This is a genomic window from Pseudomonadota bacterium, assembly GCA_039033415.1.
Taxonomy (GTDB): domain Bacteria; phylum Pseudomonadota; class Gammaproteobacteria; order Xanthomonadales; family SZUA-38; genus JANQOZ01.
Genome location: JBCCCR010000027.1, coordinates 54,892 through 101,942 on the forward strand (window position 1 = coordinate 54,892; position 47,051 = coordinate 101,942).

A 47,051-nucleotide genomic window follows, 5' to 3' on the forward strand; every position below is an offset into this window, starting at 1 on the left:
TACATGTCCGACCGGCAGCAGGAGTATTTTCGCCAAAAGCTGCTGGTTTGGCGTCAGGAGCTCATCGACGAGTCTCAGCAGACGATCGATCACCTGCGGTCGGAGGTTCGAGATGTGGGTGACGAGGCGGAGCGTGCGACGCGCGAGACCGAAAACAGTCTGGAGCTGCGCACGCGCGATCGCTATCGCAAGCTGATCAGCAAGATCGAGCAGGCGCTGCGTCGGATCGATGACGGAAGCTATGGCTACTGCGAAGAGACCGACGAAGAAATTGGCATCCAGCGGCTTGAGGCGCGCCCGATAGCCACGCTGAGTCTGGATGCTCAAGAGCGCTGGGAGCTGCGGCAGCGCCAGCTCTCCAAATAACCTGCACCGGAGCCCTTCTCGGGGTCTGAGATCCGGTCATCGGGCAAACCGCTACGGCTGCCCACCCAACGCCGTTTGACGAGATGCAGGCGCGACCGCGCCGCTTAGCTTGCCGCCGCCGCCAGCGACGAACTTGCGTGCTGGCGGATCGTAGCCAGCATCGAGGCCAAGCCGTTGCTGCGGGTAGGTGAGAGGTGTGACTTGAGCCCGATGTCTTCCACGAACTGCGGCTGGTGCGCCAGGATCTCCGATGCCGGCTGGCCCGAGTAAACCCGAAGAACCAGCGCAATCAGGCCGCAGACGATGGCCGAGTCACTCACCGCGCGAAACGTCAGCTCGCCGGCATCCCCGTGAGCGGTCAGCCAGACCTGTGACTGACAGCCATAGAGCCGGTTTTCATCAACGCGCTGATCTTCGGGAAAGTCGGGGAGCTTTCGCCCGAGATCGATAATGTACTGATAACGATCCATCCAGTCGTCGAAGAAGCTGAATTCCTCGACGATTTCCTCCTGGATGTCGCTGATAGGTGTCACCGTTCTGCTCTCCATGTCGTTCCTTCGGCGCCGTCCTCGATTACAATGCCCGCCGCCTTCAGCTCGTCGCGGATAGCGTCAGCCCGCGCGAAATCCCGCTCGGCGCGTGCCTGCTGGCGTTGCGTGAGCAGCGCCTCGATCCGATCCGCGTCGAGGCTGACGGCTCCTTGTTTGAGCCAAGTATCGGGACTTGCGCCGAGTAGTCCCAGCAGCGCGCCGCTGGCCAGGATTACCCCCTTTAACTGCGCCCGATCGCTATCCGATTCAAGGCCGGCCACCTGGCTGACCAGCTGATTCAACGCCGCCAATGCCCGGGGCGTATTGAGATCATCCTCGAGTGCAGCTAGCACCTCGGGATCTGGGTCGCCGGGCGTCGCTGGAAGATGCTCGAGCGTCTTGAGCACGCGATACATCTTGTCGAGCCGATCGCGCTGCTGGGTGAGCACCTGCTCCGACCAGTCGAGCGGCTGACGATAATGGGCCGACAGCAGGGTCAGGCGCAGTAGCTCACCCGGGTAGTCGTCGAGCAGTTGGTGCACGGTTAGCACGTTGCCCTCGGACTTTGCCATTTTTTCTCGGTGCAGCGTCAGAAAGCCGTTGTGCATCCAGCAGCCCACGAAGGGGGCGCCGTTGGCGCAGCAGCTCTGAGCCATTTCGTTTTCGTGGTGGGGAAACACCAGGTCCACTCCGCCGCCATGAATATCGATGGTGGTGCCGAGGTGAGCCCGAATCATGGCTGAGCACTCGATATGCCAGCCGGGTCGCCCGCGGCCCCAGGGGCTGTCCCAGCCCGGCTGATTGCCCGTCGAGGGCTTCCACAACACAAAGTCTGCCGGCGATTGTTTATAGGGCGCTACGTCCACCCGCGCGCCCGCCAGCAGCTCCTTCACCGAGCGCTTGGACAGGCGGCCGTAGTTGGGATCGGTCGCCACAGAAAACAGTACGTGTCCTTCGGCCTCATAAGCATGGCCGTTTTCGATCAACGTGCTCACCATATCGATGATGGCGTCGATGTTTTCTGTGGCTCGCGGCGTCAGATCCGGCTCCAGGGCGCCGAGCGCCGCCATATCCTCGGTATACACGCGCTCGTACTTTTCGGTGATCACATCGATTGAGAGATTTTGCGCCTCGGCGGCGTCCATGATCTTGTCGTCGACGTCCGTGAAGTTGCGCGCGTAGATGACCTTTGGATAGCGCTGTCTAAGGAGGCGATAGAGCACGTCAAACACGACCACCGGTCGGGCGTTGCCGATATGCGCATAGTTGTAAACCGTGGGCCCACAGACGTACATCGTCACTCGGGCTGGATCCACGGGTTCAAAGAGGCGTTTCTCGCGCGACAGCGTGTTGTAAAGGACAAGGGCCATGAGGTGTAGCAGTTCCTGACGTTCAGCAAAGGGCGTGATGGTATCGCACTTGAAAGACCGAAACCCACCGTTTAGCGCGCTCAAGCGCCTATCCTGGGTTACACTGACCACCTGTAGAAATAAGCACTTGCGGTGGTTTCCAGCGCTTTTTGTCCAGGTTGTGTCTTTGGAAAAGGTGCTGTGTTTGAATCCCGGGCGCCGTGCAGGGTGCCGGAGTGTTGACGTGCCGGGCGCCGAGCGTCGGAAGTTACGCTTGCCGCGCGGCTGGAGAGCGCTGCCGCTGACCCCAGGGTCGCGGCGGCGCGTCAGGAAACGATAGAGGTCGATCTTGGGGGAGATGCTCCTAAAGCTGCTGCCGTTTGTGCCGCCGCATCTGGCGCGCAAGCTCATCGCTGATCCCGAATGGGAGCAGCGGCTGGACAGCGACACCATCCACGGCGCCGCCCTGTTCGCCGATATCTCCGGTTTTACCCCGCTGACCGATCAGCTCGCTGCCGCCGGCAAGGAGGGTCCCGAGGAGCTCACCCGGCTGCTCAACGCCTACTTTAATCCCATCATCGCCGCGATCGAATCGGAGTCTGGCGAAGTGGTGAAATTCTCCGGGGACGCGCTGATGGTCGTGTTTCCGGCTGACGCCCGACCGTTGGCTGAGGCCGTCCGTCGTGCGCAGCAGGCGGCGGAGGGCATGCAGCAGCTCTTGGCGGACATGGGCGCACTGGAAACCACCGCCGGCGAGGTCCAGCTGGAAATGAAGATCGGCATCGGCGCCGGCGACATCGTGGCGATGGAGGTCGGCGGCCTGCTCGGCCGCTGGGAATACATCATCGCCGGCGACCCGATTCGCCAGGCGACAGCCGCCGAGGGCGAATGCCGTCCGGGCGAGGTGGCGCTCAGTCCCGAGGCCAGCGAGGTGATCCATCCGTGGCAGCTGCCGCCGCGCCGGGTCGAGACCGTCATGCAGCCGAACCTTTCCGCTTTGGATTCCGTAGAACAGACGCTGCGCCGCTTTGTCCCCGGGGCGGTGCTGGGTTTCTTGGAAACCGGCGCGCGCAGCTGGCTTGGCGTCCTGCGCGACATGACGGTGCTGTTCATCGGGCTCAAGGACTACGAGTTCACCGGGGCGCGCGCGATCAGCCAGTTTCATGAGCTGGTTCGCGACGTCCAGGGTGCGCTGTACCGATTTGAAGGCAGCCTGAACAAGGTGGCCGTGGACGACAAAGGCGCCCTGATTATGGCGCTCTTCGGCGCACCGCCGCTGGCCCATGAGGACGACACCGTGCGCGGGCTGAAGGCGGCGCTCGAGATCCAGGCGCTGTCGCGCAGGCGCCAGCAGCCGCTCGCGATCGGCATCACGACCGGTCAGGTTTTTGCCGGGCCCGTAGGCAGCGAGATGCGCTACGAGTACACGGTGATGGGAGATACCGTCAACCTCAGCGCCCGGCTGATGAAAGCGGCCGGACCGGGCGCGATCCTGTGTGACGAGACCACCGCGCAGGGCGCCAATAACCGGGTTCGTCTCGAGCGCCTCGACCCGATTCGGGTCAAAGGCAAGGCAGAGCCGGTAAAGGTCTTCCGCCCGGATGACGCGAGCCTGACCTCAAAGATTGTGAGTGGCTCCTTCCGCCCGCCGGCGATGATGGCCGGGCGCGGTCGGGAGATCGGGCTGGTCGATGACACCATCGCTACGCTCGAACGGGGCCGTGGAGCGCTGCTGCTGATCGAGGGCGGGGTGGGAATGGGAAAGTCCCGCCTGCTCAAAGAGGTGAAGGTGCAGGCGAAGATCAAGGGCATCACCTGCCTGAATGGCCTGGCGCGCAGCACCGAAGCCCAGGTCCACCTGCGCGCCTGGCAGGGTGTCATGGAAGATTTCTTCGAGCTGGGGCGCCTGGAGCTGGACCAGCGCGCTGACCACGTACGCGAGACGCTGGCTGATCTGGCGCCCGGCTGCGTCGATCAGGTCAGCCTGCTGACCGAATGGATGGGCCTGAGCGCGGTCCGCGGAACCCAGGAGCTGGTGGTCGATCAGCAGCAGCATGAGCATAACCTGATGCACCTGCTCAAAACGCTGGTGCTGGCGTGGACCAACACCCGGCCGCTTGTGGTGGCTATCGACGACGCCCAGTGGCTCGACGAGACCTCCTGGATGCTGGTGCGCGACCTGTGCCGCGCGGTCGACAGCGGCAGCCACCCGCTGCTGCTGGTGCTGGCCACGCAACCCACGCGCCGCGAGGGCGTCAGCGTTGTCGAGGAGATGGAGCGCATGGACTGCTGCGCCGTGGCGCAGCTGCAGCCGCTGAGCCGCAGCGAATCGAACCTCATGGTGGCGGACCGGCTCGGCGTTCTGCCAGATCGGGTTCCGCAGCGGCTGGGGCTGTTTATTCACGAACGCTCCGAAGGCACCCCGTTTGTGGCCGAGGAACTGCTTCGGGCCATGCAGGATCAGGGGATGGTCGAAGTCTGGAAAGACGACAAGACCAACCAGAATCTCTGCCGGGTCAGGGGCGAGTTTTCCAGCGAAACGGAAACGCTGCCGGGGTCGGTCCGCGGGCTGATCCTATCGCGGATCGACCGCCTGACCGCCAACCAGCAGGTCACGCTCAAGGTGGCGTCCGTGTTCGGCCGTCGCTTTGTTCGCCGCGCCCTGGCTGACGTGCTGGCGGACGAGTATGAGTTTGACGACAAGAAAGTGCAGCAGGATCTGGATACGTTCCACGATATGGAGCTGATCGAGCTGGAGGGTGAAGAGCCCGACCTGCAGTACCGTTTCCAGCACCAGATCACCCAGGAGGTGGCTTACGAGTCGCTGCTGTTTTCGCAGCGCCGCCAGCTGCATGTTGCGGTGGCTCAATGGATCGAGCAGAAATATGCCGGTCAAGAGGATTTAAGCTGGCGCGAACACACCATCGATCAACTCGATCCTGGCGCCTCGGCCCTGGCGCCACACTACGGCGAGCTCGCCGATCACTACCGCGCCGCCGGCGAGGAAAAGCTGGAGCTCCCCTATGCGGTGCTGGCGGGAAACTACGCGGCGCTGCTCTATCAAAACGAGGAAGCCGAGCGGCATTTTCAGCGCGCGCTGGAGCTGATTCCGGCGTCCGATCTGCGCTCGCGGCTGCGGGTGCTGAAGGAGTGTGAGAACACATACCGATTGATGGCGCGACGATCGGCCCGCAAGGATGTGCTGCGCCAGATGCAGCAGATCGCCGGGGAAATCGGCGAAAACGGTGTCAAAGCTCTGGTTGCCATCTTACAATCGGTGTACCAGTTTACTTATGGCCGACCGAAATCCGCCCAGCAATTGGCGATTTCAGCGATCGAGCTGGCCCAGGCGGATCAGGAGCCGCTGATCGAATGCCGGGCCCGACGCTGGCTCGGGGCGTCGCTGCAGGTAGCAGGACATCATCATCAGGCAAGGGAGGAAATGGAGCGGGCAAACGACCTGGCGGTAGCCGCCGGTGACCCGGATCTCATGGCCGATACAACCACACAGCTTGCCCGGCTGGCGGAAAAGCGCGGCGAGTTTCAGCTTTGCCTCGAGTACTGCGAGCAGGCGCTCAAGCTCGCACAGGAAACCGGCAACCTCGGCGACGAGGCGGCGATCTTGCGGCGCATGGCCAGCGCCTACCTGGCGCTCGACCGGCTTGACGAATCGTTCAAGGCCGTCGATGCGGCGCACGACCTGCTGATTCAAATCGGCGACCGGCGCCAGGAAGGGCTGGCGCTGGATCTCAAGGGCCGGATCGCCGTGGCTCGCGGTGACTACTCGGCGGGCAAAGCGCTGTTCGAGAAGAGTCTTGGGCTACGCCAGCAGATCCAGGATCGCAAGGGCCAGCAGCGTTCTCTGATGTTGCTGGGAGACGCCTGCCTCCATATGGGTGCGCACGAAAAGGCGCGGGTCTGCTACGAGCAGGCGCTCCAGGATGCCGGGGAGATGTACATGGCCTACGACCAGGCTGAGATCAATGCCCGGCTGGTGCTGCTCGAACACTCCACCGGCGATAACGAGAAGGCCAAGCAGCACGGGCTGAAGGCCGCCAAGACGCTGTCTGCTCTCAACGACCAGCCGCTGCTGGCGCAGACTCTCACCAGCCTCGGTCACGCGTTTACCGAGCTGGGGGACTACGATTCTGCTGCCGCCGCCTACGGCAACGCCATCCAGATCCGTCAGAAGCTCGGGCAGACCAATCTGCTGATGGAAACGGTGGCGGGGTCAGCGAGACTGGATTTCAAGCAGGGTCGGAGCGACGCTGCGCTGGAGAAAGTGAACGAGGTGATGAACGCGCTGGGTGACGGCGGCTGGACCGGCACCGAGCAGCCTTTTCGTATTTACCAAACCTGTTTTGAAGTGCTCGAGCATCATCAGGATGACCGATCTCAGGCGCTGATCGATAAAGCGTTTGCCGAGCTCCAGAGCTCCGCTGAGGCGATCAGTGACGAGCAGCTGCGCGAATCATTCCTGTACAGCGTGATGGAGAACCGCGCGGTGGACTACTACTACCGCGGGACCCAGCGGACCCAGACTTAATCCTAGGTTCAGTCCTGGTCCTCATCCTCGTTTTCCCAGTCGTACACCTTGCGCGGCGGGATATCGAGCTGTCGGAAGCGCCACGCTCCAACTACCCCTAGCGCAGCGCCGGCCAAATGGGATTCGAACGAGATGCCGGGGACACCTGGCAGTAAGCCCGAACCGAGACCGCCGTAAAGAAAAAACACCAGCATCGAGAGGGCGATCGCCCGGGTGTCTCTTTTCAAGAGGCCGGACAGCAGAACATAGGTCAGCATGCCGTACAGCACGCCGCTGGCGCCGATGTGGATGCTGCTCCGCGCCACTAGCCAGACCAACAGCCCGCCACCGATATACACCATCGGCAGGACTCGCACCGACGCGTTGGGATAGACGTAGAGCATCCCGGTGCCGAGGACAAACAGCGGCACCGTGTTGTGGAGGAGGTGGCCAAAGCTGCCGTGCAGCAGCGGCGCCAGAAAAACCCCGGCAAACCCGTCGGCCGAGCGGGGCACAATCCCGAAGCGATTCAGCGGGTAACCCAGCAAAAAGTTGACGATGTGGACCGCCCAGAGCAGCGCCAGGGCGGCCAGGGTCAGCCTTAGCGCCAGCGCAAAGTTTGCCTTGGCCCTGCCGGAGGTGAGGAAGTCCGGGTCGGGGCGGTGCAGCTGCACAGGCGAGTCTCAGGCTTGCGGGTTCAGTTCTGAACCTCGATCCCGTTCACCCCTTCCCAGGGGACGTACTGAACACGGTCTTTCTGGACAACCGCAATGCCAAGATTGCTGCCGGTCACGTCGGGATCTTTGCCAAGCTCCAGGACCTGACCGCTGCGCAGAGTCACGGTGGCAGTGTTGTTGTCCTGAGGCGTCAGGCGCTGGATGTACTGCCAGGGAACCTCAAACTGGAGGCCGCTGGCGTCTTTTCCGCGGAGCATCTCACCTTCGTGGCCCTGGTCGAGGTCAAACATCAGCTCGCCCTCGGCGGTGCCCGCTGTGCCGCTGACCCGCGCTTTGATCGGGCCTGCGTCGGCAAACTCGGCGTACCGGGGCAGGTTGTCGGGGGCGTTAAAAAAAGAGACTTTTTCGAACGCTGACCAGGGTACCAGCACTCTACCGAGGCCCGCAGCGTGCACCACAATCCCGCGGTTTTCGGAGTTCACGTCGTTGGTGTCGCTCATGCTCTGAGTAACGCCGTCCACCAGTTCCACCAGGCTCGACTCGCCCTGGTTGGTGATGGTGCGTATCGTCGAAAACTTCACGGACTGCTCGCGGCCGTCGACGTCACCGTCCAGCTCGTCTTCCGGGTACCGCTCATCGCGATCCCAGTCGACAAATCCCTCGAACGCGCCGCTGCGGGTTTCGACTCGACCGTAAAGGTACGGCGAGAAGGTGGGGGCGGTGGCCTCCGGCGCATGAAAGCGCACCTGTTCGATGTCCCGCCAGTCGATCTGCTGCACCTGGCCGCTGGCGCCGAGCACCTCCAGGTCGGCACCGATGTCGTCGGAGCCACCGTTCGCCTCGAGCGTTGTGCCGTCGCGCAGGGTCAGCCGGACGCGGTCACCGCCCAGCGCTTCAACCTGGCTAAGCTGGCCAAACTCCACGCTGAAGGACTGGGCCTGCAGGTCGGAGGAGCCGAGCCAGCGAACGAGCTCGATCACGTGGCCGTTAAATTCAAATCGCGGGCCCGGCAGACTGTCTTCGATCCGCTCCCGGTCGTCGTCGGGAAGCTGAGAGAGATCAAATGGTTCAGCTTTGTCGCCGTTAAAGTGGTGGATCCAGTTAGCTTCCTGTTCACCCCAGCGGATGGTGCCCGTGACCTCGCTGTCGTCATCGAGCAGAACCGTGCCGTAGATGTGTCCCCGGTCCAGGTTGGCCGGGGGGCTCTCCATCGGGCTGCTGCTGGCGGCGGTGTCGTCCGCGGAAACCGCGGCCGGCGTGTTGTCCTGGGCGGCGGCCAGGCCCGCAGCGCTGAGCAGGGACAGCGCCAGCGTCGGTGCGAAGCCGCGAGCGTTGCGGCGAGTTATCGTTTTCATGGCCCTATTGTGCTCGCTGAATCGGTCGACCTCAACAATCATTAGTCACGGGCCGTGCTTCGCGCGCTGCCCCCTAAAGGTCTGAAATAGCGGGTATTTTGATAGTAGCTTGGGTCCTCATTCGCCGGGTGCCAGCCGGGGATGCCGAGGACCGGGAGCGGCAGGAGCTGGCGGGTATCGCCGAGTGCTGTAATCCACCGGGCGAGCTGGTCGTCGAGACGTGACAGTGTCTCAGCGGCCGAGGGCTGTCCCTCGCATCGCGGCAACACCACACACTTGGCGGTCAGCCCATCGAACGGTTGGCACAGCTGTTCCAGCAGGCCGTGGCCGAGGGTCAGGGCGTGCAGGCTGCGACCCCAGCCGCCGCGGTGGGTCACAAACAGCTCCTGCCAGCGGTGCGCCCTCAGCATCGACGTAACCTGGGACTCATCACCCACCAGCACCACGCCACATTCATCCAGCAGTGTCGCGGCGTTGCCCGCCGCCGTTCGTTGTTTGGATTCGCCGAGCCAGCCCCGCTCAACCTGCAGGGCGTTGAGGGCAGCCTTGCTGCGCGGCCAGCGGCACCACATGGCGAGGTTAAACAGGTCGTGGACGTGTCCTGGCCGCAATGGCAGCTTGCCCTCGTGATAGACCCTCGCTTCGTACTCTCGCGCGCCGAGCGGCGTAGCTTGCAAAGCCACTTCCATCGGTTGGCCGTCCGGATTGCGTGCGACCTCAGGCAGCAGTTCGGCCAGCTGATGAAGGCTCAGCAGCCGAACGTCGCGTGTCGGACGATGATGGGTGGCCGAGTCTGGCAGATTCGCGTCGCCGCTCCGCGACGTGAGCGCCATGATGCTCTGGAAGCCGCCGAGCGGCGGCACCTCGGCTGTGAGCTCCGGCACCCTGTGGGACGGCGCGCGTGTGGATCTGATCTTCACGGATGCCATAGTGTACTGTGGCGGTCGAGTGGGCTGACGGAGGACGGGGACATGAACGCACCGCTCCGTGCGCGACGGTGGTTCGGCGGCTGGCAAACGGGTAGCAACCGGCTGGCCAGGTTTGGCTTATTGGTGCTGAGCGCTTGTTGCCTGCTGCTGGGGAGCTGCGCGGAGGTTCCCAAAACAACGGCCTGCGAACTTCGCGAGGCTGATCCAACTCGACTTTGCACCCAACAATATGAGCCGGTCTGTGGCTGCGACGGCAAAACCTACGGCAACCGCTGTGTTGCCCAGAGCCAGGGCGTTCCACAGTTCACTCCCGGCCGCTGCGAGGAAAACCATGAGCGACAATGAGACATCCATTTTTGATCTAAACGCGACCCTGCCGGGCGGGGCAAGCCAGCCGCTGGGCGACTATCGAGGCAAGGTCATGCTGATCGTCAATACGGCCAGCAAATGTGGCTTTACGCCACAGTACAAAGGCCTGGAAAAGCTCCACAAGGACCTGGCTGACGAGGGGCTGGTGGTGCTGGGATTCCCATGCAACCAGTTCGGCGCGCAGGAACCGGGCACCAATGAAGAAATCGCGGAGTTCTGTGAGCTAAATTTTGGCGTGAGCTTCCCGCTCTTTGACAAGATTGACGTGAACGGGGACAACGCTGACCCGATCTTCCAGCTGCTGAAGAGCCGCGCGCCCGGCGTGCTGGGCAGCGAGAGCATCAAGTGGAACTTCACCAAGTTCCTGGTCAGCCGGGACGGTGAGAGCGTGACCCGCTATGCTTCCAAGACAGCGCCCGAGGCGATGGAATCGGACATCCGGGCCCTGCTCTGAGGCGATTCATTCCCGGTTCAGCCCGCTTTTGGTCTACTGTGGGCCAGCAAGGGGTAGGCGTAGCGCTGTACCCACCGCCGGCCAGGACGGCCGGCGAGGTAAATGTTTACATTAGGAAGTTTTTATAAGCTCATGAAAAAAATCGTCTTTTGTCTTGTATTTTTAATCCAGCCGGGGTTTGCGATCGCCGATCATCACCATCGGGGCGCCGGTGCGCGGGTGGGCCTGACCATCGTCGACGCCGTATACGGCAGCGATCGGCGCTCCTGTGACGCCCGGCGCGCGCTGCGCCAGTGTGAGGGTCGGGGCCAGTGTGAAATCTTTGCGTCCAACCGCCTGTGCGGCGACCCGGACCGCGGCACGCCCAAGACCCTGCTGGTGCGCTACACCTGCGGGTTTGGCGTCGAGACGATTTATCTGCGCGAGGACGAAGCGACTCTGCTGTCGTGTAGCGGCCGCAGCCGAGCGCCGTTCAGCGGCCGCCAGCAGTTCGGCCGGGGCATTGAGATTCTCCGGGCCGACTACGGCTCCGGCCGCAGCTTCTGCGATGCGGGCTATGCGTTTGCGCAGCAGTGCAACGGCCGCAGCGAGTGCCGGGTTTACGTCAACAATGATCTTTGCGGCGACCCGCGTCGGGGCCGGCGCAAGTTTGCTGACATCGAGTATCGGTGTGGCGGGCGAATTTACCAGGAACGGGTGCAGGAAGACGCAACGGCGTTTCTCGGCTGCCGGTAAGAACTCAGCGGATTTCGTTCCCGCTACTTGCGGGCAAAAAAAACTCCGGCAGCGCCGGAGTTTTTTTGTGGCTGCGCATAACAGCCGGAGATGTCAGCTCACGAGGGATCGATTGTCGGCCCTCCGGAGCCTGATTGTGCCATGGCCGGAATTGCTGGCAGACTCATGATCACAGGCGCAGCATAAGCTGCTTTCCTGATGAATCGCCGTCTGCCTGGCGCTTTCGGTGCTTGCTTGGCGGGTTTCTGCTTCATCTCTCTAATTACCCCTTACGCGGTGTTGCCCCCTGGGGCCAGTATGTAACATTACGTAAGGGGCCACAAACCTTGTCGTCGCCGAGCTTAGCTCAGCACCACCAGGAAGATGCCGGCGCCCCGCTGCACCTTGAGTAGGTACCGGTCGGTTGAGCCGAGCAGCCGATTGAAGTCGGACATCGAATCGATGGCCTTTTTGTTCACTGCGGTGATGATATCGCCCGGCTGCAGACCCTGGCGCTGGGCGGAGGAGCCTCGCGCCACCTGCTCAACCATCACGCCTTCGACCTCACCGGACAGCGGGTGATCCGAGGGGATCTCGGTCAGGCGAACGCCGCGCAGCGCGTCGTTGCTTTCCGGCTCAGCGCGGGCGACCTGAATCGACTCGCGGGAACCCAGGATGGCGTTGATCTTGCGCGCCTTGCCGTTGCGGACAATGCTCAGCTCCACCGCTTCGCCGGGCCGGCGCAGGCCAATGACGTTGCGCAGATCCTGGAAGTTGGCGATCTCCTCGCCGTCGACGGCCAGGATCACGTCGTCCACCTTCACCCCGGCCTTTTCGGCGCCGGAGTCTTCGCTGACGTCCGTGACGACGGCGCCGCGCACGTCTTCCAGCTCATAAAACTCGGCGATGACCGAGTTCACCGGGCTGCCGGTAATACCCAGCAGGCCACGCGTGACCTCACCAAACTCCAGAATCTGGTCCATGACGGCGGCCGCCATGGCGCTTGGAATCGCAAAGCCGATGCCGGCGTTGCCGCCGCCGGGGCCCAGAATCGCCGTGTTGATCCCGATCAGCTCACCCTGCAGATTGATCAGGGCGCCGCCCGAGTTGCCGCGGTTGATCGCTGCGTCGGTCTGAATAAAGTCTTCGTAGGCTTCGATGTTGAGCCCGTTCCGGCCCTTGGCGCTCACAATGCCAGACGTCACCGTGTGACCCAGGCCAAAGGGGTTGCCGAGCGCCAGCACGTAGTCGCCGACCTCCATGCCTTCGGAGTCACCGATATTGAGGTCCGACAAACGCTCGCCGTCTATCTTCAGCACGGCCACGTCGCTCTCTCCGTCTGAGCCGACCAGCTCAGCTTCGTATTCACGCCCGTCGACGAGCTGGACGGTGATCTCATCGGCGTTCTCCACCACGTGGTGGTTGGTGAGGATCAGGCCTTCGTCAGCGTCGACAATCACGCCGGAGCCCAGGCTGCCGGTCTCGCGTTCCGTCGGCTGATCGGGGAAGAAGCGCCGGAACATCGGATCGTCGGCCATCGGATGCTGTCGGATCGACACGGTGCCCTGGGTGGAAATATTGACCACGGCGGGAGACACCTCCTTCACCAGCGGTGCCAGGGACACGTCCCGGGGGATGGCGCCGGCGGTGGCGCTGCCCATCGCGCTGAGCATCAGCACGGTTGCCAGCACAAAGGAAAAAAGCTTTCGGTTCATAGCATTGAGTCCGGTAAATGGTAGAAAAACATGCTGTCAGGGGATCTAGGTGCATCCGCGTTGCGTTTCAATGCAGCGACAGCGTTACCGTCTGATCCCCGCAGCGCTCAACAGTTCCCTTGCGCCACGCGGGTCGGTTGTGCCGATCAGATGTTGCTAACATCAACGCCTGCAAATCGAGGAGCTCCACTTTTGCTCACCGTAACGCTTTGGCGCGATAACTTCCGACCCGCCGCTGACCACCTGGCAGGGCGCGTTGTGCTGCTGACCGGCGCCACCGGCAGCATCGGCCAGGCGGTGGCCCAGGGTGTTGCCGGCTGCGGCGCAACGCTCATTATTGCGGCCCGCGACGTGAAGGCCGCGGAAAAGCTCTACGACCTGATCACCGGCCACGGCTGGCCGGAGCCGATCATCTACCCGGTGGACCTCGCCGGCGCCACGCTGGCGGACTACGAACAGATGGCGGGCGCCATCAAAGCGGAGGTCGGCGCGCTCGATGCGGTCACTCACGTTGCAGCGGACTTTGCCGGCCTCAAGCCGCTGGAGCAGGCCGGCGCGGAGGCCTGGGAGCGAACCCTCACGGCGAATCTCTCAGCCGCGCAGTGGATCAACCAGGCGGTCCTGCCGCTCCTGCGCGAGTCCGATCAGCCCAGAATCGTCTTTACGCTGGACGACCTGCACCGGGTTTCTCGAGCCTACTGGGGCGCCTACGGCGTCGGCAAAGCCGCGCTGGCCGCCCTGGCGGCGATGACCGCCAGTGAACTTGAGGGGTATGGCATCAAGGTCAACGCCGTCTCGCCGCCGCCGACCGCCAGCAATCTTCGAAGCCGCGCCTACGTCGGGGAAAACCCTGCCGAACTGCACACGCCAGAGGCGCTGGTTCCCGCGTATCTTTATCTCCTGGGCAGCCACGACAGGCTGATCACCGGTGAAGCAATCCACTTTGAGAGCTAAACGAATGGCCAAAAAACGCGGATCAAGTCGATGGCGGGGGTTGCTGCTGCTGTTGGTGGCCGTTGGGCTTTACCTGATCGGCGCAGCCCACGGCGCGGTGGCGGTGATTGGCCTGGCGGTGGTGGTGGAGCTTACCGGCTGGGTCAAGCTGATGATCAACCCGGGATCACGGCCTTAGGCGCGCATTGGGCGCAATTCACCGTCGGCGCTGTTGCCGGGTCTTCGATACTTTTTTCTGCTTAGACGGCCTCGGTGCCCGCTGCTGGCGTTTCAGCGTCAGCGTGGCGGCCATGCGGCTGCTCAGGCCCACGTCTTCGCGCAGCACCCGCACGTCGGCCGCCGAGAGCTCTTCAACCCGCCCGACCTTCAGCCTCGACGGCAGCAGCACCGCGCCGTAGCGAACCCGCTTAAGGCGGCTGACCCGGACGCCAACCGCTTCCCAGAGCCGCCGAACTTCCCGCTGGCGCCCCTCCATCAGCACGACGTGATACCAGTGGTTTTCCCCGCTGCCGCCGCTGTCGACAATGTCGCTGAAGCGGGCCTCCCCGTCGTCGAGCATGACGCCGGACCTCAGCCGGGTGAGCATTTCGTCGGTGACCTCACCCTGGACCCGGCAGGCGTATTCCCGATCAACCCCGTGGGAGGGGTGCATCATCGCGTTGGCGAGCTCCCCGTCGGTGGTGATGAGGAGCAGCCCGGTGGTGTTGATATCGAGCCGGCCGATGCTGACCCAGCGGCCTTTGCGGGCTTCCGGAAGCTTGTCGAACACGGTGCGCCGTCCTTCCGGGTCGCGCCGGGTGCTCACTACGCCTTCCGGCTTGTTGTACATGAGAACGCGCCCCTGGCTCTCGGCCTCCGGGACAACGCGGTAGTGCAGGCCGGCGTAGCTCACGGCGTTGCCGGCGGCCAGCCGATCGCCGGGTTTAGCCGCCAGCCCGTCCACCATCACCTCACCGTTAGCGATCGCCTGCTCGAGCTGACGCCGAGATCCGAGCCCGGCGCCGGCGAGCACTTTCTGGATGCGCGGGCCGGTGGCGGCGCCTTCGGGCGCGTTAGGCGGTGTGGTCATCGTCATCGGCCGGCGGCTCGTCGCCGTCGTGTGACTCGTCTTCCGCGGCCTCCACAAGGGATTCCGGCTCTGATGAGTCATCCATGCGATCGTCGTTGTGGGCCACGCGCGGCTCGCTGTGTTCCTCGGCGTCTTCGGCTGCAGCTGAGGCCTCGCCGATGTCTGCATCGTCCGCCTCAGCCGAGCCCGCAGCGTTCTCCTCGGTTGGCTGTGCGGCGCCGTCTCTCAGCTCAGCGATTTCCAGCGCGAGCTCCGGCTCGAGTTCGCCGAGGTCCTTCAGCTCCGCCAGGCTCGGCAGCTGATCCAGGCTGGCCAGGTCAAAGTAGTCGAGAAACCGCTTCGTGGTGCCGAACAGCGCCGGCCGGCCCGGGACGTCCCGATGGCCGACGATGCGCACCCATTCCCGCTCCTGCAGCGTGCGCATGATGTTTGAGCTGACGCTAACACCCCGGATCTGTTCGATTTCGGCCCGGGTCATCGGCTGGCGATAGGCGATGATCGCCAGCGTTTCCAACAGGGCCCGCGAGTAACGGGGCGGCTTTTCCGCCCACAGGCGGGAGACCCAGGGCTGAACGTCGGCCTTCACCTGGAGCCGGTAGCCGCTGGCGACGCGCGACAGCTCGATACCTCGGTCTTCGCAGTCGGCGGACAGCGCCTCCAGCGCCTGGCTGAGGTCGGCGTGACCCGGCGCTTCGTCTTCTTCGAACAGGGCGCTGAGCTGGTTCAAGTTCAGGGGCTGCTCGGCCGCCAGTAAGGCTGCTTCGACAATTCGTTTTAGCGTGTCAGGATTCATACCGATTTCACGTAAATGGGGCCCATGGCCTCGTTCTGCACGATGTCCACCAGCGTGTGTTTGATGAGCTCCAGGATCGCCAGAAAGGTCACCACAACACCGCCTCGTCCCTCTTCCGGGTCAAACAGTTCGGCGAACGGGAGATATTTGTCCGCCTCGAGGCGGTCCACGATCCGAGTCATTCGTTCGCGCACCGACAGCGGTTCGCGCGCGATGGCGTGGTGCGCAAACAGCTCCGCCCGGTCCAGCGCCTCCTTCAGCGCCAGCAGCAGCTCCTTGAGCTCGATATCCGGCGGCACGGTCACGACCGAACGCTCGCCGACAAATGCCACTGCCATGCTGAAGTCGCGCTCGAGCCGCGGCAGCTCGTTCAGGTCTTCGGCCGCCTTCTTGAAGCGCTCGTATTCCTGCAGGCGGCGCACCAGCTCAGCCCGCGGATCGTTTCCCTCATCCTCTTCATCGCTTTGTGGCCGCGGCAGCAGCATGCGCGATTTGATCTCAGCCAGAATGGCCGCCATCAGCAGATACTCAGCCGCGAGCTCGAACTTCATTTCCGTCATCAGCTCGATGTACTCGACGTACTGCTCGGTGATCTCCGCAATCGGGATATCCAGGATGTCGAGATTCTGTCGCCTAATCAGGTACAGCAGCAGGTCGAGCGGCCCTTCAAAAGCCTCGAGGAAGACCTCCAGCGCGTCCGGCGGGATGTAGAGGTCGGTCGGCAGGCTGGTGTAAGGCTGGCCGCCGACCACCGCAAACGGCATTTCTCCCTGCGCCGGCCCGGCGCCACCCGTCTGATTGGCGTCCACCGTATCCGCCTCGGGCGCTGACTCCAGGCCGGCTTCGTCCGTGAGCCCAGGGGCATCGGTCGTCGCTGGAGAATCTGCCGGCGGTGGGCTAGTGGTGGTCACGGGTGGCTGTCGCATGGTCGGGAGGGAGGCGAATTCTAGCAGACTCGGGCCGAACGCTGGCAATTGGTCCGCGACGGTTTTAAGCGGGTCAATGCGGCCCGGGAAAAGCGCTATCATGAGGGACTGAAGTCAGGGAATTTTTATGCTCTACGCAATCATGGGACGCGACGGTCCCGACGGCGCAGCCGGTCGGGCCGGGGCCAGGGCCGCGCACCTGGACCGTCTGCAGGTGCTGGCCGATGCAGGTCGACTGGTGATCGCCGGTCCATTTCCGGCGACCGACAGCGAGGATATTGCGGCCACCGGCGTCACCGGCAGCCTGATCGTCGCGGAATTTGACAGCCTCGAGGCGGCGAGCGCCTGGGCTGACGCCGATCCGTATCAGGCCGCGGGCGTCTATGAGAGCGTCGACGTCCGGCCCTATCTGCAGGTGCTGCCGTGAACGAGGAGCGGATGGTCCGGATGAGGGAGCGGCTGGAGGCTGCGCTCAACACCGAGTTGCTCGAAATTGACGATGAGAGCCATCTGCATAAGGGGCATGTCGGCGCGCGTGATGGCCGAGGCCACTTTGCGCTCACCATCGCCGCCGCCGAATTCACCGGCAAGGCCCCGTTGGCTCGACATCGGCTGGTCTACGCCGCGTTGGGCGACATGATGCAAACGGATATCCACGCGCTGCGCATCGACGCGCGCGTCCCTGCGCAGGCGGCGCCGTGAGCCCAACCTCCACGCTCCTGGCAACCACGGTCTGCCTGCTGGTCCTGACGGGTTGCGGCGGGGGCGGCGGCACCGACTCTGCGGCGCCAGTTGACGCCGGCGAGGTAATTGCGACGGTGAACGGCAACGCGGTCACCGCGCCACAGCTCGACGCGTTTCTTGAATTCAGGCGCCAGACGCTGGACCAGCCTGAGGTCCGCGACGCGGCGCTCAAGGATCTCGTTGATATGCTCCTACTGGTCGATGAAACCCGCTCAAGCGGCCTGCTGACAGCTGAGGCCCAGGCGGCGCTCAAGGTGCAGGAGTGGTCCTTTCTCGCCAATCTCGCGCTGTCTGATATGGCCAGGAGTCAGCCGATCACCGACCAGGAAATCACGGCTGAGTATCAGCGCCAGCTAGAGCTGACCGGCGGAACGGAATACAAGCTAAAGCACATGCTGGTGCCGAGCCAGCTAGAGGGAGCCCAGCTGATCAGCCGCCTGACGCAGGGCGAACCCTTCGACACCCTGCTCGCGGAGCTCGACCCGGCAGCCGGCAGCGGTGGCGATCTGGGCTGGGTCAACCTGGTGCAGGTGCCGGAGGGCTTCACGCCGGTCCTCAAAAACCTGAAGCCTGGCGAGTTTTCCCCGATTCCGATCGGTTCAGAGTACGGCTGGCACGTGGTGCTGCTCGAAGACCAGCGAACCTTCCAGCCGCCCGCCCTCGATCAAATCGAAGAGGGCATCCGCAACAGCCTGTCGCGCCAGCGACTCGAGCGCCACATGCAGCGTCTGAGGAGCCAGGCGCGAATCGACCTGCAAAACGGACCCTGATTCACGCCATCGGTTGCGCTGAAGCGGGGTCCCAGCGGCTCCCAGGCGCGTCGTTTCGGCGTTTTCCGTCAGGGCAGGCTGACCGCCGACGCGGGCGCCCAGTCGGGCTGACGATGCTCGGCGGTAACGGTGGTATAAATGCCGCCCCGTACGTAGAATTCGGCCTCCAGTTTCATGTAGCGCGGCTGGCAGGTTTTGGCCATGTGGGCCAGGATCTCGTTGGTGACCGCCTCATGAAACGCGCCGCGATCTCGAAAGCTCCACATGTAGAGCTTGAGGGCTTTCAGCTCGAGGCAGGCCGCGTTGGGCACGTAGGTCAGGTGCAGCGTGGCAAAGTCCGGCTGCCCGGTTTTTGGGCAGAGGCAGGTAAATTCCGGGATTTTGATGCGGATGGTGTAATCCACGTCGGTTTGCGGATTAGGAAAAGTTTCCAGATCCGTAGACGGTTGGGTGCTCATGTCGCTTCCTTTAACTAACGATAATCAGCCGCGCGATCGGCGCGCGGCCCGGGTGAATTTTCTTCTCTGATGCGCCTTAAGACAATCAAACTGTCAGGATTCAAGTCATTTGTTGACCCAACAACCTTTCATCTGCCCAGCCATCTGATTGGCGTAGTCGGCCCCAACGGCTGCGGAAAGTCCAACATTATTGACGCCGTCAGGTGGGTGATGGGTGAAAGCTCACCCCGGCTGCTGCGCGGCGACTCGATGAGCGACGTGATCTTCAACGGCTCCAATTCCCGCAAACCAGTCGGCCAGGCTACCGTCGAGCTGCTGTTCGACAACAGCGAGGGCAAGCTGACGGGCGAGTACGCGTCGTTTGGCGAGATTTCGATTCGCCGCACCGTGTCGCGGGACGGCCAGTCGCAGTATTTTTTGAACGGGACGCGCTGCCGCCGCCGCGATATCACGGACCTCTTTCTGGGTACCGGCCTCGGGCCGCGGAGCTACTCGATTATCGAGCAGGGGATGATCTCCCAGCTGGTCGAAGCCCGGCCGGAGGAGCTGCGCGTGTACCTGGAGGAGGCGGCCGGGATCTCTAAGTATAAAGAGCGGCGGCGGGAAACCGAAAACCGGATCCGCCACACCCGGGAAAACCTGGAACGGCTGGACGACCTGCGCGGTGAGGTGGAGCAGCAGCTGCGGCGCCTGGATCGGCAGGCCAAGCAGGCCGAAAAGTACAAAGAGCTGAAGGCTGAACAGCGCCAGGGTGACGCGCAGCTCCTGGCTCTGAACTGCGCCAACGCGGCGGACGTGCTGGAGCAGGCGGCTGCGGCCCTGGGGAGCGGAGAAACGGAGCTGGAGGCCAAAATCGCCAAGCTGCGGGCGCTGGAGGCTGATCTGGAGGGTGAACGGCAGACGCAAAGCAAAGCGTTTGAGGCGGTCAACGCCGTGCAGGGTGAGATGTATGAAACGGGTTCCACCATCGCGCGTCTGGAGCAGTCGATCGCCCACCGGCGGGAGCTGACGGCGCAGCAGGGTAAGGAACAGCAGGATCTCAAGGACAACCTGCAGTCGCTGCGCGAACATCTCGATCTGGACCGGGTACACGGCGAGCAGATGACGCAGGAGATCGGTGAGCTCGAACCGGCGCTGGAAGCCGCGCGCACCAACGAAAACGAGGCGCTGGACGCCGCCCAGTCGGCGGAAGGGGCGCTGGCTCAGTGGCAAAGCCAGTGGGATGAACACAGCCAGTCGAGCTCCGATAGCAGCCGCCAGGCCGACGTTGAGCGCACCAAGATTGGCCACCTGGATCAGCAGCTGGTGGACGCGGGTCGGCGGCTGGAAAAGCTGGCTGAGGAAAAGCGGGCGGTGGCCACCGAAGATCTTAAGCACGAGCTGAGCGAACTCACCGGGCAGCGCGACTCGCTGGCCGGTGAGGCGCAGGCCCTGGAGGAGACGCTGGAAGGTCTGCGCACCGAGATGGCGACCAAGCAAGATGGGCTCCGAGACATCGACGACGAGCTCGCGGCGAGTCGCGACCGGAGTCAGCAGGCCCGCGGGCGACACAGTTCGCTGCTGGCGCTGCAGCAGTCGACTCAGGACACCAGCGCCGGGCTGCAGTGGTTAGAAGCGCAGGGATTGGGTGATGCCCCACGGCTCGCCAGTGAGATTCGGGTTGATCCCACCTTCGAGCACGCGGCTGAAAAAGTCCTCGGCCCCTTTCTGGAAGCGGCGCTGGTCGACGAGCTCGGCACGCTGGGCAGCGCCCTGCGAGCGTTCGACGGTGGCTCACTGACCCTGCTACAGCGGTCCGACGGGCAAAGCGGCGCCGCGGGAACGCTGGCGGAACATATGACCGGGCCCGCCGCCGCGATCGAACTGGCGTCCCATATCTTTGTCGCTGGCGATCTGGCGGAGGCTTTGGCGCGGCGCGACAGCCTGGAGCCCGGTCAATCGCTGATTACGCCGGCGGGCCAATGGGTGGGCAAAGCCTGGCTCCGTGTGTCCGCCGACCAGGATGACAGCGGCGGCGTGATCGCGCGGGAACGCGAGATTGCGGAGCTGGCCGAACAGCTTGAGAAACTCCATCGGGAGATCGAGACCCTGGCCCAGCGGAAGGTGTCGGTCGGCGAGGCGCTCAACGATCTGCAGATCCGGCGGGACGAGACGGCCCGCGAGCTGTCGATGAAAAACCGGCAAACCGCCGAGGCTGCGGGCCGGGCGGACGGCATTGCCGCACGCCTGAAGCACCTTGATGAGCGCAGCGAGCGAATTGCCTCCGAGTCGGCGGAGCTGGCCAACCGCATCGCCAACGACGAGAGCGCCGTGCAGGAGGCGCGCACCCGCCTGGAGGGAAGCGTGGAGGCGATGGCCCAACTGGAGGGCCGGCGGTCGGAGCTGGCGGAGCGGCGCACCGCAGCGGCGGCGGCGTTTGAGCAGGCGCGAAACAACGCCAACAAGGCCCGCTTGGCCGCTCACGAGCTGGCGCTGAAGCTCGAAGCGAAGCGAGCAGCGCTCAACTCGACGCAGCAGTCGCTGACGCGCAGCGAGCAGCAGATTGAGGCGCTCAAGGCTCGCAGTGAGGAGCTCACCACCCTGCTGGAGTCTTCCGATCAGCCCATCGCTGCGGACGAGAAGGCCCTGCAGTCGGCCCTGGAGCGGCGCAAGGAAATCGAGGCTCGGCTGGTGGAGAAGCGCAAGACGGCTGACGAACACGCCAGCCGGATTCAGGAGCTGGACCACGGGCGGCGTGATGCCGTCACCGCGGAAGGGCAGGCCCGGGATCGGCTGCAGCAGCTCAAGCTGGAGCAGGAAGGTCACCGGGTCCGGCTGGAAGGCCTGACCGGGCAGCTAAGATCCGGTGGTTTTGAGCTGGAGCCCCTGCTGGAAAGCCTGCCGGAGAACGCGGATCCGATTGCCATGGCTTCCGATCTGGAGAAGCTGGCCACCCGGATTACCCGGCTGGAGCCGGTGAACCTGGCGGCGATCGACGAGTTCGAAGAGCAGTCGGAGCGCAAGCGCTACCTCGATGAGCAGAACGAGGACCTCAACCGGGCGCTGGAAACCTTAGAGGCGGCGATCAAGACCATCGACAAAAAGACCCGGACACGGTTCAAAGAAACCTACGATCAGGTCAACGACGGCTTCAAGGACCTGTTCCCGCAGCTGTTTGGCGGTGGGCACGGCTACCTCGAGCTGGCGGGAGACGATCTGCTGACCTCTGGGGTGGCGATCATGGCCCGGCCGCCCGGCAAGCGCGTCAGCAACATTCACCTGCTGTCCGGCGGCGAGAAGGCGCTTACCGCCGTGGCTTTGGTGTTTGCGATCTTCCGTCTGAACCCCGCGCCGTTTTGCATGCTGGACGAGGTGGACGCGCCGCTGGACGACGCCAACGTCGGCCGCTTCTCCGATATGGTCAAACACATGTCGGAGCAGGTACAGTTCCTGATGGTGACCCACAACAAGGTCACCATGGAGGCGGCACACCAGCTGCTCGGCGTCACGATGGCCGAAGCGGGCGTGTCGCGTCTGGTATCGGTGGATATCGCTGAGGCAACGAGGATGGTTGACGGTTAATGGATGGGCTCCGCTGGATTTTGCTGGCCGTCGGTGCCGCGATTGTCGGCGCCATCTATTTCTTCGGCAGCCGCAAAGAGGCTCAGGCTCGGTTGCGGGAGCTCGAAGACGAGGCGGAGGCTCACGGCGACGACCCGGGCACCGAAGCCCCGGTTGCCGGCGAGCCGCTGGATGAGTCCATGGAGCGAGAGCTGGCCCGGCTGGGGCAGCTGATCGCCGAGGATCGTCAGCCGCCCACGCTGGACGTAGCGGACGGCCAAGTGGAGCGCGCCGCGGACGCCGAAGCAAGCGCCGATGGTCCGAGCGTTGATCTCCCGGATGACCCGGAAAAAATTGTCACTCTGCTGCTGCGCGGCAGCGGCACCGCACGACTGCACGGCACCGATATCGCCGAGGCGGCAGAAAAGGTGGGTTTGAGCTTCGGCGACCGCGGTATCTATCACCGCATGATGGACCGCGCTGACCATCAGGTAGCGGTGTTCAGCATGGCCAACATCACCAACCCCGGCACGTTCGATAAAGCCTCGATGGCAAGCACCTTTACGCCGGGGCTGTGTCTGTTTATGACGCTGCCCAACGAGCTGAGCGCGCTGGACGCCTGGGACGCCATGTTCGCGGCCGGCCAGCGCCTGGCTGACCTGCTCGAGTGCAGCCTGCTTGACGAATCCGGGAGCAGCCTCAGCCGTCAGACCGTTGCCCATATCCGCGATGAGATGCGGGAATACGATCGGGGCCACGAGCCGCAGGACCCCGAACGGCTATGAGCGACGTTTCGAGCCGGGTCTCCGAGCTCCGGCGCACGCTCGAAAGATACAGCCACGAGTACCACGTCCTCGACCAGCCTACCGTTCCGGACGTGGAATACGATCGGTTGATGCGCGAGCTTGAGGCACTGGAGGCGGCCAACCCGGAGCTGATCACCCCCGACTCCCCGACCCAGCGCGTCGGCGACGCGCCGCTGCCGCAGTTCGAGTCGGTGCAGCACGAGGTTCCGATGCTCTCGCTGGGCAACGCGTTTGCCGAGCAGGAGGTCGAAGAATTTGATCAGCGTATCCGCCAGCGCCTCGATCGCGATGAGCCGGTCAGCTATGTCGCTGAGCCGAAGCTCGACGGGCTCGCCCTCAGCCTGCTGTACCGGGATGGTCAGCTGGTCCGGGCGGCAACCCGCGGCGACGGCAATAGCGGGGAAAACGTCACGCTCAACGCCCGCACGATTCGCGCGATTCCCTTGCGCCTTCGCGGTGAGGTGCCGTCGCTGGTCGAAGTACGCGGTGAGGTCTACATCAGCAAGGCGGACTTTGAGCGCTATAACGCCAACGCGGAGGCCAGCGGGGCCAAGCGCTTCGTCAATCCGCGGAATGCCGCCGCCGGCAGCCTGCGCCAGCTCGACCCGCGGCTGACCGCGCAGCGGCCCCTGTCCTTTTTTGCCTACGCCGGGGCCCAGCTGGCGGACACGGAGCTCCCGCTGACGCACGGTGAGTTTCTGCAGCAGCTCCGCGAGTGGGGGCTGCCCGTCAGCCCCGATCACCGCGTGGTCGAGGGCCCGCAGGGCTGTCTTGACTATTACGCTGACATCGGCAGCAGGCGTGATGAACTGCCCTATGAAATTGACGGAGTGGTCTACAAGGTCAACGAATACCTCCTGCAGCGCGACCTGGGGTTTGTCTCCCGCGCGCCGCGCTGGGCGCTGGCGCATAAGTTTCCCGCCCAGGAGGAGCTCACGCGGGTGGAGGCGATTGAGGTGCAGATCGGCCGTACCGGCGCGGTGACGCCGGTAGCCCGCCTTGAGCCGGTCTTTGTCGGCGGTGTGACCGTGACCAACGCCACGCTGCACAACGAAGATGAGGTCAAGCGCAAGGATGTGAGGGCGGGGGACACGGTGGTCGTGCGGCGCGCGGGTGACGTGATTCCTGAGGTGGTCTCCGCGGTGCTCGAACGGCGCCCGGCTGACGCTAAGCCTTTTGTCATGCCCACGCATTGCCCGCTGTGCAACTCGCCGATTGTCCGGCGGGAGGGTGAGGCGGTCAGTCGCTGTACCGGCGGGATGATCTGCCCGGCCCAGGTCCGTGGCGGCTTGATCCATTACGTCTCGCGCCTGGCGATGGACATCGAGGGGCTGGGCAGCCAGGTGATCGATCAGCTGGTGACCGTAGGACTGGTTGGGACGCCCGCCGATCTGTATCGCCTGACCGTCGAGCAGCTGGCGGAACTGGAACGGCTGGGAGAAAAATCTGCGGCGAATCTGGTCGCCGCGATCGAAGCGAGCAAACAGACCGAGCTGGGGCGCCTGCTTTTCGGCCTGGGGATCCGGGACGTCGGACACGCGACTGCCCGAACGCTGGCGAGCTACTTTGGTTCACTCGACGCGTTGCTCAGCGCGAGCGTTGACGACTTTGAACAGGTCCCGGACGTGGGCCCGGTGGTGGCCGCCAGCCTCGCCGCCTACTTTGCCGATCCGGGCAGCCAGCAGCTGCTCAATCAGCTTCGAGCGGCGGGTTTGAGCTGGCCCGAGCATGAGCATCAGGCCGGTCCGGCGGAAGGGCCACTGACCGGGCGGACGTTTGTGCTGACCGGAACGCTGTCATCGATGCCACGGAGCGAAGCGCGCGCAGGGCTGGAGGCGTTGGGCGCTAAGGTCAGCGGCAGCGTGTCAAAAAAAACCAGCGGCGTGATCGCCGGCGACAATGCGGGCTCCAAGTTGACCAAAGCTCAGGATCTCGGTGTCGCCGTGCTGGATGACGACGCGCTGGCGCTGCTGCTCGCCGGCGATACATCGCCGCTGGATGCCGCCGAATGACACTAGGATTGACTTAGGACGGGTTTATCGCCACGATTCGAGGCATCGGGGTACGGCGAGGGCAAATTGAAACCAACCGACACCCAACATCCGGACTACTTTCACCGGGTTGTTGACTGCCAGTGGGCCTGTCCGGCCCATACCGACGTTCCCCTCTATATCCGCATGATTGCCCAGGGCCGTTTCGCGGACGCCTACATGGTCAATCGAGAATCCAACGTTTTCCCTGGCATCCTGGGCCGCGTGTGCGACCGCCCCTGTGAACCCGCCTGTCGGCGCGCGCGGGTCGACGATAAACCCGTGGCGATCTGCCGCCTTAAGCGGGTGGCTGCTGACTACCGCAGCGACGTTCAGGATCGACTGCCGAAGGCGCCGACCACCACCAACGGCAAGCGGGTGGCGCTGATCGGCGCCGGCTGTGCGTCACTGACCGTGGCCAACGACCTGCTCCCGCTGGGCTTTGAGGTCACCATTTTTGAGCGCTTCGATCGCCCGGGTGGATTGATGCGTACCAACATTCCCTCGTTCAGGCTGCCGGAAAAGGTCCTGGATGAGGAGATCAACGATATTTTGGCGATGGGTGCCGATCTTCAGTCGGGCTGCGAGATCACCTCGATGGCCAGCCTGCTGGAGCAGGGCTTCGACGCGGTTTTTGTCGGCACGGGTGCTCCGCGCGGCAAAGAGCTCGAGCTGCCGGGCCGCCACGACTCTCCGCGTATTCATATCGGTATCGACTGGCTCGAGTCGGTGTCTTTTGGCCATACAGAAAAGATTGGCTCGCGCGTGCTGATCATCGGTGTCGGCAATACGGCCATGGACTGCTGCCGGACCTCCCTGCGGCTCGGCGCCACTGATGTCAAAGTCATGGCGCGCAAACCCCGAGAGTTTTTTAAGGCCTCAGCCTGGGAGCTGGACGACGCCGAAGAAGAAAACGTTGAGATTGTGGTCAACCATTCTCCCGTCGCGTTTGTCGTCGAAGAGGGCGTGCTCACCGGCATGCTTTTTGACCGGATGGAATATACGGTGGAAGACGGGCGTATCGTCGACTCGCGTGTCGTTGACCAGGTCACCATACCGTGTGACGACGTGGTGCTGGCGATTGGTCAGGAGAACGCGTTCCCCTGGATCGAGCGGGATCTGGGAATCGAGTTTGACGAGTGGGACATGCCGGTTGTCGACCGCAGTACCTTTATGTGCACCCGTCCGGGCGTATTTTTTGGCGGAGACGCGGCCTGGGGCCCGGAGAACATCATCTGGGCGGTGGCCCACGGCCATGAGGCCGCGCTGTCGATCCATCGCCATTGCCTCGGCGGCGACGTCAACGATCGTCCGCCGCGAGGCGTCAACCTGCAGAGCGCCAAGATGGGCCTCCACGAGTGGAGCTTTTCGAACGACTTCGACGGCTCCGAGCGCCAGCTGGTGCCGCACGTCGATCTCAAAAAGCGATTTAAGAAGCTCAACATCGAGGTGGAGCTCGGCTACTCGCTGGAGGAGTTTCAGGTTGAGGTGGAGCGATGCCTGAACTGTGATCTGCAGACCGTCTTTGACGCGCCAAAATGCATCGAATGTGACGCCTGCATCGACGTGTGTCCGACCAGCTGCCTGACGATTACGGAAAACGCCGAGGAGCCGGCGCTGCGGGCCAAGCTCACCGTGCCGGCGGAGAATCTCGACCAGCCGCTGTTTGTCTCCGAAGTGCTGCCGCAGACGGCCCGCGTGATGGTCAAAGATGAAGACCAGTGCGTGCACTGTGGCCTGTGTGCCGAACGGTGTCCGACGGCGGCCTGGGATATGCAGAAGTCGCTGATCAAGATTCCCCATGCTGACGACCTGGTCGTCGATGAGTCTCCCGTCAGGATCGCCGCTCGACCTTGATGCCCGAGACGTCAGCGCCAGCCTAAACTATGGCCCAGAGTATGACCCTGAGTACCTCCTAGAGAACCGCTGATGACATCCGACCACGGTAAGCCCGCCCCCCTTGAAGCCGCTTCCCCGTCGGGAAGCCGGATCAACGATTTTGTCATCAAGATCGCCAACGTGAACGGCACCGGCTCGGCTTCGGCCAACGGCCTGCTGATGAAGTCGCTGTTTCGGATGGGCATCCCAGTGACGGGCAAAAACTTTTTCCCCTCCAATATCCAGGGGCTGCCGACATGGTACGAAATTCGGGTCAGTCGCGATGGCTATCGCTGCCGATCAGGGCAGGTCGATATCATGATTGCGATGAACAACGAGACCTACGCTGAGGATCTGGCGGAAGTAGCGCCAGGCGGGTTCTTTCTGTACGACGCCACCTGGCCCCGGGATAGTCAGCTGAGCCGGAAGGATGTCACCATCCTGGGGATTCCGCTGGCCGGCATGTGCAATGAGCACTTTGACCAGGCCAGGTCCCGCATCCTGATGAAAAACGTGGCCTACGTGGGCGCGCTCGCGGCGCTGCTGGAAATCGATATGGCGATTATCCGCGAGCTGCTCAACGAGACGTTTGCCAGCAAAGCTCACCTGGTCGACGCCAACCAGGCGGCCATCGATCTCGGCTATCAGTATGCGCAAGAGCACTTCAGCTGCCCGCTACCGCTGCGGCTCGAGGCGATGGACGAAACCGCCGGCCACATTATGATCGACGGCAACACGGCCGCCGCTTTGGGTTGTCTCTACGCCGGCGCCACCGTCGGCGCTTGGTATCCGATTACGCCCTCCACCTCGCTGATGGACGCCTTCAAGTCTTACTGCGAGCGTTACCGGGTCGACCCTGAGAGCGGCGAGCGTCGGTTCTGCATTGTGCAGGCGGAAGACGAGCTCTCCGCCGTGGGGATGGTTGTGGGTGCCGCCTGGGCTGGCGCGCGGGCGTTTACCCCGACCAGCGGTCCAGGCATTTCGCTGATGAGTGAGTTCATCGGTTTTGCCTACTACACCGAGGTGCCGATCGTACTGATCGACGTGCAGCGGGTGGGCCCGTCCACCGGCATGCCAACCCGGACCCAGCAGTGTGACATCCTCAGCTGCGCCTACGCCTCGCACGGTGATACCCGCCATATCCTGCTGTTTCCGGCTGACCCGCACGAGTGTTTTGAGCTCGCGGTTGCCGCGTTTGATCTGGCCGAACGGTTCCAGACGCCGGTGATGATGCTGACCGACCTCGATATCGGGATGAACGACTGGATGGCGCCGGAGCTGCAGTGGGATGACGGCTACGCGCCAGACCGCGGCAAGGTGCTGACCGCTGAGCAGCTGGCGGAGATGCCCGACTTCCATCGCTATGCCGACGTCGACGGCGACGGCGTTCCCTGGCGCAGTCTACCTGGCGTGCACCCGAACGGTGCCTACTTTCTGCGCGGGTCTGGCCATACGGAGCGGGGAACCTACACCGAAAATTCTGAGGAGTATCAGCGCGTCCTCGATCGACTTGAGCACAAGTTTGAAACCGCCAGAGACGCGCTGCCGGCACCGGTGGTGGAAATTTCCGCCGACACCCAGGTCGGGATTATTTCGATCGGCAGCTGCGACGGGGCGGTCCGAGAGGCCCGAGACCTGCTCGCTGGCCGAGGCTATGCTTTGAACTATCTGCGCGTGAAGGCATTTCCGTTTGCTGACGCAGTTGATGCGTTCATCGCCAGCCATCGCCGGATTTTTGTGGTGGAGCAGAACCGGGACGGTCAGCTTCGCCGACTGCTGCTGATGGAAACCCAGGCCACGCGCCAGCAGCTGAGTTCCATCCGGCACTACAACGGAATGCCGATCAGTGCCCGGGATATCGTCGAGGACATCGGACGCGCACTCAACCAGGAGGTTGCCGCATGAGTTTTATCCGCAAGCCGACGGTCGCTAACTCCAGGCTGCCGAAAAACGCGCTGGGGCTGACGCGCCGCGACTATGAGGGCGGCATGTCGACCCTTTGTGCCGGTTGTGGTCATGACTCCATCACCGCAGCTCTGGTCCAGGCCGCCTGGGAGCTGGAGCTGGTTCCTCATCAGGTAGCCAAGCTCAGCGGCATCGGGTGTTCCTCGAAAACGCCCGCGTACTTCATGAGCCAGGCCCACGGCGTCAATTCGGTTCATGGCCGGATGCCCTCGGTGGCCACCGGCGCCGGGGCCGCCAACCGCGATCTCGTCTGTCTCGGTGTCTCCGGGGACGGCGATTCGCTGTCGATCGGCTTCGGGCAGCTGGCGCACGCCATGCGCAGGAACCTGAACATGGCCTACGTGATCGAAAACAACGGCGTTTATGGCCTGACCAAAGGCCAGTTCTCGGCCTCAGCTGACGTGGGAAGCCGCGCTAAGCGCGGCGAGACGAACGTTCAGCCGCCGATCGACCCCGTGGTGACGGCGATTGCGCTCGGCTGCACGTTTGTTGCGCGCAGCTTCTCGGGCGACAAGCAGCAGCTGGTGCCGCTGCTGAAGGCCGCGATCCGTCACCGGGGTTTTGCGCTGCTGGACGTGCTGTCACCCTGTGTGACCTTCAACGACCACGAAGACTCCACCAAGAGCTATGCGTACACCCGGCGGTATTACCATCCCGCGATCCACGCGGATTTTGTGCCGCCGGCGCAGGACATCAAAACCGCCTACGATCATGGCGAGGCCATGCCGGTGGAGCTGCATGACGGCAGCCGGATTGTGCTGCGCAAGGTGGATGAAGGTTTTGATCCAAGCGACCGAGCGCGCACCATCGGCTTTCTTCAGGACGCGGCGAAACGCGGTGAGGTGGTCACGGGTCTGATGTACATTCAGCCGGGCCAGGACGATCTCCACGACGTCAACCACACCGTCCCGGGGCCTCTGCACAGCCAGCCTTACGCCGGGTTACACCCCGGAGCGGATGGCCTTAAGGATCTTCAGCGCCGGTATCGCTAGAAAACCAGATCCAGGCCCGGTTTCTGGGCCAGCACGTCAAAGGCAATGATCGCCCGCTGCCCCGGTCCACGGAACGGATGAACGTAGTGGGTGTACCAGGGCGGAAACAGGATCAGCTTGCCTTCCCGGGGCGTCAGCCGGCGCGTTGACGGAAAGCCGTGGTTGACCGACAGGGGCATCGGATTGATGAACTCGATGTGGCCCTCGGGATTGGCCATCTCCTCGGGGAGGTGAACGTAGTAAACCCCGCTGGCAATGTTTTTGTCCGTCGGATGCCAGTGTGGCCCCTGCCAGTCGCCGTCGCGCAGCAGGTTGGCCCACCCGACGGGCCAGGGGCTGAGCTGCTGGCTCTCCGACCCAAATACCTCCCGCACGTAGGCCGCGACGGCGTCGGTCAGCACCTCCTGGACAAACTGGTTGATCGTCGGGTTATCCACGGTGAACAGGTTCATGCGGGTGGAGGTCTGGTAGCCGCCCTGGGTTGAGATCTCGCCGCCGCCGACGGCGTTTTCCGGCGAGTTTTCAAACTGCTCCGCCAGCTGACAGATCAGTTCGTAGAGCGCCGTATTCAGCGACTCACAGCCCGCGAGCTGGCGCTGCAGCACCGTATTCGGATAGTGGATTTCGATATCGTCTTCAAAGGTCGTCAACGGTGCGGCACAGCCCGAAACTAGGAAGGGGTCACATTACCAGAGTGGGTCTGCGCTGATAAACTGACGGCCTGTGCCAAGGCCAAGATTTTTCATGACCCCCAACCAGTGGATCGAACGATGGTTTCAGCGGCTCTGGAACGAAGGACGGGCCGAAGCCATCGATGAGATGGTCGCCCCTGACGGCGTTCTGCTCGGGCTGCCCGGTGGGCCCTATCGCGGGCACCAGCAGATTCATGACTACTTCTCCGCTATGACCGATGTGTTCTGCGATTTTGACGTGGTGCTGAACGAGTCGATGGAGTGGGGCGAGGAAGGCATGGCACGCTTCAACCTCAACGTCACCCACCGTGGCTCTGGCCATCGGGCCGGGCTCGAGTGCGCGGCCTGGTATCGCTGCCGCAACAGCCTGCTGCTCGAGGGGCGTAACTACATTGATTTTCTGGCCCTGCTGCAGCAGCTGGGGCTCAGCTCAGCCGACTCGTTTCAGACGGCGGTCAGCCAGCGGCCGGTGACCGTTAGCTAGCGGCACTAAAGTCTGCGGAGGTCGTGACGCATGCGGACCGCATGTTCCCCGCGGGTGTAGTAGTGGCGAATTCGCTTGCTGGTGACAAAACCCCGCTGCTGATAGAACTTGACGGCGCCTCGATTGGACTCTCTTACCTCGAGCTCCACGTCAAACACGCCGGCAATCCGGCAGCTTTCTTCCAGCCAGTTCAGCAAACGTCCGCCGAGTCCCTGGCGACGCAGCGAGGGCACTACGCCCAGCAGACACAGGTGAGCGCGACGGGTGTAAAACTGCATCACCGCAAAGCCGCCGAGCGTCGGCCCGTGGCGGGCTGTCAACGCGACGTAGTCCGGGTGGTTGATGCAGCGGCGCAGCCGGCCTGGAGTCCAGCGCCAGGGGAGGCCGTATTCGATCAGATTGCGTGACAGCAGCGCCATGGTGGCCGCATCTTTGCCCTGAGCCGGTTCGACTGTCCAGATCTGATCCATGAGTTCAATGTAGCAATCGCAGCCATGGATGCAAGGACACTAGCCGCTCAGGGTTTGCGACGCAGGCTGCTGAATGCGGGAAGCTCCCAGGGGCGGATGGCAAACACCGCGCCGACGCCCGTTTTCTGCCCGTGAGGGAGGCTCGCATCGGCTTCTACCATGTCGTCGAACTCCACCGTGAGTCGCTCAATTGCCTGGCGCATGCGTTCCAGCGACTGGCTCGACAGGCGTCCGCCCATAAACCGGAGATGATCGGTGTCCCGGCTGAACCGGCTGTTGAGGAAATGCTGCTTCACGCTGCGCTCGAAGTAGCTCTGCACGGGCCCGTCCTTGCGCCAGGTGAAGTTTCGAGCCACCAGTCGCCGAACGCGATTGCCGGGCTTCAGCTCGATGATTCGCAGGCGGTCCAGGCGGGCCAGGCGCTGGATCAGCTCGTGTTCCGTGATGTCGAAGGTCTGCACAATTTCTTCGACCTGCCAGTTGTTCAGCGTCATAAACGCCGCTAGCAGCAGCTTGGGGTCCGCGAGGAGCTCTTCTTCCTGGTCTGGGGTGAGCTGGGTGAGCGGCTCGGGCTTGGTTTGGTTGAGCCCCGCGAGTTCCGTTAGTGACAGCTGTGCCAGGTCGCAGATCTGTTCTAGCCGGGCCAGCGTGACGTTACAGGTGGCAAACATCCGCTTGACGCTTGCCTCGCTCAGTTCGAGGTGTTCCGCAACTGTCGCGTAGGTGATGTTCTGCTCCCGCAGCACCTTCTTGAGCGTGTCGATCAGCGCGCGGGTTTGGATCATGCTGGACCCGCGTCGGCACCCGCCGTTGCGGCCACGGGGTTCTGGGTCTGGTGTTCGGGCGCGCTGGGCGCATGTCGATTGATGACCCGAAAGGCGGCTGCCGCACTCATGGCGCCGGCCGCCAGGTTGGCAAGCGCCAGCGCCACAAAAATGCCGTTGGCGCCCATGGCGGCACCCAGCAGCAGGGCTGCCGGGACGGCCACGACAAACATCCGCAGAAACGTGAGGCCAGCGGAAACCAGCGGCCAACCGGCCGCGTTGAGTGCACCCGCGGCCGCGATGTTGATGCCGTAGCCCAGGAGGGTCACCGGGACAATCCATAGGTAGTTTTGGGCGAGCTCCACAATTGCCGGGATGTCGCTAAACAGCTTGGGCACAAACGGCGCGAGCGGCGCAAGCAGCAACGCGCAGATCAGACCGTAGGCCAGGCAAAACTGGAAGCTGCGGACCAGGCTCAGCCGGACCCGGCCGCGCCGACCGGCGCCCCAGTTCTGGCCGATGACCGGCCCGATGGAGGCGGAGAGGGCAAACAGGCCGACCGCGGCGATGGATTCGATGCGGGTCGCAACGCCGAAAGCGGCGACCGCTTCTTTCCCGTGCCTGGCGAGCAGGGCGGTCAGGACGCCGACGCCGATCGGGTTGATCATGTTGGCCGCTGCGGCCGGAATGCCGACGTGAAGAATTTTCTTGAAGGAGTTGAGCACCTCCTGAATCGGGGGCAGATTCAGGGCGATCATCTTCTCACGGAAATACAGCACCCACAGGGCCATCAGCATGCCCGTCCCGTTGCTGATCACCGTCGCCAGCGCGGCGCCATGCATCTCCAGCCTCGGTGCGCCCAGCAGTCCGAAGATCAGGATCGGGTCCAGCACCACGTTGAGAAGCGCCGTACTGGTCATGATGATCCCCGGAACCTTGGCGTCACCGGCCGCCCGCAGGAGGCTATTGCCCACCATCGGAATCACGAGGAACGGCATGCCATAAAACAGCACGATGGTGTAGTCGACAACCAGCTCCAGGACCTCGCCGCTGGCGCCGAGGGAGGCATAGAGCGGCCTCACGAACAGGGCGCCCAAGATGACCAGGGTGGTGACCAGCAGAAAACTCAGCAGCAGCGCATCGGTGCTGCGCCGCGTGATCATCTCCTGATCACCCTTGCCGATACTGCGTGAAACGACCGAGGTGGCGCCGGCGCCGAGGCCCACCGACAGCCCGGTGATGGTCATAAAAACCGGAAAAGAGAACGATAGGGCGGAAAGGGCGTCCGTGCCGAGGCTGGCGACAAAGTAGGTGTCGACGACCGAGGTGGAAATCAGCGCCAGAATGCCGAAGGTCATCGGCCAGGTCAGGCGCATCAGATGACCGCGCACCGAGCCTTTGGTCAGGTCGCGGTTGACGGGTTTCTTGCTCATGACCCGCTCTTGTCGCGCCCGCGTTGAGTCCAGCTGGCTTTCAAGCGCCGCCTCCTGCAGTTCTTAGCGAAAGCCGCAGTGAGCTCGTCGGGTTAGGGCCACCGGCTCGATGGCGGGTGTTCCTGGACTAGCTGCGGCAGAAAAGATAGTGGCCTACGAGCCACTCCTGGCCTTCATTAAACCCGAACAGCTCCGCGCAGGCCATAAAAAAGATTCGCCAGCGCTGGATCCACAGGTCGACGTCCGCCTCGCCATAAACCGGCGCAAACACGTCAGCGATCTCGCTGCGGTGGCGATCCATGTTCTCCAGCCAATGATTGGAGGTCTTCTCGTAGTGCTGCCCGGACATGCGCCACTGGCGCTCGATGCTGAGGTGCTCCTGGAAATACAGCAGCGTGTCAGCGGCCGGCATCAGGCCGCCGGTAAAGAAATACCGCCCCATCCAGTCGTCTTTTCCCTCCACTTCGAAGGGATACATCGCTTCGCGATGACAGAAGATGTGCACAAACAGCTTCCCGCCGGGCTTGAGCCAAGTGTGGATGTTCTGCAGCAGGTGACGGTAATTCCGCATGTGCTCGAACATCTCAACCGAAACCACCCGGTCAAACTTGGCGTCGAGCGTCAGCTCTGCGACGTTGGCGGTGATCACCTCGACATTATCGAGTGAACGCTCAGCCGCCTGCGCGAGGATGTACTCACGCTGTGGCGCGCTGTTGGAGACAGCGGTGATTTTGGCGTCGGGGTAATGCTCCGCCATCCACAGCGTCAGTGAGCCCCAGCCGCAGCCGAGCTCGAGGATATTCTGTCCGTCAGCCAGCTCCGCACGCTGGCAGGTCAGGGTGAGCATGGCCTCTTCAGCCTGGTCGAGCGTTGTGACGCCGGCTGGGTAGTAACAGCTCGAGTACTTGAGCCTCTTGCCGAGGCATCGCACAAAAAAGCCTGGCGGCACCTCGTAGTGCTGCTCGTTGGCCGCGTCGGTGTGGATGGCCACCGGACTCTCTCGCAGCTCGGTGAGCACTTCGCTGAAGCGCTCGTGGCGCCTGATGGCGTCATGAGCAAACTCTTTTCGCAGGCGTTTACGATTGAGCCGGTTGATGCCAAAGCGGATCAGCGGATCGGGAATCCAGCCTTTTTCGGCCCAGGCGATGGTGCTCATGTCGCCACCGCTGCCGGCGCCTCGCCCGCCGGGCGAGTGTCAAAATAGCTCGCGAGCTTGAGCAGGGCCGGCGTGAGCGCCGCCCAGGCAACCCCGATCACGCCGTAGGCGAGCAGCACTTTATCGGGATTGATGAACGCAGCATCCCAGGCTGACGCGGCGATCCAGTAGGCGAAGGGTCCGCCGATGGCGCCGAAGACTACCGCCAGCAGCGTTTTGCCTTTGAGCCACGCCATAGAGTGGTTCAGCGTCAGCGCAAACGAGACCCACATCGCCCAGATCCAGACTGGCGCGAGCTGCTCGCTGGGAACCGGCGTAGCAAACGTCAGCAGCCCGAGCTGGACGTAGATCGTATCCACGACAATGCCCAGCACCAGCACGACCAACAGCAGCTTGAGGTCCGCAGCCGCACTGTGCGAGCGAGTCATCTCCCAGAAGGCAAACAGCGCAACAGCGACAATGCCCAGCCACCAGTAGCCGTGCGCGCCACCCCACCCGCACGCGATCCAGCAGATTTGAAAAGCCACAAAGTTCAGAAAAACGTTCATAGAGCCGGTACCAGTGATTCGCGGCGTGAGCCGGGTTTAGTGAGCAGCATCTGCGCGTTGCCGATCGAGCGTTCGAGAAAGCCACCCTCGCAATAGCACAGGTAGTATTCCCACATGCGGATAAAGGTTTCGGGATAGCCCTGCTGGCGGACCTCATCCAGGCGACTCAAGAAACGTCGCCGCCACTCGCGCAGCGTGAGGGCGTAGCTGGGTCCGATGTCTTCCAGATGAAACAAACGCAGGTCCGACACCCGGGCCACCGCGCTGCAGATCGCGTTGATCGAGGGGATAAAGCTGCCGGGAAAGATATAGCGCTGAATAAAATCGACGCCGCCGATTGCCTGATCGTACAGCTGATCCTGAATGGTGATGGCCTGGAGCAGAAACATGCCGTCGGGTTTGAGCAGGGCCGCGCACTGCTGGATGTAGGTATCGAGGTAGTGGTGTCCCACCGCCTCGATCATCTCGATGGAGACCAGCTTGTCGAACTGTCCATCCAGGTCGCGATAGTCCTTCTTGAGCAGCGTGATTCGATCGGTGAGCCCGGCGTCTTCGATGCGGCGCTTCGCCTGGTCGTGCTGTTCCTGGGAAATGGTGGTGGTGGTCACATGGCAGCCATAGTGGCTGGCGGCAAAGATTGCGAAGCCGCCCCAGCCGGTGCCGATCTCCAGTACGTTATCGCCGGGCTTGAGCTCAAGCTTGCGGCAGATACGATCGAGCTTGTGATCGGACGCCGTCTCCAGCGTTTCCTGCGGATCCCGGTATACCGCGCTCGAGTACATCATGTTGCGGTCTAGAAACAGCGCAAAAAAATCGTTGCCCAGGTCGTAGTGCGCAGCGATGTTACGGGCACTGCCGTCTCGCGTATTTCGGTTGCGTTTATGGAGCCACTGCAGTACCGGCGCACTCAGCCGAGCCAGGCCACGCTGCAGCTGATTCATCGTATCTTTGTTGCGCACAAATACCCGGATGACGGCGGTCAGATCCTCGGCCTCCCAGTGTCCTTCCATATAGGACTCCCCCGCGCCAACCGTGCCGCCAAAGGCGATAAAACGGTACATCTTTGGGTCGAGGACAATCACCCGGGCACAGAGCTCCGGCGGGGCCTGCTCGTCGCCAAACTGGTATTCGTTGTTACCCTCAACCAGCGTGACCTGACCTTGCTCGAGCATAGAAAACCGCTTGAACAGCTGCTGGCGCAGCCACTGGGTCGTGAAAGATCTGGAGTCTGGTTGAAGGCGGGTTTTCGTGCTGGTCATGAGTGCTGTGTCTTGTCTTGGGCATGCTTCGGGTGCACGTGGACGGGAACGCGCTTGAGCCAAAGCTTGAGGGCCTGCCAGTGGATGGCCGAAACGACCTTGCCGCACATCAGCGGATAACGAATCAGGCAGCGGTTCAGGTTCGATCGGGTCATCGGCAGCTGCTTTAGCACCATCGTGGCGTCGAATTCATTTTCCGTTCCGTCCGTCACTTCCATGTGAATGACGTGCTGCCGATCCGGCGGCGTGAACCGCCACCGATAGTGGCGCTTCATGCCGATAAACGGTGAGACGTGAAACTGCTTGGCAAAGGAAAAATCCGCCTTGCCTGCCGTGGCGTCGCCCAGCGGCAGAACGTACTGAAAGCGTTCTTTCCAGGGCGTGTTGGTGATCTCCGCGACGATGGTGTTGAGCGTTTCGCCGTCCTCTTCGAAGCAGTAGTAAAAGCTCACGGGGTTGAAGCAATGCCCGACGTAACGCAGATGGGTCAGCAGCCGAACCGGGCCCGCCGGCGGTGTGAGCCCCTCCTCCGCAATCCGCTGCTGCACGCAGGACTTCAGGTCACCCTCGCGGCCGAGGTAGTCGCTGCGGCGGAAACTGCCCAGGTTGAAGGCCTCCCGGGAAAACCAGCGAGACAGTCCCAGCACCGCGTCGATCTCATCCAGATCCAGATAAATTTGGAACACCTGATAGCGGAAGCTGTGCGCCGCCGGCTGGTAGCGCCGATGCCGAACAAAACCCCGATAGATGGCGCTATGCATCCAGCGACTCCCGCAGGGTGTTGGCGGCATTCAGGCCGCTGACGACGCCATCCTCATGAAAGCCCCAGCCCTGCCAGGCGCCGCAGTAGTACGTGCTGCTGCGCCCGTTCAGCGCTTTGGCCTTGGCCTGCGCCGCCACCGATTCCCGCGTGTAGATCGGATGCTGGTACTGCATGCGGGCCAGGATTTTCTCGGGGTCGATCTGGTCGGTCTGGTTCAGGGTTACGCAAAAAGTCACCGGTGCTTCCAGCCGCTGAAGGATGTTCATATTGTAGGTCACGGTGCAGGATTTGCTGGCGGTGCTGTCCACCCGGGCATTCCAGGCGGCCCAGGCCGGCCGGCGACGCGGCAGCAGTCGCTCGTCGGTATGCAGGACCGTATCGTTGCTCTGGTAGGGAATGGCGCCGAGCACGTCCCGCTCCTCATCGCTGGGGTCGGCCAGCAGCGCGAGCGCCTGATCGCTGTGGCAGGCGAAGATCACCCGGTCGCCTTGCCAGGAGCCGTTACCCGTTTGGATCTCGACCTTGGCCCCCTTTCGACGAACCTCTTGCACCGGGCAATTGAGCTCAACCGATGCGTTGAGCCGCTCGATCAGCGCCTCAACGTAGCTCGCAGAACCGCCGCGAACGACGCGCCACTGAGGCCGGCCCTTGAGCTTCAGCATCTGATGGTGATGAAAAAACTGCACCATATAGCGCATGGGGAATTGCATGATCTGGGACGGCGGGGCCGACCAGAGTGCCGAGGCCATCGGAATCAAATGATCGTTGATAAAGGTCGCGCTGTAGCCTTCGGTCATTAGATATTCGCCGGTGCTGGGGCCCGGATCGTCGCTCTCCAGCAGCGCTGGCGCCGCCTGATAAAACCGACGGATGTCTGCTAGCATCCGCCAAAAAGCCGGCCGGACGAAGTTGCGCCTCTGACAGAACAGTTTGGGGATAGAGTTGGGGTTGTATTCGAGACCACTCTGGGCGTTGCTGACCGAGAAACTCATTTCGGTGTCCAGCAAGGGCACCTCTAGCTCGTCGAGCATCGCGGTGAAGTTGGGATAGTTCTGCGCGTTGCAGACGATGAACCCGGAGTCAACGCGATAGGTTCGCCCCTTTAGCTCCAGCGTATGGGTGTGGGTATGACCGCCCGGATAGTCGGCCTTCTCGAATACCGTAACTTCACCCTCACGATCGAGCGCGCGGGCCGCCACGAGGCCTGAAACCCCGGCGCCAATCACCGCGATGCGGCTCATGAATCGGTGTGGTTGGCCGCAATGCCGGGCGCTTGGTCCCCTGCTGATTGGCTCGCGTCGCCTTGTCCTCGGCGCCCGTTTCTTCCCTGCTCAAGGACCCGTTCCGGGACCGGCCGGATGTCCCAGATCAGACCGACGGCCGCCATCATCCGCAGCAGGTAGTAGGTCACGTCATACTCCCACCAGTAAAACCCCTGGCGCGCTGATGCCGGATAGCGATGATGATTGTTGTGCCAGCCTTCACCCATGGTCAGGATCGCCAGCAGCGCGTTGTTCCGCGAGGTATCGCCGGTCTTAAAGCGTCGGCTGCCGAAGCGGTGGGCGAGAGAGTTGATGGTGAACGTGCCGTGGTAGAGCGCGACGGTGGACACAAAAAACCCCCAGATCAGCATCTGCGCGGCTGAGGTCCCGGACGCGGGGTACTGCTCGGCTACCCAGCCTCCAAAAAAGAACAGGGACACAGCCAGTGCCACCGGGACAAGCAGATCGGAGCTGTCTAAAGCGCGTAGCTCGGGGAATTTCGCCCAGTCGCGAACGCGTTCCTGGCGAGTCGCAAAGTTTTCTTGCTGGAGAAACCACAGCATGTGCGCCTGCCAAAAGCCGGCCTGGGGTGAATGCGGGTCCAGGTCGGTATCGCTGTGGCGGTGATGACCGCGGTGATGAGCGGCCCACCACAGGGGGCCCCGCTGGACCGAGGAGGCGCCGATGACGGCGAAAATAAACTGCACGATCCGGCTGGTTTTAAACGCCCGGTGCGAAAAGTAGCGGTGATAAAAGCCGGTGATGGCGAACATCCGTACCACGTACAGCGCCACCGCCACCGCCACCGCAATGGGGCTAACGCCGACCCAGATGACGCCGAAACACATGAGGTGCATGCCGATAAACGGCAGGATGCGGATGTAGTCAATGCCCTCTTTGGGGTTTTCGACCTCCGAGTTGGAATCGATCCAGAGCAGCAGCGTCCGCCACCATGGCCGGGCGCTGCGTGTATTCACCGATGTCCCCATATCCTTCCTTTAGCCCGCATTGTGCCTGCGGTCTCTTTTCCCCTCACACCCCGTCAGCTTTTCGTTTGACCGGTGACGCTGCCGTGAAACTGTGGTCGTCAGACCATTGACATCAGCCACCGCTGCCCGGGAGGACCTGCCTCAAAAAAGCTGGAATTGACCGATCGTCGTTGCTACCTGGCTTGTGGTGCCTCCACAACAATTTCGGTCAGCACCGAGTTGGCAATAAAGCAGGCTTTGTGTGCCGCGTGGTGCAGCTGGTCTAAGTCTTCCTGGGACGGCGCCGGGCCGGAGAACGTGATCTCCGGGCGCAGCGTCACCCGCGTCATGACCATGCCGCGTTCGGTTTTGCCGAGCGTGCCCTCGGCTTGATCCAGATATTTTTCGACGACGAGCCCTTTGCTGGCGGCCAGGTACAGAAAGGTCAGCATGTGGCAGGACGACAGCGAGGCGGTAAAGGCCTCTTCGGGGTCAACGCAGTCTGCGTTGCCGCGATAGCCAGGTGCTGCCGAAGCGTTGAGCGTTTGGCCACCAGCGAGTCGCCAATGGTGATCTCGGGGGTACGCGGCGGGCGTAAATTCGCCGTCGCCCAGCTCCCAGCTAACGGTTGCGGTATGGGTGCTCATCGTTCAGATCCAGCCAAAACGTTATTCTACCGCTGCTCTGTCCCGAGGGGCCATGCCCTGTGTCTGGACATTAGCGTGGGGAAAAAAACTGGACGATTGCACCGTCCGGCGTGCGAACGGTGAACAGGTCGAGCTGACCGTACGGGGCGATCGTCGCGGGTACACGCTCGCCAAACAGCGGCCAGCCGCGCTCCGTGATCGATGCTGCTGCTCGTTCAGCGTCCTCCACCTCAAAACGGACCGCCAGGATGCCGAGATTGGGCGCCAAGCACCGATCGGCATAATCGTTGCCATCGAGATCCATGACCTCGATCATTTCCATTCGCCCGAACTCTCCGGCCTTGGGGTAGACGATGCCAGCCCGGTAGCGAACGCTGGTCGTCAGGTTGATGGGAATGCCCAGGGGCGTCGCCTGCGGTTTGGGCGCGACGTAGGGTTTGCCGTTGTAGAAAGTGTCGAAGCCCAGCACCTCAGTGAAAAACTGATAGGCCGCGTCCCGATCTCGAACCATCTGCATCATGTTGAAGGGGCGGGTGAGCCGGTCGAAAGGGCCGATCGCTTCGGGAAGCGGTGGCTCGAGTCGCTCATAACCTTGGACCTGGACGCCGTCGGGGCCGCGATAGATCACCACCCGGAGCTTCGACTTGCCAAAGGTCAGGTCTGTAATCGGAGTTTCGGTCCACCAGCCAAGCTCGATCGCGTCCTGGTAAACCCGGTCCATGTCTTTCATGCGAATCATCAGGCTGAAGTAGCATCCGCTGTCCCAGGTTCGGGCTCCAGGCCTCATCGGCACCCTGGGTCCGGCGTTCTCGAACCGAACGAGCCGGACCATCCCGCTGTTGTTCCCGGCATGAGTCAGCAGCAACGACTCACCGGCGGCGTCTGCTGGCAGGCCCCAGGCGTCAAGCTCGCTGCGCTCAACGCTGCCTCGATGCACGGCTTCGTAACCACCGATTTGGGTAAAAAACGCGGCGCTGCGGTCCAGGTCGGTCACGCTGACCACCGCTTCGCGCCAGGGGGAATCGGTAATGGGCGCGACGGATTGCGCGCTTGTCGGCGTCACTGCGGCAAGGCCGGCCAGCAAACCGACGACAACACCGATCATCAATTTGAGCACTGGGTTCGCACGGTTGTCGGGCACACGCTAGTAAGCATAGCGCAGGGGGAAGCCCGAACCGAGCTGTGGGTCAAACGTGATAGTTGCTGACTGACCAGTCATTTAGTAAATTACTGACCTATGAGTCAGCAACATCAAGACGAAGCGTCTCCGGAACCACGATTTCAGCGGCGTAAGGACCAGCGGCCCAAAGAAATTGCTCAGGCTGCGCTGGAGGTTTTTGCCGAGCGCGGCTTTGCCGGAGCGCGAGTATCGGATGTCGCGGAGCGCGCAGGGGTCAGCAAGGGATTGATGTACCTCTACTACAAGACCAAGCAGGATCTCCTCAAGGCGGTCATCCGAGGTTTTATCGAGCCGAGGGTCCGGGACATCGCGGCTGCGATCGAGGGGTGGAATGGATCCGCCGCGGCTTTTCTCCGCGGACCGTTTCTCGAAACCATCAGCCAGCTTGCTGCCTCTCGGGCCGTAATCATCATCCGTCTGATGATGGCTGAGGGACCAAATCATCCTGATCTCACGAAGTACTACTATGATCACGTGATCACCGTTGGTCTCGGCGCTCTGTCGGGCCTGCTTGACCGGGCGGTAGAGCAGGGTGAGTTCCAAACGTCAGGCATCCACCGCTATCCGCAGCTGCTCCTGGCGCCGGTGGTAATGGCGGCGGTCTGGCAGACCGTGTTTGACCGGCACCAGCGGCTGGACGTGAAGGCATTTCTGGCCGCTCACGTGGAAACCGCCATCAGCGCTATGGCCCGGCCGCAGGGCGACGGGGTGACGCCATGAACCGTCGGCTGCTAACGCTGGGATTCATACTTTTGCTGCTGACTGCCTGCACCGACACGGATCCTAACCTGATGGTTGGGCAGCTCGAGACGGAGCGCGTGCAGGTCAGCGGTCCCATCACCGAACTGATCGTGGCCATGCCGGTTGCCGAGGGTCAGCGCGTTGCTGAGGGTGACGTGCTCTTCCAGCTCGATCCGGCGGTCACCAAGGCGGCCAGGGCCCGAGCGGTTGCGGTGCTGGCGGTGAGTGAGGCGCAGCTGGCGGAAACTCGCCGCGGTCCGCGGTCCGAAATCATCGCCGCGGCGGCGGCGCGTCAGATCCAGGCGAGCGAAGACCTGACCTTGCGAATAGCGGCCCTGAAACGGGTGCAGGACCTTCAGCGGCAAAACCTGGCCTCAGACGACGACTACGACCAGGCGCTGGCCGCCCAGAAAATGGCGCAAGCCAGACTAAAGGAATCGGAGGCCGCGCTCGCCGAGCTCCAAAACGGCAGCACTACCGAGGAGCTGGCGCGGGCGGCGGCGGCGGTCGAGCAGGCGCAGGCTGAGCTGGCGATGCTGGAGCTGGATCTGGAGCGGCTGACGGTCCGGGCACCGGTCGCAGGCAGGGTGGAGCAGGTGCTGATCGAGCAAGGCGAGCGTCCTCGCGCGGGTGACCCGGTACTGACGCTGCTGAGGCTCGATGACACCTTCGCACGCATTTACGTCCCGGCGCAGCTGCGATCTCAGGCTCGTGTCGGCCAGCCCGTGGAACTGCAGATTCAGGGCCAGGATGCGTTGCTTGGCGGCAGCCTGCGATGGGTGTCTGCCGATGCTGCGTTTACCCCGTATTTTGCGCTGACCCGCCACGACCGCGATCGACTGACCTATCCAGCCGAGGTGGCGCTGCAGGGCTCGGTCAGCGAGCTGCCGGCCGGTATGCCGCTGGAGGCGCGATTTGTCGACCCCTGAGCAGGCCGCGATTTCCGCCTCGGGGTTGAGCAAACAGTTTGTCCAGCTGCGGGCGGTATCCGACCTGAGCCTGGAGGTACCGCGGGCATCTATCTACGGTTTTCTTGGGCCAAACGGATCGGGGAAGTCCACCACCATCCGGATGCTCTGTGGGCTGCTCGCACCCACCAGCGGTGAAGCGCATGTGCTCGGGCTGTCGGTCGCAGGGAACGCCGCGCGGCTCAAGGCTCGTATCGGCTATATGACCCAGAAATTCTCGCTGTACGGGGACCTGAGCGTCCGGGAGAACCTCAGCTTTATCGCCAGCATCTATGGCCTCGCCGGACGTCGCGCGCGGGCGCGCATCGACGAACTGCAGCGCCGCTATGATCTGGTTGAGCAGCAAACTCAGCTGGCCGGCACCATGAGCGGGGGGCAGCGCCAACGGCTGGCGCTGGCGGCGGCGGTGCTTCACCAGCCGGAGCTGCTCCTGCTGGATGAGCCGACCAGCGCGGTCGACCCGCGCAGTCGCCGGGATTTCTGGGCCCGCCTGTTTGAGCTGGCCGAAGCCGGGACAACCATCTTGGTTTCAACGCACTACATGGATGAAGCTGAGCGTTGCCACTACCTGGCCATTTTAGATCGCGGGGTGAAGGTTGCCGACGGCGACCCGGAGGCGCTCAAGCGTGCTACGGGTATGCATGTGGTTGAAGTGCTGGGCCAACCGGTTGGGCCGCTGCAGCAGGTTCTGTCGGCAGCCGACGACGTGTTCAGCGTCACCCAGCTTGGCATCAGCCTCCGGGTGTTGCTGCCAGCGAGCTGCGGCGACCCCGAGGCGCGGGTGAGAGAGCTGACCTCAGCCGTTGCCCATGATGCTCGGATCCGCCTCGTTGATCCGTCGCTGGAGGACGTATTTGTTTCGGCGACCCAGTCTCCCAAGCGATGAAAGCGGCGCTTTTTAGGCTGACCGCGGTGATGGTCAAGGAAATCCGGCAGCTCCGGCGGGACCGGCTGACCTTTGGGATGGTACTGGGCATGCCGCTGATGCAGATGCTGCTGTTTGGCTATGCGATCAACATGGACGTCCGCGACCTCAAGACGGCGGTGGCCAATCAGTCGGGCAGCATGCTGTCCCAGCGTTTTATTGCGGACGTTCGCCAGACTCAGGTTGCTGACATCATTATCACCACAGATTCGCCGCAGTCGCTGGAGGCCCTGCTGCGGCGCGGCGAGATATCGGTGGGCATACACATACCGAGCGACTTTGATCGGCGCCTCACCGATCCGCACCGACCGGCGGCCCATCTGTTGATCGACGGCACGGATCCGACCATTACCTCGGTCGCCAACCAGCTGAGCGCCCTGGTGCCGGATGCACCCAGCGGGCTGACCGACACGCGACACATCGAGGTGCGGCCTTACTTCAACCCGGAGCAGCGCAGCGCGGTCAACATTGTTCCCGGACTGCTCGGCACCATCCTGACCATGACGATGATGCTGTTTACGGCGGTGGCGATCGTCAGAGAGCGGGAGCGGGGAAATCTCGAGCTGTTGATCAACACGCCCGTGAGCACACCCGAGCTGATGGTGGGAAAGGTGGTGCCGTACATCCTGATCGGCTTGGCCCAGGTAGCGTTGATTGTCGCGCTCGGGCAGGTCTTGTTTAAGGTGCCGTTCGCCGGGACCATTGGCAACCTCTACCTGGGTGCGGTCGTGTTTATCACCGCTAATCTGGCGCTTGGCCTACTGATCTCAACCGTCGCTCGAACGCAGTTTCAGGCCATGCAGATGACGTTTTTTATCATGCTGCCGTCGATCCTGCTTTCCGGTTTCATGTTTCCCTTTGAGGGTATGCCGGCTTTTGCCCAGTTTTTGGGTGAGTGTTTGCCCAACACCCACTTCATCCGGATTGCGCGGGGCGTCATGCTCCGTGGCGCCGACCTTGGCGACTTAGCCGGTGAACTGCGTTCGCTGGGTCTGATCGCGCTGGTGGCGCTGGGGTTGGCGATGGCTAGATTTTCTCGGAGGTTGGATTGAGGTGGGGGCTGAGCGTCGCGCGATGCGTATGGACTGGGGGCGAAGGCCAAAGCTTGGGAAAGCGAGCAGGCGTGGAGGCTAAGAGGTTGCTGGGTACATTGCGACGGTTGGTGGAGAGGATGATTCGCCTGCTTTGCAGGCTCACCCCTCAAGGGGGTCGCTCAGTCGCTGCGCTCCTGCGCGATGCGTCGCGCGCTGCGCGCGCTCGGCTCGAACCCCGCTCGCTTTGCTCGCATGGGGTTCGAATCAAGTCTCCTCGGCCCTCCAAACCAAAAAACCACCGCATGCGGTGGTTTTTTGATTTGGCGCGCCGGGGAGGATTCGAACCCCCGACCTCTTGGTTCGTAGCCAAGCACTCTATCCAACTGAGCTACCGGCGCATCCGCCGCTGCCCAACCGGTCGGGTCTGGCAGCGAGGGCGCGAATTATCCCAGTGGGTCCGTGGGCCGTCAACCGCGATCGCGATATTATGTGGCCCGGATTTTAGTGAGGTGCCCGATGGCGTTTGATCATCCTGAGTTTGACGGCCACGAGGAGGTGGTTTGGTTTCACGATGCCCCGACCGGTCTAAGGGCGATCACGGCCCTGCATCGCGTCCGCGGCGGGTCTGCGCTCGGCGGCATTCGATTTCTCCCTTATCCCGACGACCACGCCGCCCTGACCGACGTCCTGCGATTGAGCCGAGCGATGACCTACAAGTGGGCGCTCACCGGTCTGGAGTTTGGTGGCGGGAAATCGGTGGTTATCGCCGACCCTGAACAGAAGACGCCTGACCTGCTGCACGCCATGGGCCGGTGCATCGACTCGCTCCATGGCCGCTACCACGGCGCACCCGATGTCGGAAGCTGTGCTGAGGACATGGCCGTCATTCGGGAATCCACCCAATATGTGGCCGGCTTGCCTGGCTCAGATACGTCGGTACCGACAGCCAAGGGCCTGTTCCACGCGATTGCGGCCATGGCCAAGGTGACCCTCGATGCCACAGACCTGGCCGGTGTTTCTGTGGCTATCCAGGGCGCTGGCGGGGTCGGTGGTCGCCTTTGCCGACACCTCGGCGAGGCGGGGGCTGTGGTGAAGGTTGCCGACGTCGACTCGCGGCTGGCTGAAGAGGCCGCAGGGAGCTGTGGCGGTGAGGTGATACCGCCGGAACAAATCCTGAGTGAGCGGGCAGACATCCTGTCACCCTGCGCTTTGGGTGCCGTGCTCAACGAGGACTCCATTCCTAAGCTCGGTGCCAAGGTCATCTGTGGCGCCGCCAATAATCAGCTCGCCGAGCTGGCTGATGCTGATCGGCTGCTCGAGGCTGACGTCACCTGGGCCCCTGACTACGTTGTCAGCGCCGGTGGCATCATCGGCGGCGCCCGGGAGATGGGGATCATCGATGACGCCGGGTGCAATGCTCGCCTGGAGGGTATCGGCGACACGCTGCTCAAGGTTTTGGATCGTGCGCGGCGTGAGCACGTCAACACCGATCAGGCGGCGAAGGCGATGGCTCGGGAGATTATTGGTTGACTGAGGGGTAGGGCGCCGTCGCTTCGCTGCGGCGTCCAAGTTGCTGGCGCAACTTGTCGAACCTGGAGGGTTCTCCGTACTACACTCTCTCTCTGCCACTAAAAAACCCGCGCGGGGCTTTGGTTGCGTTACGGGGCTCGTTGGGGTGGGTCGGGATTGATTCGCAAACGAAGTATCGTTTGCTCACCCCTTTGGGGCGCCTCGCTTTGCTCGGCGTCCAAGTTGCTGGCGCAACTTGTCGAACCTGGAGGGTTCTCCGTACTACACTCTCTCTCCGCCATTAAAAAAACCCGCGCGGGGCTTTGGTCTCGTTACGGGG

44 protein-coding genes and 1 tRNA gene (1 of these 45 running past the window's edge) are annotated in these 47,051 nt (G+C 63.0%); 22 read left to right on the plus strand and 23 right to left on the minus strand.

Annotated features, from left to right (window positions below; genetic code table 11):
• Positions 1-366, plus strand: the 3' portion of a protein-coding gene (gene dksA / locus AAF358_20070) for an RNA polymerase-binding protein DksA (GenBank protein MEM7707860.1). Its footprint begins 87 nt before the window's first position; the window shows 366 of its 453 coding nt (coding positions 88-453); its start codon lies beyond the left edge, outside the window; its stop codon occupies positions 364-366.
• A gap of 104 nt (positions 367-470) precedes the next feature.
• On the opposite strand, the gene AAF358_20075 is transcribed toward dksA, so the two are convergent.
• Entirely contained in the window at positions 471-914 is a 444-nt protein-coding gene (locus AAF358_20075; protein MEM7707861.1) for a SufE family protein, read from the minus strand.
• A complete protein-coding gene (gene cysS / locus AAF358_20080) occupies positions 896-2,266 on the minus strand; it encodes a cysteine--tRNA ligase (GenBank protein ID MEM7707862.1) in 1,371 nt (456 codons plus the stop codon). The genes AAF358_20075 and cysS overlap by 19 nt, the downstream gene beginning before the upstream one ends.
• Before the next feature lie 337 nt (positions 2,267-2,603).
• On the opposite strand from cysS, the gene AAF358_20085 reads away from it, so the two are divergent.
• Complete coding sequence (locus AAF358_20085) at positions 2,604-6,791, plus strand: adenylate/guanylate cyclase domain-containing protein (GenBank protein ID MEM7707863.1); 4,188 nt, start codon at positions 2,604-2,606, stop codon at positions 6,789-6,791.
• 8 nt (positions 6,792-6,799) lie between these two features.
• Here AAF358_20085 and AAF358_20090 read toward each other — a convergent pair whose 3' ends face one another.
• Genes AAF358_20090 through AAF358_20100 form a run of 3 tightly spaced genes read right to left on the minus strand, consistent with a single transcriptional unit; the run spans position 6,800 to position 9,686 of the window.
• On the minus strand, positions 6,800-7,444 hold the full coding sequence (locus tag AAF358_20090) for a rhomboid family intramembrane serine protease (protein ID MEM7707864.1): 645 nt from the start codon (positions 7,442-7,444) through the stop codon (positions 6,800-6,802).
• Between the two features lie 23 nt (positions 7,445-7,467).
• A complete protein-coding gene (locus AAF358_20095) occupies positions 7,468-8,802 on the minus strand; it encodes a hypothetical protein (protein MEM7707865.1) in 1,335 nt (444 codons plus the stop codon).
• A gap of 41 nt (positions 8,803-8,843) precedes the next feature.
• Positions 8,844-9,686, minus strand: a complete 843-nt coding sequence (locus tag AAF358_20100; protein MEM7707866.1) for a DUF3025 domain-containing protein — start codon at positions 9,684-9,686, stop codon at positions 8,844-8,846.
• Positions 9,687-9,773: 87 nt separating this feature from the next.
• Between AAF358_20100 and AAF358_20105 the strand changes: the two genes are divergently transcribed.
• The 3 genes from AAF358_20105 (at position 9,774) to AAF358_20115 (ending at position 11,289) form a co-directional block, all read left to right on the plus strand.
• A complete protein-coding gene (locus AAF358_20105; protein MEM7707867.1) occupies positions 9,774-10,076 on the plus strand; it encodes a Kazal-type serine protease inhibitor domain-containing protein in 303 nt (100 codons plus the stop codon).
• Positions 10,063-10,554 carry a glutathione peroxidase gene (locus AAF358_20110; protein MEM7707868.1) on the plus strand — a complete coding sequence of 164 codons (492 nt, stop codon included), beginning with the start codon at positions 10,063-10,065 and terminating at the stop codon, positions 10,552-10,554. The genes AAF358_20105 and AAF358_20110 overlap by 14 nt, the downstream gene beginning before the upstream one ends.
• Positions 10,555-10,686: 132 nt before the next feature.
• Complete coding sequence (locus AAF358_20115; protein ID MEM7707869.1) at positions 10,687-11,289, plus strand: hypothetical protein; 603 nt, start codon at positions 10,687-10,689, stop codon at positions 11,287-11,289.
• Between the two features lie 341 nt (positions 11,290-11,630).
• Here AAF358_20115 and AAF358_20120 read toward each other — a convergent pair whose 3' ends face one another.
• Positions 11,631-12,983: a Do family serine endopeptidase gene (locus AAF358_20120; protein MEM7707870.1), complete on the minus strand. Its 1,353-nt coding sequence runs from the start codon at positions 12,981-12,983 to the stop codon at positions 11,631-11,633.
• 192 nt (positions 12,984-13,175) lie between these two features.
• Here AAF358_20120 and AAF358_20125 point away from each other — a divergent pair, with 192 nt between their 5' ends.
• Both AAF358_20125 and AAF358_20130 read left to right on the plus strand, forming a co-directional pair.
• Positions 13,176-13,937, plus strand: a complete 762-nt coding sequence (locus AAF358_20125; GenBank protein ID MEM7707871.1) for an SDR family NAD(P)-dependent oxidoreductase — start codon at positions 13,176-13,178, stop codon at positions 13,935-13,937.
• Between the two features lie 4 nt (positions 13,938-13,941).
• Positions 13,942-14,115: a hypothetical protein gene (locus AAF358_20130; GenBank protein MEM7707872.1), complete on the plus strand. Its 174-nt coding sequence runs from the start codon at positions 13,942-13,944 to the stop codon at positions 14,113-14,115.
• Between the two features lie 18 nt (positions 14,116-14,133).
• On the opposite strand, the gene AAF358_20135 is transcribed toward AAF358_20130, so the two are convergent.
• The 3 genes from AAF358_20135 to AAF358_20145 are packed head-to-tail and all read right to left on the minus strand — an operon-like array spanning position 14,134 to position 16,608.
• A complete protein-coding gene (locus AAF358_20135; GenBank protein ID MEM7707873.1) occupies positions 14,134-15,006 on the minus strand; it encodes a pseudouridine synthase in 873 nt (290 codons plus the stop codon).
• Complete coding sequence (scpB, locus tag AAF358_20140) at positions 14,990-15,799, minus strand: SMC-Scp complex subunit ScpB (protein MEM7707874.1); 810 nt, start codon at positions 15,797-15,799, stop codon at positions 14,990-14,992. Before scpB ends, AAF358_20135 begins: the two co-directional genes overlap by 17 nt.
• Positions 15,796-16,608 (minus strand): ScpA family protein, encoded by an 813-nt coding sequence (locus AAF358_20145; GenBank protein ID MEM7707875.1) that lies wholly within the window; start codon positions 16,606-16,608, stop codon positions 15,796-15,798. Before AAF358_20145 ends, scpB begins: the two co-directional genes overlap by 4 nt.
• Positions 16,609-16,852: 244 nt before the next feature.
• Between AAF358_20145 and AAF358_20150 the strand changes: the two genes are divergently transcribed.
• The 3 genes from AAF358_20150 to AAF358_20160 are packed head-to-tail and all read left to right on the plus strand — an operon-like array spanning position 16,853 to position 18,239.
• The gene (locus AAF358_20150) at positions 16,853-17,152 is read left to right on the plus strand and encodes a YciI family protein (GenBank protein MEM7707876.1); all 300 of its coding nucleotides are present in this window, start codon (positions 16,853-16,855) and stop codon (positions 17,150-17,152) included.
• 11 nt (positions 17,153-17,163) lie between these two features.
• Positions 17,164-17,427 carry a BolA family protein gene (locus AAF358_20155; protein ID MEM7707877.1) on the plus strand — a complete coding sequence of 88 codons (264 nt, stop codon included), beginning with the start codon at positions 17,164-17,166 and terminating at the stop codon, positions 17,425-17,427.
• Positions 17,424-18,239, plus strand: a complete 816-nt coding sequence (locus AAF358_20160; GenBank protein ID MEM7707878.1) for a peptidyl-prolyl cis-trans isomerase — start codon at positions 17,424-17,426, stop codon at positions 18,237-18,239. The genes AAF358_20155 and AAF358_20160 overlap by 4 nt, the downstream gene beginning before the upstream one ends.
• A gap of 68 nt (positions 18,240-18,307) precedes the next feature.
• On the opposite strand, the gene queF is transcribed toward AAF358_20160, so the two are convergent.
• The gene (queF, locus tag AAF358_20165) at positions 18,308-18,697 is read right to left on the minus strand and encodes a preQ(1) synthase (protein ID MEM7707879.1); all 390 of its coding nucleotides are present in this window, start codon (positions 18,695-18,697) and stop codon (positions 18,308-18,310) included.
• Positions 18,698-18,766: 69 nt separating this feature from the next.
• Between queF and smc the strand changes: the two genes are divergently transcribed.
• The 6 genes from smc (at position 18,767) to AAF358_20195 (ending at position 29,908) form a co-directional block, all read left to right on the plus strand.
• Positions 18,767-22,258, plus strand: a complete 3,492-nt coding sequence (gene smc / locus AAF358_20170) for a chromosome segregation protein SMC (protein MEM7707880.1) — start codon at positions 18,767-18,769, stop codon at positions 22,256-22,258.
• Positions 22,258-23,022 (plus strand): cell division protein ZipA, encoded by a 765-nt coding sequence (gene zipA / locus AAF358_20175; GenBank protein ID MEM7707881.1) that lies wholly within the window; start codon positions 22,258-22,260, stop codon positions 23,020-23,022. Before smc ends, zipA begins: the two co-directional genes overlap by 1 nt.
• Positions 23,019-25,055, plus strand: a complete 2,037-nt coding sequence (gene ligA / locus AAF358_20180) for an NAD-dependent DNA ligase LigA (protein MEM7707882.1) — start codon at positions 23,019-23,021, stop codon at positions 25,053-25,055. Before zipA ends, ligA begins: the two co-directional genes overlap by 4 nt.
• Before the next feature lie 66 nt (positions 25,056-25,121).
• Complete coding sequence (locus AAF358_20185) at positions 25,122-26,930, plus strand: FAD-dependent oxidoreductase (GenBank protein ID MEM7707883.1); 1,809 nt, start codon at positions 25,122-25,124, stop codon at positions 26,928-26,930.
• 72 nt (positions 26,931-27,002) lie between these two features.
• Positions 27,003-28,856 carry a 2-oxoacid:acceptor oxidoreductase subunit alpha gene (locus tag AAF358_20190; GenBank protein ID MEM7707884.1) on the plus strand — a complete coding sequence of 618 codons (1,854 nt, stop codon included), beginning with the start codon at positions 27,003-27,005 and terminating at the stop codon, positions 28,854-28,856.
• On the plus strand, positions 28,853-29,908 hold the full coding sequence (locus AAF358_20195) for a 2-oxoacid:ferredoxin oxidoreductase subunit beta (protein MEM7707885.1): 1,056 nt from the start codon (positions 28,853-28,855) through the stop codon (positions 29,906-29,908). The genes AAF358_20190 and AAF358_20195 overlap by 4 nt, the downstream gene beginning before the upstream one ends.
• On the opposite strand, the gene AAF358_20200 is transcribed toward AAF358_20195, so the two are convergent.
• Positions 29,905-30,558: a putative 2OG-Fe(II) oxygenase gene (locus AAF358_20200; GenBank protein ID MEM7707886.1), complete on the minus strand. Its 654-nt coding sequence runs from the start codon at positions 30,556-30,558 to the stop codon at positions 29,905-29,907. The two genes, AAF358_20195 and AAF358_20200, sit on opposite strands and share 4 nt — an antisense overlap.
• A gap of 94 nt (positions 30,559-30,652) precedes the next feature.
• Between AAF358_20200 and AAF358_20205 the strand changes: the two genes are divergently transcribed.
• Positions 30,653-31,084, plus strand: a complete 432-nt coding sequence (locus tag AAF358_20205; GenBank protein ID MEM7707887.1) for a nuclear transport factor 2 family protein — start codon at positions 30,653-30,655, stop codon at positions 31,082-31,084.
• A gap of 5 nt (positions 31,085-31,089) precedes the next feature.
• Here the strand turns inward: AAF358_20205 and AAF358_20210 are convergent, their stop codons facing one another.
• The 11 genes from AAF358_20210 to AAF358_20260 all read right to left on the minus strand — a co-directional run bounded on the left by AAF358_20210 (position 31,090) and on the right by AAF358_20260 (position 41,471).
• Complete coding sequence (locus tag AAF358_20210; protein MEM7707888.1) at positions 31,090-31,554, minus strand: GNAT family N-acetyltransferase; 465 nt, start codon at positions 31,552-31,554, stop codon at positions 31,090-31,092.
• 47 nt (positions 31,555-31,601) lie between these two features.
• Positions 31,602-32,339, minus strand: a complete 738-nt coding sequence (locus AAF358_20215; GenBank protein MEM7707889.1) for a helix-turn-helix transcriptional regulator — start codon at positions 32,337-32,339, stop codon at positions 31,602-31,604.
• Positions 32,336-33,751 carry an MATE family efflux transporter gene (locus AAF358_20220; GenBank protein ID MEM7707890.1) on the minus strand — a complete coding sequence of 472 codons (1,416 nt, stop codon included), beginning with the start codon at positions 33,749-33,751 and terminating at the stop codon, positions 32,336-32,338. The genes AAF358_20215 and AAF358_20220 overlap by 4 nt, the downstream gene beginning before the upstream one ends.
• A gap of 127 nt (positions 33,752-33,878) precedes the next feature.
• Positions 33,879-34,907: a cyclopropane-fatty-acyl-phospholipid synthase family protein gene (locus tag AAF358_20225; protein MEM7707891.1), complete on the minus strand. Its 1,029-nt coding sequence runs from the start codon at positions 34,905-34,907 to the stop codon at positions 33,879-33,881.
• Positions 34,904-35,455 carry a DUF2878 domain-containing protein gene (locus tag AAF358_20230; protein MEM7707892.1) on the minus strand — a complete coding sequence of 184 codons (552 nt, stop codon included), beginning with the start codon at positions 35,453-35,455 and terminating at the stop codon, positions 34,904-34,906. Before AAF358_20230 ends, AAF358_20225 begins: the two co-directional genes overlap by 4 nt.
• Entirely contained in the window at positions 35,452-36,714 is a 1,263-nt protein-coding gene (locus tag AAF358_20235) for a cyclopropane-fatty-acyl-phospholipid synthase family protein (protein ID MEM7707893.1), read from the minus strand. Before AAF358_20235 ends, AAF358_20230 begins: the two co-directional genes overlap by 4 nt.
• A complete protein-coding gene (locus tag AAF358_20240) occupies positions 36,711-37,475 on the minus strand; it encodes a DUF1365 domain-containing protein (GenBank protein ID MEM7707894.1) in 765 nt (254 codons plus the stop codon). The genes AAF358_20235 and AAF358_20240 overlap by 4 nt, the downstream gene beginning before the upstream one ends.
• Positions 37,468-38,718, minus strand: coding sequence for an FAD-dependent oxidoreductase (locus tag AAF358_20245; protein MEM7707895.1), 1,251 nt, complete (start codon positions 38,716-38,718; stop codon positions 37,468-37,470). Before AAF358_20245 ends, AAF358_20240 begins: the two co-directional genes overlap by 8 nt.
• Positions 38,715-39,716 carry an acyl-CoA desaturase gene (locus AAF358_20250; GenBank protein MEM7707896.1) on the minus strand — a complete coding sequence of 334 codons (1,002 nt, stop codon included), beginning with the start codon at positions 39,714-39,716 and terminating at the stop codon, positions 38,715-38,717. The genes AAF358_20245 and AAF358_20250 overlap by 4 nt, the downstream gene beginning before the upstream one ends.
• 185 nt (positions 39,717-39,901) lie before the next feature.
• Positions 39,902-40,354, minus strand: coding sequence for an OsmC family protein (locus AAF358_20255; GenBank protein ID MEM7707897.1), 453 nt, complete (start codon positions 40,352-40,354; stop codon positions 39,902-39,904).
• A 70-nt stretch (positions 40,355-40,424) separates the two neighbouring features.
• Complete coding sequence (locus AAF358_20260; GenBank protein MEM7707898.1) at positions 40,425-41,471, minus strand: hypothetical protein; 1,047 nt, start codon at positions 41,469-41,471, stop codon at positions 40,425-40,427.
• A gap of 120 nt (positions 41,472-41,591) precedes the next feature.
• Between AAF358_20260 and AAF358_20265 the strand changes: the two genes are divergently transcribed.
• From AAF358_20265 to AAF358_20280, 4 genes are read left to right on the plus strand one after another with little or no spacing between them, the layout of a single operon-like run.
• Positions 41,592-42,254: a TetR/AcrR family transcriptional regulator gene (locus tag AAF358_20265; GenBank protein ID MEM7707899.1), complete on the plus strand. Its 663-nt coding sequence runs from the start codon at positions 41,592-41,594 to the stop codon at positions 42,252-42,254.
• Positions 42,251-43,204 (plus strand): HlyD family efflux transporter periplasmic adaptor subunit, encoded by a 954-nt coding sequence (locus tag AAF358_20270; protein ID MEM7707900.1) that lies wholly within the window; start codon positions 42,251-42,253, stop codon positions 43,202-43,204. The genes AAF358_20265 and AAF358_20270 overlap by 4 nt, the downstream gene beginning before the upstream one ends.
• A 10-nt stretch (positions 43,205-43,214) precedes the next feature.
• Positions 43,215-44,129, plus strand: coding sequence for an ABC transporter ATP-binding protein (locus AAF358_20275; GenBank protein MEM7707901.1), 915 nt, complete (start codon positions 43,215-43,217; stop codon positions 44,127-44,129).
• Positions 44,126-45,220, plus strand: a complete 1,095-nt coding sequence (locus AAF358_20280) for an ABC transporter permease (GenBank protein MEM7707902.1) — start codon at positions 44,126-44,128, stop codon at positions 45,218-45,220. Before AAF358_20275 ends, AAF358_20280 begins: the two co-directional genes overlap by 4 nt.
• A 303-nt stretch (positions 45,221-45,523) precedes the next feature.
• On the opposite strand, the gene AAF358_20285 is transcribed toward AAF358_20280, so the two are convergent.
• A tRNA-Arg gene (locus AAF358_20285) sits at positions 45,524-45,600 on the minus strand.
• 118 nt (positions 45,601-45,718) lie between these two features.
• Here AAF358_20285 and AAF358_20290 point away from each other — a divergent pair.
• Complete coding sequence (locus tag AAF358_20290; GenBank protein ID MEM7707903.1) at positions 45,719-46,732, plus strand: Glu/Leu/Phe/Val dehydrogenase dimerization domain-containing protein; 1,014 nt, start codon at positions 45,719-45,721, stop codon at positions 46,730-46,732.
• The last annotated feature ends 319 nt before the right edge of the window (positions 46,733-47,051 follow it).

Coding starts and splice junctions, on each gene's coding strand:
- AAF358_20075 (MEM7707861.1), bottom strand. CDS start 914: ATGGAGAGCAGAACGGTGACACCTATCAGCGACATCCAGGAGGAAATC.
- cysS (MEM7707862.1), bottom strand. CDS start 2,266: ATGGCCCTTGTCCTTTACAACACGCTGTCGCGCGAGAAACGCCTCTTT.
- AAF358_20085 (MEM7707863.1), top strand. CDS start 2,604: ATGCTCCTAAAGCTGCTGCCGTTTGTGCCGCCGCATCTGGCGCGCAAG.
- AAF358_20095 (MEM7707865.1), bottom strand. CDS start 8,802: ATGAAAACGATAACTCGCCGCAACGCTCGCGGCTTCGCACCGACGCTG.
- AAF358_20105 (MEM7707867.1), top strand. CDS start 9,774: ATGAACGCACCGCTCCGTGCGCGACGGTGGTTCGGCGGCTGGCAAACG.
- AAF358_20110 (MEM7707868.1), top strand. CDS start 10,063: ATGAGCGACAATGAGACATCCATTTTTGATCTAAACGCGACCCTGCCG.
- AAF358_20115 (MEM7707869.1), top strand. CDS start 10,687: ATGAAAAAAATCGTCTTTTGTCTTGTATTTTTAATCCAGCCGGGGTTT.
- AAF358_20120 (MEM7707870.1), bottom strand. CDS start 12,983: ATGAACCGAAAGCTTTTTTCCTTTGTGCTGGCAACCGTGCTGATGCTC.
- AAF358_20130 (MEM7707872.1), top strand. CDS start 13,942: ATGGCCAAAAAACGCGGATCAAGTCGATGGCGGGGGTTGCTGCTGCTG.
- AAF358_20135 (MEM7707873.1), bottom strand. CDS start 15,006: ATGACCACACCGCCTAACGCGCCCGAAGGCGCCGCCACCGGCCCGCGC.
- scpB (MEM7707874.1), bottom strand. CDS start 15,799: ATGAATCCTGACACGCTAAAACGAATTGTCGAAGCAGCCTTACTGGCG.
- AAF358_20150 (MEM7707876.1), top strand. CDS start 16,853: ATGCTCTACGCAATCATGGGACGCGACGGTCCCGACGGCGCAGCCGGT.
- AAF358_20155 (MEM7707877.1), top strand. CDS start 17,164: ATGGTCCGGATGAGGGAGCGGCTGGAGGCTGCGCTCAACACCGAGTTG.
- queF (MEM7707879.1), bottom strand. CDS start 18,697: ATGAGCACCCAACCGTCTACGGATCTGGAAACTTTTCCTAATCCGCAA.
- smc (MEM7707880.1), top strand. CDS start 18,767: ATGCGCCTTAAGACAATCAAACTGTCAGGATTCAAGTCATTTGTTGAC.
- zipA (MEM7707881.1), top strand. CDS start 22,258: ATGGATGGGCTCCGCTGGATTTTGCTGGCCGTCGGTGCCGCGATTGTC.
- ligA (MEM7707882.1), top strand. CDS start 23,019: ATGAGCGACGTTTCGAGCCGGGTCTCCGAGCTCCGGCGCACGCTCGAA.
- AAF358_20190 (MEM7707884.1), top strand. CDS start 27,003: ATGACATCCGACCACGGTAAGCCCGCCCCCCTTGAAGCCGCTTCCCCG.
- AAF358_20195 (MEM7707885.1), top strand. CDS start 28,853: ATGAGTTTTATCCGCAAGCCGACGGTCGCTAACTCCAGGCTGCCGAAA.
- AAF358_20205 (MEM7707887.1), top strand. CDS start 30,653: ATGACCCCCAACCAGTGGATCGAACGATGGTTTCAGCGGCTCTGGAAC.
- AAF358_20210 (MEM7707888.1), bottom strand. CDS start 31,554: ATGGATCAGATCTGGACAGTCGAACCGGCTCAGGGCAAAGATGCGGCC.
- AAF358_20215 (MEM7707889.1), bottom strand. CDS start 32,339: ATGATCCAAACCCGCGCGCTGATCGACACGCTCAAGAAGGTGCTGCGG.
- AAF358_20220 (MEM7707890.1), bottom strand. CDS start 33,751: ATGAGCAAGAAACCCGTCAACCGCGACCTGACCAAAGGCTCGGTGCGC.
- AAF358_20225 (MEM7707891.1), bottom strand. CDS start 34,907: ATGAGCACCATCGCCTGGGCCGAAAAAGGCTGGATTCCCGATCCGCTG.
- AAF358_20230 (MEM7707892.1), bottom strand. CDS start 35,455: ATGAACGTTTTTCTGAACTTTGTGGCTTTTCAAATCTGCTGGATCGCG.
- AAF358_20235 (MEM7707893.1), bottom strand. CDS start 36,714: ATGACCAGCACGAAAACCCGCCTTCAACCAGACTCCAGATCTTTCACG.
- AAF358_20240 (MEM7707894.1), bottom strand. CDS start 37,475: ATGCATAGCGCCATCTATCGGGGTTTTGTTCGGCATCGGCGCTACCAG.
- AAF358_20245 (MEM7707895.1), bottom strand. CDS start 38,718: ATGAGCCGCATCGCGGTGATTGGCGCCGGGGTTTCAGGCCTCGTGGCG.
- AAF358_20255 (MEM7707897.1), bottom strand. CDS start 40,354: ATGAGCACCCATACCGCAACCGTTAGCTGGGAGCTGGGCGACGGCGAA.
- AAF358_20265 (MEM7707899.1), top strand. CDS start 41,592: ATGAGTCAGCAACATCAAGACGAAGCGTCTCCGGAACCACGATTTCAG.
- AAF358_20270 (MEM7707900.1), top strand. CDS start 42,251: ATGAACCGTCGGCTGCTAACGCTGGGATTCATACTTTTGCTGCTGACT.
- AAF358_20280 (MEM7707902.1), top strand. CDS start 44,126: ATGAAAGCGGCGCTTTTTAGGCTGACCGCGGTGATGGTCAAGGAAATC.
- AAF358_20290 (MEM7707903.1), top strand. CDS start 45,719: ATGGCGTTTGATCATCCTGAGTTTGACGGCCACGAGGAGGTGGTTTGG.